We start from the raw sequence: 57,671 nt of genomic DNA, 5'->3' as shown, positions 1-57,671 counted from the left end.
TTACTCCAACCGTTGATGTTATGTATCCCAATGGCCTAGCAGCACAAAGTTATGTAGACGTACCTGATATTTCTATGGGTTATTGCGGTGGTACGCGCCCTGGTCATTTCAAAGGCGTAGCAACCGTCGTCACCAAACTGTTCAACATGGTACAGCCAGACTTTGCTTGCTTTGGCGAGAAAGACTTTCAACAGTTACAAGTCATTCGCGCTATGGTTCGAGACCTGTCTATGCCAATTGAAATCATTGGTGTACCAACACAGCGAGAAGTATCTGGACTGGCGATGAGCTCTCGTAATGGTTACTTATCTGAGCAAGAGAAAAACACGGCCAAAGTGTTGTATCAAACGCTATTAAATGCAGGTCAATCACTTGAGCAAGGTAACAAAGCGTTCGATGCGATTGAACTAGAAGCAAAACAAGCACTTGAACAGGCCGGTTTGAAACCTGATTACTTTGCCATTGCTGAAAAAGACAATTTAAAACCTGCTACACTTGAAACTAAAGAGTTTGTTATTCTTGCGGCCGCTTTCTTAGGTAAAGTGAGACTGATCGATAACTTACAAGTTTCTGCGTAGAAGGATAATTAAAAATGAAAGCTTTGCTTATTGCCGTCTCTGTTTTGTTAGTGGGCTGTGGGGCAACCAGCAGTGAACTCAATCAATGTGCACAACAAAACTATCAATGTGAAAGTAACTGTGCACAGCGTCATACAGAAAATACCTTAGGGCATCAGATCTGTAGCAATGAGTGTATTGACGATTACAACAGCTGTAAGGCCGAAACCGAAGCTTTACTAAATAAAACTTTAAATTAATTGTTCAAACACAAAAAAACCGCTGAACGTCAGCGGTTTTTTATTTTTACTCTATTTGCCTAAATTAAAGAAGACCTAACTTCTTCATTTCAGCAGCAGCAACCTTGCTAGGAAGTGGTACATAACCATCTTTCTCTACGATTTGCTGACCTTCTTGAGAAAGTACCATCTTTAAGAATTCAGCTTCGATTGGTGAAAGCGGCTTGTTAGGGTGCTTATTCACGTAAACGTATAGGAAACGTGATAGTGGGTATTTGCCCTTAGAAACATTATCTAAAGTTGCATCTACGAATTTATCACCTTTTTTCGCTAGTGGTACAGTACGAACACCTGAAGTCTTATAACCAATGCCTGAATAACCAATTGCATTGATTGAAGAAGAGATAGACTGTACTACTGATGCAGAACCTGGTTGCTCGTTTACGTTGTTACGGAAGTCACCTTTACATAGTGCTTTCTTCTTGAAGTAACCGTAAGTACCCGATACTGAGTTACGACCATAAAGCTGTACGTCTTTACCAGACCAGTCACCGTTAAGACCTACATCACCCCAACGGTTGATTTCACCGTCAGCACCACACTTACGTGTTGAAGAGAAGATTGCATCAACTTGGTCAATACGTAGACCTTTGATTGGGTTATCTTTGTGTACGAATACTGCTAGTGCATCGATTGCTACACGTACTTCAGTTGGCTTGTAACCGTAGCGCTTTTCGAACGCTTCGATTTCTTTAGATTTCATCTTACGGCTCATAGGACCGAAGTTTGCAGTCGCTTCAGTTAATGCCGGTGGCGCAGTTGAAGAACCCGCTGCTTGAATTTGGATATTTACGTTAGGGTAAATACGCTTATATTCTTCAGCCCAAAAAGTCATCATGTTTGCAAGCGTATCAGAACCTACAGATGAGAAGTTACCTGAGATGCCACTTGTTTTATTGTACATAGGTAGCTTTTCATCTAAAGCTGATGCTGGTGTTGATAAAAGAGTTGTTACCGCTACACCCATTGCAGCTACTAAACTTTTAAATTTCATTTGGGTTTCTCCAGTTGTTCGTCCCAATTAGTTAACGAGGTTCATTTTGCAGCGATTAAATGACAGTTAAATTACTTAAAAATGACACTTTTATGACCACTGTTTTATTTATTGTCATAATCAGCAATACGTGTTTTTGGAAAAGCAAAAGAAAAACAAGAACCTTTACCTACTTCACTGCTGATATCTAGATGTGAATCATGGCGCGTTAATACATGCTTAGTGATGGCTAAACCTAAGCCTGAGCCGCCGGTTTTACGACTCCTTGCCTTATCAACTCGATAAAAGCGCTCAGTCAGTCGATTAATATGCTCAGGGGCTATGCCATCACCATTATCAGTTACAGAAAAGAGCGCTTGATCACCTTTCATTTGCCATTGCACATGAATATTGCCGTTTGGCTTAGTGTAGTGAACCGCATTAAACACCAAATTAGAAAACGCGCTGCGTAATTCATCCGGCGCACCGACAATATCAAGATCTGGATCAACATCAAAACTGATCTCGTGCCCTTTCTCTTTATTGAGTGAATTCGCTTCGGTCGCAATCAGTGCCAACATATCAGGCACTCTAACCGGTTTGTCATTATCGTATTTACGCGCCCCCTCTATTCGAGAAAGTGACAGTAACTGATTAACTAAGCTATCCATACGATGACATTGCTCAATCATGGTTTGATGTGCTTTTGACCACATTGACGGTGGTGGTAAATTCTCTTCGTCCATCATTTCTAGGTAGCCAGTCACCACCGTTAGCGGCGTACGAAGTTCATGGGATACATTAGCGACAAAATCTTTGCGCATCTGCTCTAACTGTTTCAGCCGAGAGATATCACGCACCACCATCATAAGCTGGCCAGCATAAGGCATTACTCTAAATTCAAGAGTTTGCTCTTGATTATGCGATACCTCTAGTTCTAATGGCTCATCGAACTTTTGCTTGTTCATATATTTTGCAAATTTTGGATCCCGCACTAGATTATCTAAGCGCTGACCATGATCGGTTGGCCATTGCAGTCCCAACACTTTCAGCGCAAGCTGATTACACCAAATAATGCTTAAATCAGTTTGCAATACGACGACTGCGTCAGGTACCGCTTCAGCACCTTCACGAAAACGACGGATCAGCTCAGCCAATTCATTACGTTTTTTACGGTTACGATGCTGAAGATGATAGATCCCTTCAAAGATCTGCTCCCATGCGCCCTCTCCTTCCGGCGGGTTAAAGCTACGCTGATTGAGCAACCAATCACTGAGTCGGTAGAGTTGATGATAATGCCAAAGTAACAGCGCGAGCGCGCCTAAAAACAGCAAGATGAAAGGTGCGCCAATTAAAACGCCCACTAAAGCCAGTGGTATAAAATACAAAAACAGGCGTTTAACTAACGCCTGTTTATTTATTACTCGATACATAAATACAGTGTATCCAAAGCTGTGAGCTTACATTTTACTAGAAAAGCGGTAACCAGCACCGCGAACTGTTTGCACTAGTCTATCATGACCTAACGGTGCAATAGCCTTACGCAGGCGTCGAATATGTACATCAACGGTGCGATCTTCAACATACACATTAGTGCCCCAAACATGATCTAATAATTGCTCACGACTGTAAACACGCTCAGGGTGCGTCATAAAGAAGTGTAATAAACGGAATTCTGTTGGACCCATGTCTAATTCATTACCCGCCGATGTGACTCGGTGAGAAATAGGATCTAAGCGTAAACCGTGCACTTCAATGGCTTCTTCAAGTGAGGTTGGAGACACACGACGAATAACCGCCTTAATACGTGCCATTAATTCTTTAGGAGAGAAAGGTTTAGTCACATAATCGTCTGCACCTACCTCAAGTCCTTTTACTTTGTCTTCTTCTTCACCGCGTGCAGTTAACATGATGATAGGGATCTGACGTGTAAATTCGCTTTGCTTAAACTTTTTCGCAATTTGAATACCACTGCCGCCCGGAAGCATCCAGTCTAATAAAACCATATCAGGGTATGGCTCTACCATTGCAGCCATAGCCGAATCATAATCTTCAGCTTCTATTGCCTGAAATCCATTTTGCTCCAATACGAAAACCAACATTTCTCTGATTGGTGCTTCATCATCAACTACAAGTACTTTACGTGACATTCCCACAGTTCTCTTCGATTTACCCAAGTTGGTTTCATTATTATGACTTAGTATGACAGTTTTATGAAAAAATAATCCGATCTTAAAAAGAAATATTTATCAGGTCATATAAATGACAAAATACATTATTCCATAAAGAACAATAATTTATAGAAATTGAACTAATAAGTCCCCGCTATTTTAGAAATATTTAAATCACGGCTATTTTTACATCTATTTACTTAACACCAAGCTGAGTTGATCGGATCACGCAAATACGCACTGATTAAATAGAGATCAACTTTTGACTAAGTAGCGCACTGAGAGATCAGTTTTATACCAAGAGCAGCCATATTAAGGATCTAAATTTGGATCTTGATACGCAAGTTTGGGGCTGTTTTGAGTGCAAATCACTCGGTAAGTTAGTAAGAAATCGATCCCTGATCGCATAAGTTGGTAAGATCTTGATCCTAAATATCGGGAATTCAGATCTGAATTAGTAAAATACTGATCCAAAAAAGCCCCAATACTGGGGCTTAATATAAAATCAGCTAGACTTGGTTATTACTTGATCTGTGGATCAAGCTCACCTGATAAATATTTCAGGTGCATGTCGTCTAGTGAAATTGGTTTGATCTTCGCTGCATTACCCGCAGTGCCAAACGCTTCATAACGCGCAACACAGATCTCAGTCATTGCTTTTGTCGCTTCAGCTAAGAATTTACGTGGGTCAAAGTTAGACGGGTTATGTGCTAAGTGACGACGGATAGCACCTGTTGATGCTAAACGTAAGTCTGTATCGATGTTTACTTTACGTACACCATACTTGATGCCTTCAACGATTTGATCAACTGGCACACCGTAAGTTTCAGGGATCTCACCACCAAACTCATTGATAACCGCTAACCACTCTTGCGGTACAGAAGAAGAACCGTGCATAACTAAGTGTGTATCTGGGATACGTGCGTGGATTTCTTTGATGCGGTTGATTGCTAAGATGTCTCCTGTTGGTGGACGTGTGAACTTGTAAGCACCGTGTGATGTACCACACGCGATTGCTAGTGCATCTACGCCTGTTTTCTTAACGAAGTCAGCCGCTTCTTCAGGATCAGTTAATAGTTGATCTTCAGTTAGCTTACCTTCAGCACCAATACCGTCTTCTTCGCCAGCTTCACCAGTTTCTAGTGAACCAAGTACACCTAGCTCACCCTCAACAGACACACCACATGCATGCGCCATTTCAACTGTACGACGTGTTACGTCTACGTTGTACTCATATGAAGAAGGTGTTTTACCATCTTCCATTAATGAACCATCCATCATCACTGATGAGAAACCTAATTGGATAGAACGCTGACATACACCTGGAGATGTACCATGGTCTTGGTGCATAACAACTGGGATATGTGGCCATTCTTCAACAGCCGCTAAAATCATATGACGAATGAAAGGTGCGCCTGCATAAGCACGTGCGCCTGCAGAGCCTTGAACGATCACTGGGCTGTTTGTTTTATCAGCCGCTTCCATGATGGCACGCATCTGCTCTTGGTTGTTAACGTTGAACGCTGGAACGCCGTAACCATGCTCTGCTGCATGATCAAGAAGTTGACGCATACTGATTAAAGCCATTTTGCTTTCTCCAATAGTCGATAGCCTTTGCTATCTAGTTTGAACGGATATATCGAAAGTAGCCTTTCGCTTGTTGCTACTAATTTTTTATTTACCTTAATCTGAGTGAGAGTGATTAAGATAAAAAGGCCAGCAAAAGCTGGCCTGAGAAACTGTTACGCGTTTGCTCTTTTCTCAAGCATAGCAACAGCTGGTAGTTTTTTCCCTTCTAAGAACTCTAAGAAAGCACCACCGCCCGTTGAAATGTAAGAAATTTCATCTGCAACGCCATATTTGTCGATTGCTGCTAGCGTGTCGCCACCACCTGCAATTGAGAAGGCATTAGACTTTGCAATTGCATTAGCAATCGCTTCTGTGCCATTACCAAACTGGTCAAATTCAAAAACACCTACAGGGCCATTCCACACAACCGTGCCTGCATTTTCAATGATTTTAGCTAGCGTTTGTGCTGTATCTGGACCGATATCGAAGATCATGTCTTCATCAGATACTTCAGTCACATCTTTGATAGTCGCTACTGCTGATTCAGAGAACTCAGTCCCCACAACAACATCTGTTGGTACAGGAATGTCACCATCGTTTGCACGCGCTGCTGCGGTTAATTTGTTTGCTTCGTCTATTAAGTCAGCCTCAAAAAGCGACTTACCAACTGGGTGACCGGCTGCCGCTACAAAAGTATTCGCGATGCCGCCACCAGCAACTAATTGATCAACCACAGTTGATAGTGAATCAAGTACAGTCAGTTTAGTTGATACTTTAGAGCCACCTACAATCGCCACAAGTGGACGTGCTGGGTTATCAAGTGCTTTACCTAGTGCATCTAATTCAGCCGCTAAAAGTGGGCCCGCACAAGCAACTTCAGCGAATAGGCCAACACCATGCGTAGACGCTTGAGCACGGTGAGCCGTACCGAATGCATCCATCACGTATACGTCACATAATGCAGCAAGCTGTTTAGCTAGTGCCTCGTCGTCTTTCTTTTCACCGACATTGAAGCGTACGTTTTCAAATACAACCACTTCATTGTCGGCAACTTCAACACCATTAAGGTAATCTTTTTCTAAACGCACGTTTTGCTCTAACGCTTCGTTTAGGTAGTCAACCACTGGCTGAAGTGAGAATTCTTCATTGTATTCGCCCTCAGTTGGACGACCAAGGTGAGACATCACCATCACTTTTGCACCTTTTTCAAGTGCAAGTTTAATAGTCGGAAGTGAAGCGCGAATACGCGCATCAGACGTTACTTTGCCGTCTTTTACTGGCACGTTTAAATCTTCACGAATTAAAACACGCTTGCCTGATAAATCTAGATCCGCCATTTTGATGACTGACATTGATGTCTCCTTTAAGAACGATACTGGGTAATAGCTTTGTTGTTATTTAGCGGCCATCATGGCCTCAGCGGTGTCGAGCATACGGTTCGCAAACCCCCACTCGTTATCACACCATACTAAAAGTTTTACTAACCTTTTATGACTTACACGTGTTTGCGTGCCGTCAATGATACAAGAATGTGCATCATGGTTAAAATCTACCGACACCAAAGGCTCTTCGGTGTAACTTAAAATATTTTCTAATCGGCCTTGTGTATTAGCCTGAATTGCCTGATTTATTTTATCTAAATCAACATCTTGATTTAGCGTAACACTTAAATCCATGGCCGTCACATTTATCGTCGGAACACGTACAGCGATGGCTTCAAAGCGACCTTCAAATTTAGGCAAGATACGCTCAATGCCACGGGCTAATTTAGTGTCGACTGGAATAATTGACTGACTCGCTGCACGAGTACGACGTAAATCACTGTGATATGCATCGATCACTTGCTGGTCGTGCATTGACGCATGGATCGTAGTAATAGCACCCGATTCAATTCCAAAAGCATCATCAAGGACCTTGATCACAGGTACAATACAGTTGGTTGTACAAGAACCATTAGAAACAATTGTGTGCTCAGCTTTAAGCTCTTCTTCGTTAATGCCATACACTATGGTTGCATCAACATCTGCATCGGCAGGTTGTGAGAATAAAACTTTTTTAGCGCCTGCATTTAGGTGTTTTTGAGCGTCTAAGCGACTGTGGAACACACCAGTACACTCAAGTACCACATCAACTTGCAAAGCCTGCCAAGGTAAATGAGCCGGATCTGACTCACTAAACAATTGGATCTTATCGCCATTTACTTCTAAGAAAGGTGCATCATGCGAAACCGAGTAAGCAAAACGACCGTGAGAGGTATCATATTTAAGTAAATGCGCAACGGCTTTGGGATCGGCTAATTCGTTAATAGCCACGATTTCAATATCTTGATGGCGGCCTGATTCATATAATGCACGCACAACATTGCGTCCAATACGACCAAACCCATTTATTGCCAGTTTTATTGCCATTAAGTTGTGGACCTAGCTAAATGCAGAGACAGGAAAGTAACTTCCTAAAAGATGGCGCTATTGTAATCGACATAGGCAAATTATGTATACACTTGCGCGAAAAAAAATCCTACATCAAGGCTGAAAGTTTAAGTGGCTTACCCGCCCCAATTTTATTTATTAAAACTAACAACAACTCAGCAGTTGCTAAGGCATCGGTGAGTGCATTGTGCACCTCATAGTCCGGCAGTTGATAACGAGTGCGACAATTCGCCAAAGTCAGGCTGTCTTGATGTAATTCAGTGTTTTGCTTTAACTGACGTCTTTTCTCAATTTGCATGGTGTCGACTATGGCCAAAGGGAGTGCCTCTAAACCTAACGCTTTGCAATTTAATCGGATAAATCCCCAATCTAAATAAGCGTTGTGACACACTAATACCTTACCGTGCAAAACATCACATAGCTCAGTCATTAACGCCTTAAGAGATACCCCTTCATTAAGCGTTTGCTCATCGATACCATGAAAAACCGGACTCTGATCTAACTGCTTCACATCACTATTAATGATGTGCCTCGCGCTTTTTAATTGAATTCTGTCACTTCGCATTGTTACCCAAGCTGCAGATACAATTTCATGTGCTTTAGGATCGAGCCCTGTGAGTTCAAGATCTAAAACCACAAACTCCACTTCATCAAGTGACTTGCCTTTGGCTTTTAAATAGCGAAGCGCTTTTTGAACTAACTTCTGCATTTACAAACTGCCTCTGGCGAACTTAAACGCACAGGCTTGCTGTGCTTGCTTAATCAGATAAAACGCTTCTTTTAATTGATGTTTTTCTAAAGAGGTAAGCATTTCTGGATCAATACAATTGCCCGGTAAACCCTCTTTATTCAATTGGGTTTTGAGTCGCAATTGCGTCAGGTAGCGCCAACAATCTTTGAGGTTATAAATATCTTTAGCGCTTATGAGATTAAATTTGGTCAGCGCATCCAGACGCTCAAGGGTATTGGCCCGCCTTACTCCAGCTTTTAGCGCATAGAGCCTTGCAATATCATTGATGATCACAACCCCACGCTTTTTCAGATCTAAATACTTATGCTTAGACTCACTCTTCTCAAGTTTAAATTGCTGAAACAAACCAATCGGTACTGAGTTCGCGTTAATATCTGTGGCCATGGCCGCAAAGAAAAGCTCATTTTTACTTATTCGTTCCAACGACATACATAAATCGCTATATAGTTCATTCGAACCATCAATAAAGCGCAGATCAAAAAAGATCTTACAATTCAACATGGCCTGTGGCGTAGGGGATTTGATCCACTTAAAAAATCGCTCTGACCACTCATTTAAAGTGCCGCAACACTCTGGGTTGCTTGCCATAATATTACCCGGGCAACGTTTGATACCGCATTCCACCAGCTGCTCACAGACAAATTCGCCCATCCCTTTGAAATAAGATCTTTGCTCCTCGGTTAAATTGTTCGGTAGTAATAAGCCATTGTCTTGATCTGAATGCAGAGTTTGCTCTTCACGGGCTTGTGAACCAAAGCAAATAAAACTAAACGCACATGGCGCTGTACCATGCTCTTGCTGATAAATACGAATTAATCGACTAGTCAATGCATCGGTCAGGCCACTTAATAGTTTGCCCATAACCGAGATATCATCAATGTTATGAGAGAAACTCTTTAATAATGCAGGGATCTCTTGCGCATAAAGACGTAACTGCTGAACCGATGTTGCTTTGTAGATGCGGCCAATAAGTTGTACCGGATCGCTTTTTTGCTGGCGTAACAAGTCTGTACTGGTCAACATGCCAAGTGGCGTGTAATTTTCATCGAGCACAGGCAAATGATGTATGTTGTGTTTAAGCATTAAATGCAAAGCAGAAAACACCCGATTATTTTCGAAGATAAATTTTGGCTTGCCCGTCATGACCTGGTTTATTGCCATATTAGGGTCTACATCTTTGGCCAGAACCCGATTACGCAAGTCTCTATCTGTGAGTACACCGATAAGACTCTCTTGCTCGGTAACCATAATTGAAGAGACCCCATGATCACTCATTTTAACCGCGGCATCACGGATTGATGCATCTGGCCCGAGTGTTATTGCCTTTCTGGTCAATAGCTCACTGATTTTTTTCTCAGACCAGTTATCACTTTTTTGCTGATAATGAGATGACAGTAAGCGATTAGCATGGGCGCGCACAAAGTGTTGTTCGAATGCCTTATATTCACGACGTAAATAGTCAAAGCTGCTTTGATTTAAGATATAAATTAAGCCGGGGGTCGACACTTCGATGCGATTTTGTATGGCATCGCCGGTGAGTAAAGACGGAAAGCCAAAATAATCACCTTCCGCGATTTGCGTGATCACTTCTTCTTTAGCATTGACCAAATCATATTGGCCTGAGCGGACTAAGTATAAATTTGGCTCAGTAGATTTTAGCCACTGTGACTGATTGTCCTTGTTTAAGTAAACAATTTCTAAATGGGACACAAAATAGTGGGTCGCCGCTTCTGGTAATTGGCTAAATGGTGCCTGTAAGGCAACAAATTTTGCGACTTCAGCAACTTCTGGGGTCATGCTCTACTCCTAAGTCACCCGCCTATAAACAACTACAATAAAAGAGAGGAATGTTAGTGTTTACGCTTAGGTATGAATCGTTTTAGCAAAATACAGCTATAAAACCGAATTTATAGAAATACAAAAACAGCACTTTGCTAAAACGAATAAAAGCCCAGCCTTATCGGCTGAGCTTTGTGCTTATTCGCTCAAATATTAGTGGGCGTGTGCCTCACCTGAGCCTTTAGGGTTACGAATACTGTCAACCATGTCTTGAACTTCTTTTGGTGTTTCAGCAGTTAGTTTAAGAACAACCGCAGCAACGATGAAGTTCACTAGCATACCGATGATACCAATACCTTCTGGAGAGATACCAAATAACCAGTTTGCTGGTGCATTAAGCTCAGGGCTGATGAACTTGAAGTAAATGATATAAGCCGCAGTGAAGCCAATACCTGTTACCATACCTGCAATCGCACCTTCTTTATTCATCTTCTTAGAGAAGATACCCATGATGATTGCTGGGAAGAAGCTCGCTGCTGCTAGGCCGAATGCAAATGCCACAACTGAAGCCACAAATCCTGGCGGGTTAATACCGAAGTAAGCTGAAATTGCAATCGCTATCATCGCCGCTAAACGCGCAGCTAGTAGCTCTTGTTTATCACTGATATCTGGTTTCAGCGTACGCTTAAGTAAATCGTGCGATACCGAAGTTGAAATTACCAGCAGTAGACCCGCTGTGGTTGATAGTGCTGCTGCAATACCACCCGCTGCGACTAATGCGATAACCCAAGCTGGCAGATTCGCAATCTCAGGGTTCGCCAGTACCATGATGTCACGGTCAATGTTTACTTCGTTAGCACTGTTTGGATCTGAGATCTTACCTGCAGAGTACTGCATCTTGCCATCGCCATTCTTATCTTCGAATGTGATAAGGCCTGTTCTTTCCCAGTTTTTAACCCAAGCTGGTGCTTCTTCATACAACGTACCGCTACCGTCTTTACCATTGATTGTGTCAATCATGTTTACACGCGCAAATGATGCAACCGCAGGTGCTGTGGTATAAACAATCGCGATGAATACAAGCGTCCATGCTGCTGAGATGCGCGTATCTTTTACTTTTGGTACTGTGAAGAAACGAACGATTACGTGAGGCAGACCCGCTGTACCAACCATAAGAGCGGCAGTGATAGCGAATACATCGATCATGCTCTTAGAGCCTTCGGTATATTGCGAGAAACCCAATTCGGTACTCAGTCCATCGAGTTTATCGAGCATATACACACCCGAGCCATCGGCTAAAGTTGCACCAAAACCAGTTTGCGGTAATAAATGGCCTGTCATCATCAGTGAGATGAAGATAGCAGGTACTAGATAAGCAAATACTAATACACAATACTGAGCAACCTGTGTATACGTGATACCTTTCATACCACCTAATACAGCATAGAAGAATACGATAACCATACCGATGTAAACACCAGTCTCAATATCTACTTCTAAGAAGCGAGAGAATACAACACCTACACCACGCATCTGACCGGCAATGTAAGTGAAACAGATAAAGATTGCACACAAGATAGCTACTACACGGGCAACTTGAGAGTAATAACGATCTCCTATGAAATCTGGTACCGTAAATTTACCAAACTTACGAAGATAAGGTGCTAAACAAAGCGCCAGTAGTACATAACCACCAGTCCAACCCATTAGGTAAACACCACCGTCGTAACCGGCGAAAGAAATAATACCCGCCATTGAAATGAATGATGCTGCACTCATCCAGTCTGCGGCTGTTGCCATGCCGTTTGCTACAGGTGGTACGCCACCGCCAGCAACATAGAATTCTTTTGTTGAACCCGCACGAGCCCAAATTGCGATGCCGACATAGAGCGCAAAGCTCAAGCCAACAATAATAAAGGTAAGAATCTTAACATCCATCTTCGTGCTCCTTATTCATCTACGCCGTATTTTTTATCAAGCGTATCCATTTTGAACACGTAGACAAAAATCAAAGCCACAAAGGTGTAAATTGCGCCTTGCTGTGAAAACCAAAACCCTAATTTGAACCCAAAGAAGCGGATCTCATTAAGTACATCTACCAGTAAAATGCCAAAACCAAATGACACTACAAACCATATTGTTAATAGCTTAAACATGAGGCTCAGATTTTCTGACCAATATGCTTTTGCTTGTTCTTCGTCTTTAAAAGCCATTTTTGTTGTCCCCTATCACTTGCCAATGAATTGGCTGTGTTGGTGTTAATCGTCACTATCTACATTAGCAACGCCCTTACAAGTTGGAATTGCTACCTTAGTCGTAACACAAAGTTAACGTTTACGTAAACCGCAGATTGACACACTAAAAACATCAGGTTTAATTATATTTAACAAACACTTAGCAAATTAAACGTTCGCATTTTGAGCAAAAAGGGCATTTTTGGGGTGGTATAAGACATTAGTCTAATTTGGTCAGAGCAATAAAGACAAAATCTATAATAAACAGTTAGTTAAACATTGAATTACAATACAAAAAGGATTACAAAAAGAGCAAATGTGGTAAGGTTATTTGGTCGACAATAAAAAAGATAAGACTATGAGCGCTGCACTGATATTTGTTTCTCTTTGTTATATAGGGGTTTTATTTTGGCTGGCAAACTGGGGAGATAAAACCACCCCCCGTGCGCTAAAGTTTAGCCATCACCCTTTTGTGTACGCATTAGCACTCGGCATTTACTGTACCTCATGGACTTACTATGGTGCCGTGGGCACTGCTGCAGCGAGTAGTTGGCATTATTTGCCTATCTTATTAGGCCCCGCTTTATTATTTTTATTCGGACAAGGTTTTTTAAGAAAACTGGTATTGGTCAGTAAAAAACAAAATATCACCACCATTGCCGACTTTATTTCTGCCCGCTACGGCAAACGACAAACTACAGCCGTTATGGTCACTATGATCGCTTTATTAGCGACCATTCCTTATATTGCGCTACAGCTTAAAGCGCTGAGTTCTAGTTTTTTATTATTGCAACAAGATGAGCAACTCTCAGGTACTGTCTTAGCGCTTACGGGTACCTTGATCATCGCCCTGTTTGCTATCTTTTTTGGTACTCGTAAAGTCGACGTCACCGAATACCGTTCAGGCTTAATGTTAGCCATTGCGTTTGAGTCTATTATTAAGTTGTTAGCACTGGTTGCTGTGGCGGCTTTAGCATTAATCGCACTCTATAATCAGCCAAAACATAGCTTAAATTTACTCACCCACTGGCAAGACTTTAACTTTAGTAGCTTCAATTTTATTGGTCAGAGCCTGATCGCGGCTGCGGCTATTATCTGCCTGCCCAGACAGTTTCATGTGACTGTTGTAGACAACCAAGATAGAAAGCACTTACTTACAGCAAGATGGGCTTTTCCTCTATACCTTATGTTAACTGCAGCGATGATCATCCCGATTGCGACTGCTGCTATTCATCCTAATATTGGCTCTCATTTGGCGGCAGACAGCTTTGTACTGGCATTGCCGATTTCAACCGGACACCCCATTCTCACGACCTTTGTTTTTATCGGTGGGCTATCTTCGGCAACCGCTATGATTGTTGTAGCAACACTCACACTCAGTACGATGTTGTCGAATGATGTAGTATTGCCGCTGGTATTAAAACGCCGTTTTCACCGCGCCCCTGCTCTGGGTAACTATAAGTCTTCTATTCTCTTGATCCGCCGCTTTATCATCGCCGCCATTTTATTATTGGCTTATTTATACCAACAACATTTTGGCCATGGTGAGTCGTTGGCAAGTATGGGTCTTGTGGCATTTTCATTAGTAACCCAATTATTACCTGCCATTGTTGGCGGCTTGTACTGGCGTAAAGGTCATGCCTATGGTGTCTATGCGGGTTTATTAGCTGGGTTTATTTGTTGGACGCTGTTTTTAATGATGCCCATGGTCGATATGGGATTCTCTCTCAACTTCGAAGCAAGACAGCAGCTTATCACTCAGGGCACCTTAATCGCCCTATTTGCGAATATTAGTTGTTACATCAGTTTTTCATTAGGTGCCCATGAGCGCTTAATCGATAAAATCCAAGCCGCAGCTTTTGTCAATCCGCGTGAAGAAGCGGCTTTGATTAAACGCATGAACAAAAACGTCAAAGCAACCGTGTATGATTTTAAAGTGCTATTACAGACTTTCTTAGGTGTTCAACGCTCACAACAACTGCTGGGCCATTATACGTTATTGCATGATATTGATGACAATAACGCCTATCCAGACCCTGAGTTTATCGCCTATTGTGAACGCGCTCTCACCGGGGTTTTGGGTGCCTCGTCTGCTCAAGCGCTTATTCATACCGTTGCCTCGGGCAAACAAATGGCATTTGAAGAAGTCGTTAATTTCTTTGATGAAACTACACAAGCGCTTCAGTTTAACCAAAACTTACTCTATACCTCGCTCGAGAACCTCTCTCATGGTATTTCTGTTGTAGATAAAGACCTTAACCTCGTTGCTTGGAACAAACGCTATGCCGAGATGTTTAACTACCCAGAGGGCTTTTTAGAAGTCGGCCAGCCGATTGAAGAAGTCATTCGTTTTAACGCTCAGCGTGGCGAATGTGGCCCGGGTGAAATTGACCGCCTTGTGGAAAAACGTGTTCAACACTTGAGAAATGGTACACCGCATCACTTTATTCGCCACCGTCGTGATGGCCAGGTGTTTGAAATGACAGGTAACCCATTACCTGAAGGCGGATTCGTGACCAGTTTTAGCGACGTCACCATGCACATCGCCACACAGAATGCCCTTGAAGAAATTAACATGGATCTTGAAAACCGCATCGAAGCGCGTACACAAGAGATCCGAAATATTAATAAAGATTTAGAGGCACAAATAGACTCGCGAATTGAAACCGAGCACGCCTTAATCGCAGCAAAAAAAGAAGCAGAAAAAGCCAATGACAGTAAAACCCGCTTCTTAGCACTCGCCAGCCATGATATTTTGCAGCCACTCAATGCCGCCAGACTATACTCAGCAGCGATTGACCCTAATCACTTATCCTCTCAAGACAGAGGCAGCTTCGATAAGCTCAACGACTCGCTTGACTCTACCGTTCACCTGATGTCATCTTTACTTGATATTGCCAAACTAGAACAAGGGGCAATGCAGCCAACTCCAAGACATTTTAGTATCGATGATATCCTCTGCCCACTTGCCAATGAGTACGCGATTTTATCGAGTGAAAAAGGTCTTAAATTAAAAGTCAGAAGCAATCAAAATATTGTACATAGCGATACCACTTACCTACGCCGAGTGATCCAAAATTTAGTGTCGAATGCCGTAAAATACACAGACTCAGGCAAAGTATTGATTGCAACCCGAAAGCGAAAGCATGGTTTATTGGTCGAAGTGTACGATACCGGCCCTGGGATCAGCGAATACGAACAAGCAAAAATATTTAACGACTTCTACCGCATACACTCAAATGACAACAAAGGCGTAGGTTTAGGCTTAGGGGTGGTGAAACGTCTATGTGACCTGCTTTCAATTGTCTTAGATGTGAAATCTATCCCCGGCAAAGGGAGCCGTTTTAGCGTGTTAATCCCTTATGGTGATGCTAATTTGGTGGCAAAGAAAACCCCCACAACCTCCAGCATGCCACTTGGAGATAATAACGCTAAGCTCAATATTATCGCCGTTGACGACGACCCTAAAAACCTAGAGGCCATGTCGAGTTTATTGGCCAAATGGCAAACTAACTACGACCTATTTAATGATGTTGATTCGGTACTGGCGCATGCTAAATCAAATAAGGCCCCTGATTTAATCCTCATGGATTATCAATTAGGCACTGAATGTGATGGCATCACCTTAATCAAAACTTTGAGAGAGATATGGCAATCACAAGTGCCTGCAGTGCTCATTACTGCTGTACGCGACCAAGAAGTGAAAGCAGAAGTGAAAGCTTTGGACATTCATTATCTATCAAAACCGGTAAAACCGGCAAAATTGAAAGCATTAATGAATTTTGGCCGTTAATAAGCATGAGTTAGCTATTTTCATTCCTCTGTAATAAAGCTAGAGTGACTATTCGACTTTGCAGAGGAATGAGGAAATGCAAACAATACTAACCACGCAATGTGATGACGATGTAGGTCTGATCGCAAAAATTACTGGGCTCTGTTATGAGCACAATCTTAATATCACCCGCAACAACGAATTTGTTGATAAAGAAGCAAAACGCTTTTTTATGCGCACCGAATTAACCGGTGAACCCAGTAAGGCTTTTCTTGAGCAATTAAAAAGTCAGTTGCCATCAGGCGCCAAAGTTGAGCTTTTTGACGAGTCAAAAAGAAAGGTGGTATTACTGGCAACAAAAGAGGCTCATTGCCTAGGTGGTGTGCTACTTAAACAATACGAGCAAGCGCTAAACATCGAAGTACTGGCTGTCATTGCCAATTATCCAGATTTAGAAAAGCTGGTGTCTGGTTTTGATATTCCTTTTCATTGTATTTCAAATGAAGGGTTAAGCCGTGCTGAGCACGATAAACTCGTTGGGGATGCTATTGCACAGTATCAACCTGATATTATTGGTCTTGCAAAATATATGCGTATTTTGTCACCTGAGTTTGTTGCACGCTTTGAGAACAAAGTGATTAATATCCACCACTCTTTCTTGCCTGCGTTTATTGGCGCCAAGCCGTATCATCAAGCATTTGAGCGCGGCGTAAAGATTGTCGGTGCGACCGCACACTTTGTGAATAATGAACTCGATGAAGGGCCTATCATTGCACAGAATGTGACGCCAGTGACCCACATACACAATGCTGAAGCCATGGCAAAGATTGGTCGAGATATCGAGAAGACTGTGTTCTGTAATGCCTTACAGCTCGCTTCTGAGCACAAGTTGTTTATCAACGGCAATCGGACTGTGGTATTTAGCTAACCAAAACTCAGATTAGCTAGAATATTGAAGAGCTTGTTACGGCTGAGTATTGTCCACTGTGACAAGCTTTTTTGGGGACGCAGCACCAAGACATTCCTTGCCTGGTGCACTAAAAATATTCTATCGCATAACCGCTATATTTAACTCACTGCTTCTACGGGTTCTAGTTGTAGTTTTGAAGCAATCAGTACAGCTTGAGTACGGTTATAAACGCCTAACTTTCTAAAGATAGCAGTAATGTGTGCCTTTACTGTCGCTTCAGAAATATGTAATTCATAGGCAATTTGCTTATTCAGTAAACCTTCATGAAGGTACTGTAAAACTTTGTATTGTTGTGGCGTGAGTGAAGCAACTTGTTGCGCGAGCTCTCTGTCTTCATTTTCAACATTGGCTACTTTGTCTTTTATATTTTCTGGTAACCAAGTTTCTCCTTCGAGCACGGTTTCGATGCCTTGCGCGATATCTTGCGTTGAGGAAGCCTTCGGAATGAAGCCCATGGCACCGTAAGCCATTACCTTAGAAATGATACTCAGGTCTTCACTGCCTGACACAACCACAATAGGCAGGCTTGGGTAATCTTCACGAATACGGATAAGGCCGTATAAATCACCGCTGCCGGGCATATGTAGATCAAGTAAAAGTAAATCTAACTCGTCTTGCTCTGATAACACAGCAAGGGTACTGTCAAAACTTTCAGATTCGAAAACGGTTAAATCTTCAAACTGACTTTGCAATGCGCCTTTTAAAGCTTCCCTAAATAAAGGGTGATCATCCGCAATTAAAAACTGATTCATGCTTTTCTCCTAAAAATTCGGCTGTCATCTGAAAGAGGACAGCCGATATAGTACGATTAGAATTTAATGAAATTCAAGTTTTTAGCGTTCTATTAACGATTTAAACGATTTTCTATTAACTCATCTACTACAGTAGGATCGGCCAGTGTTGACGTATCACCCAGCTGTTGGTGCTCATTTGCGGCGATCTTACGTAAAATACGGCGCATAATCTTACCAGAGCGTGTCTTAGGTAGACCCGGAGACCATTGGATCATATCTGGAGAAGCAATTGGGCTTAGCTCTTTACGAACCCAGTTACGCACTTCTTTCGTTAGCTCATCACTTACCTGAACACCTTCATTCGGTGTCACATATACATAAATACCTTGGCCTTTGATGTCATGTGGGTAACCAACTACCGCAGCTTCTGCAACTGCTTCGTGCGCAACTAGGGCACTTTCAATTTCAGCAGTACCTAGGCGGTGGCCAGATACATTTAGTACGTCATCTACACGACCTGTGATCCAGTAATAACCATCTTCATCACGACGACAACCATCACCTGTGAAGTAAACGCCTGGGTAAGCAGAGAAGTAAGTTTGCTCAAAACGCTCATGGTCACCATACACTGTACGCGCTTGTGACGGCCAGCTATCAAGAATAACTAGGTTACCTTCTGTTGCGCCTTGTAATGTTTCACCTGCAGCATCAAATAGAGCTGGGGCAATACCAAAGAATGGACGTGTTGCCGAGCCTGGCTTCATATCTGTCGCACCAGGCAGTGGTGTGATCATGATGCCACCCGTTTCAGTTTGCCACCAAGTATCTACGATTGGGCATTTGCTGTTACCAATGCGCTCGTGGTACCAAGTCCACGCTTCAGGGTTGATTGGCTCACCGACTGAACCCATGATACGCAGTGAATCACGCTTTGAACTCGCTGTTGGCTCATCACCTTTCGCCATTAGTGCGCGAATAGCCGTTGGCGCAGTATAAAGAATGGTTACATTGTGCTTATCAACCACCTCACCAATACGACCTGCGCTTGGGTAAGTTGGTACACCTTCGAATACAACCTGCGTACAACCATTAGCTAGTGGGCCGTATGCCATATAGCTGTGACCTGTGATCCAACCTACATCGGCTGTACACCAGTAAACATCGTCTTCTTTAATATCGAACACATATTCATGGGTCATTGATGAATAAACAAGGTAACCTCCGGTTGTATGTACAACACCTTTTGGCGTGCCAGTCGAACCAGAAGTATAAAGAATGAATAATGGGTCTTCGGCATTCATTGGTGTTGGTTCACATTCAGCTGGTACATCAGCTGTTAACTCATGCCACCATACGTCATGACCTTGCCAATCAACTTCACCACCGGTTAGTTGATGCACAACAACATGCTCAACCGTAGTCACGCCATCTTGAGAAACCGCTTCGTCAACATTAGCTTTAAGCGGAACTGTGTTACCACCGCGGCGGCCTTCATCAGAAGTAATCACTACTTTTGCGCCAGAATCTTTAATACGGTCTGCAATAGCTGATGGTGAGAAACCACCGAATACCACTGAATGAATAGCACCAATACGCGCACAAGCTTGCATTGCATAAATTGCAAATGGCGTCATCGGCATATAAATCGCAACGCGATCGCCCTTTTCAACACCTAGCTTTTTAAGGCCGTTGGCAAGTTTAGCCACTTCGTCATGAAGCTGTTGGAACGTAATATTTTCGCTATGCTCTGGGCTGTCGCCTTCCCAAATTAGCGCAACTTTATCGGCTTTGTCTTTAAGGTGGCGGTCGATACAGTTATAAGAAGCGTTTAGCTCACCATCTTCATACCAATTGATGCTGATGTGACCTTTATCGAAAGAAGTGTTTTTAACTTTAGTATAAGGGGTTGACCAATCAAGGCGTTTACCGTGTTCAGCCCAAAATGCTTCAGGGTTATCGATAGACTGTTGATATAAAGTTTCATACTGGTCGTTATTAACTAATGCATTGTTCTTGATAGCTTCAGGAACCGGATAAATGCTTTGTGACATAGTCATCTCCATATTAATTTACTTGCCCTTGGGCTTTCATCAAGGATCACTCAGGCGTTGCAGTTTAAGAATTAGACCTTAGTTGTATAAAGGTTAAAAAACAAACACAGATCAATTTTTGCAATAAAGTGCCCAAAATAGAACCAAACAGTACAACCCTATATTAAATAAATGAAAAATACAGCGTAAAATACGATTAACCACTATTTTTATAGACGAAATACTGCCACGAATTATTAATGGTCTGTGAACTGTTTGTTTATTATTCCACCTTAGTCGTATAGACCAAAGGCTAATTGAGCAAAAAGCGACCATCAACAACAGTGGGTATGAACTCTTATTCATGACAGCGTCGTTGCAATGAACAACGTAGCTTTAAGGAACATCAACTATGACAACTAAAAGTGTAGCAATTAAAACCCTTACAGCACTAGCAGTATCAAGCGCTCTAAGCCTACCCGCTCTAGCAGGTACCATCGAAGACACCAAAGTGAGCTATGGCGGTTACGTTAAGCTCGACGCTATCTGGAGTGACTTTTCTGACGGCACCTTAGGCGCACAACACATTGGCCGTGACTTCTATGTACCGGGTACAACACCTGTATCTGCTTCTAGCAGTGAAGATGCGGTATTCGACATGCACGCTCGCCAATCACGTTTTAACTTTGGCACCGCCACTAAACTTGAAGATGGTAGCACCATTAAAACGAAAATCGAGCTAGACTTTATTGCCTCAACGGGTGGTAATGAGCGAGTGAGTAACTCTTACTCTCCGCGTATTCGTCAAGCATTTGTTACCTACAAAGGCTGGTTATTTGGTCAAGCTTGGTCAAACTTCCAAAACGTCGGTGCACTACCTGAAACACTTGACTTCGTAGGCCCTGCGGAAGGTACAGTGTTCGTTCGTCAAGCTATGGCGAAATATACGAGCGGTAACTTCTCATTCTCAGTAGAAAATCCAGAAAGCACAGTAACCACAGCTGACAAAAACCGTGAGGTAACAGATGATGCATCTATGCCTGATTTCACAGCGCGTTATACGCACAAAGCGGATTGGGGTAACTTTGTACTTACAGCGCTTGCACGTCAAATCACATACAAAATTGGCGCGGCTGATGAGAGTGAAACATCATTCGGTGTAAGTGCATCTGGTCGTGTAAACTTTGGTAAAAATAACCTGAAGTTTATGCTAACTCAAGGTGCTGGCCTTGGCCGTTATGTTGGTTTGAACGTTGCAAATGGCGCGGTATATGACGGCTCTAACCTACATACCATCGACTCTACATCAGGTTTTGTTGCTTATCAGCATCACTGGAATGACAAATTCCGCTCAACTTTCTTATATTCATTCTTCGAAGCGGATAATGTAACTGATGTACTTGGTGCGGGCTATAACCCAACTAAATCAAGCATGAGCTACAGCGCTAACTTACTTTACTCTCCAGTGAAAAAGCTGACTTTTGGTGCTGAATATAAAGTAGGTACTCGTGAAACTGAAAGTGGTGTAGATGGTGATTTAAACCGTATTCAAATGTCTGTGAAATACGTGTTCTAAACTCCCGACTTGTCCATAGCTAGCTTTCTAAATAGGAAAGCTAGCAAACTATGGGCTAAGTTTTTTAGCGGCATTATGCCGCTTTATTTTTTCTTTTTACTTTGTCTTTTTACATCGAAGACACAAATTATTCTTCGACTAGCTGCTCACTTCTGAAAAAGCCATCTTCATCAGACAATAAATCAACCAGTTCCGGCAACACTTCATCCATGGTCTTTTTTAATGTCCAAGGCGGGTTGATAACCATCATACCTGAAGCCGTCATTCCATGAACATCAGTATCGGCGCTGGTTGCCAGCTCAAATAATTGAATGTTTCTAACGCCTGATTCTTTTAAAGTTTGCTCCATTAAATCAATACGCTCTCTATCTACAACCGGATACCAAATCATATAGGTGCCAGAGCTAAACTTTTTATGCGCTTTAATTATCATCTTAACGGCATGCTGATAATCAGTTTTAATTTCATAAGGCGGATCCATTAACACACAAGCTCTTCTTGAAGCTGGCGGCACTAAACCTTGTAAACCTTTAAAACCATCTTCGCCTTTTACACGCAAAGATTTTTTATGCTGAGTATTTTTCTCAAGTAAAGCTAGATCTTGTGGGTGCAATTCAAAGAACCAGCCCTTGTCTTGGCGACGTAAAAATTGCTCTGCCACTTTTGGAGAACCAGGATAAAACGCCAATGACGCTTCGTTCATACCCTTAACCAGTTCGACAAAATCTAGAATTGCTTGATTTTGGCCTTGGTAGTGCCAAAGCTTACCGATGCCATCTTGATACTCTTGTGTCTTTTGCGAATCAGCGCCTGCTAATTCAAAAAAACCAGCACCAGAATGCGTATCAATGTAATCAAACGGTTTGTCTTTTTTAGTCATGTATTCCAGCACTTGTGCCAGAACAAGATGTTTGATGATGTCAGCAGGATTACCCGCATGAAATGAATGTCGATAACTCAGCATAATTGCGCCCAAAAGTGTTTGCCTGAGCACTTACTCAGGTTTTAAGATAACAGTTTGCATTATCGCCTAATTACCCTCAGATATAAACGACACAGCTTAGAGAAATATAAAATTAAGAAGGGCCCAACTTTTTAAAATAGTATTTATTACATGTATTCGAGCTGAATTTTCCTAAATATGACTAAATAATGACAAAATGCACAGCAAAGCTAGGTATTTGCTAGCATCCTTAGTCAGTTTGTTTTACATTTGTACCATAAATAACAGTCAATAGAGCGCCTTTATGAACAACGAAACTCTCCCAAAACTCGAACAATTGATTGATGAACTGATCAACCAAAATAATCGTTTAAATAACGAACTTTCAGAGCTTAAAGCTCAAAATGAAAAACTAGTTGATGAAAACGAAACTCTACAGCTAGAAGTACTTGAAAGCGAAGAAAAGCAAAAAGAGACAAGCCAAACTTTATCAGGCCTGTTGAGCAAGCTACAGAGTGCAACTCAGGCTAGCTAATGTCGCAAAAAACCAATCAAGTTGAAGTGAGCCTGCTTGGCAAAACACATCAATTTGCCTGCACTGAGGGGCAAGAAGCCGCGCTCCTCGATGCTGCAGCCTTGCTTAATAGCACGGTAGAAGAAATGAAGCAGCGCAGTTCTATACGCACTGAGCACAACGCATTACTTATGGCCGCGCTGCATCTGTGTCATGACTTACAAGCACAGAAAACTGCGCAAGAAAGCTTAATCACAAAACTTTCTTCTCATCTAACTAGCAGCGAAGAGTAATTCTCTTTCATCAACTCGCATAATCGGTTAAATTACGAGCAACCTTAAATTGCACAGTAATGTTCTATTTGATTATGCGATTTTTCTTCGCCCTGTTTTTTATTTTTATCTCAAGTTCAACTTCTGCAACACAATGGCTAAAGTTCGATGACAAGACTTTTTTGATAGCCCCTCCGTCTGACGCCCGATACCTCACAAGTAATCAGGCTGTTTTAGTCGGTCAAAAATGTGCAGCCATAATTGATGCCCATGGAGACTTTAGCGCACTAGAAAATTTTGCAAGAGAAGTAAAAAAACGCATTCCCCAACCTATTTGCCATTTGTTCAGCACCAGCAGTGATGAAGAACAAATCTTAGGGATGATGCTACTCGCGAATGAATTCCCTGATGCGACATGGCATGCACCGCGTCATGTTTCACAGTATTTCAATGAATACCAAAGCGCCTTAAAAGATAAACTCTCTCGATTCGAAAAAAGCCTACAGCTCAGTCAATCTCGATTAGAAACACACTCTAACGCTCAGATACAACAACGGCTAAGTAAAGCTAAGTCGCGTATTGAGAAGTGGCAAAGTACAGCATTTTCTTCCCCTACTTTATTAAAGGCTGCTCAAGTGATTCTAGATTTAGGTGAGCATTCTCTTGTCGTAGAAGAAATCGAAGGGGCGACACAAGGCGACCTAAGTATATTAAGCCGTCATAATCTCGGATTGTTTGCAGGCTTAACCACGAACCCTATCCCCTATGTGCAGGAGAGTGATGTAGTGGCTTGGTTAACAACAGTTAAAAAACTATATCATGCTGAAAAAGTGACTTGGTTACTACCTGCACAAGGGAAGCCATATAAGCTCAAAGCATTAGAAAAGCCAATTTCCTTTTTAGAGGCCGCAATCAACAGCGACTCGATGGCGATGCCAGAAGCATTGCAGACAATGTACAAAATGGATGAGCTCACACAAACTCGGCTGAGGTTGATGTATGAGCTGGCTAAAACCAAACAAGCGCAAAAAATGCAAAAGCAAGGGACAGTGCTATAATTTGTCAGGGAGTATGGGTATGAATATACATTTTAGAAGCATTTTATTGTGTATCGGGTTGCTAGTATTAACAGCATGCCAAATTACCTCTTCACCTGATCAAAACGGCCCAGCTGAACCTCATGAAATTTCGGCGCTATTAAATCAGTCCACACCTGAATATAAGCCATATAAAGCAGATAATAAAATACAAGAAGACATACACTCCAGCATTACACCCGAAGTTAGTCCTGTCGTTTACGACGATCTTTGGCAAGAAATAATTGCCAGCTTAGCCTTTGACATAGTGCCGACACCTCACTTACAAAAACGCATTGATTGGTATTTGAAACAACCCGATTACTTGTTGAAAGTAAATAAACGTGCAAAGCCTTACCTGTTTCATATTGCTGAAAAAATAAAGCAAAAAGGCTTACCCATGGATATGGTGTTACTGCCTTTTGTTGAGAGTGACTTTCGTCCTAAGGTGCATTCTAGTCAAAGTGCTGTGGGTATTTGGCAGCTAATGGATAGCACCGCCTATCACTTTGGTGTAACAACCGATGAATGGTACGACGGAAGACAAGACGTGTTAGCCTCAACCGATGCCGCCCTTGATTATTTAGTTTATCTTTACCAACGCTTTAACGGTGATTGGTTACATGCGCTCGCAGCCTATAACACCGGAGAAGGTCGAGTAAAAAAAGCGATTCGAAAAAGTAAAAAACAAGGCAAACAAGGCTACTTTTGGCAACTCAAACTCCCTTCTGAGACCGCCGATTACGTACCTAAACTACTCGCTTTAAGCTATTTGCTTCAGGCCAAGCACCCTAAGTTTAAGGTGCCAAAGCTGCCCAATTATGCCTTAACCAGTGAAGTTGACTTTGCTCAGCGTTTTGATTTTTCGGTTCTGGCCTCACTCACAGGGGTTAGTAAAAAACAACTCCACCAGCTAAACCCAGGCTACCTACAACACCAAAGTGCCCCTGAAGGTCCTCATAAAGTATTGTTACCCCTGACCGAAAAACAACTGTGGCAAAGTGACTTTTTTCAAAACTACTTTAGCCAAACTTATACCGTGGTTAAAAATGACACCTTTTATGGTTTAGCACGCCGCTTCAATACCTCGGTCAATACACTAATGGCGCTCAACAATAAGCAAACGAGTCTTTTAAAAGTGGGTGAAGTACTAAAAATAAAAAAAGCACAGCCACTCGACAACTTAATGCTTGAATATCAAGTAAGCCCTTATCTGGCCCAAGAAGAAAAACAGCCAGTGTTAACCATGGAGCATGAATACATCATTCAAAATGGCGATTCTCTTTGGGAGATCAGCAAAAAATTCAATGTACCCGTCAAAGATTTACTGACATGGAATAACCTAAAAAGCACTAGCTTGCTAAAACCTGGTAAAAAGCTATTACTGCATTTACCCAGACCTGCACAAACACCTAAAAAGCCTGAACCGAAAAAGTTTCTTTCTGAGCTAGAGCAACTCGTAAAGCCGAATACTTCTCCTTAACACTCGCACTTCATGGTTCGCTCACGTAAAATGACCACCAAACTGAGATAAGAGAGAAAAACATGCAAATTACTAAAGATACGGCTGTTGAGTTTCACTACACGTTAAGTGAAGCAGGTGAGCAAATTGAAACAAGCACAAATGCTGAGCCATTAACTTACCTTCACGGTACTGAAGGCATGCTACCAGGTCTAGAAGCAGCGCTTGAAGGCAAAGCCGCAGGCGACAAATTCAGTGTGACACTTGAGCCAAAAGACAGCTACGGTGAATATCAAGAAGGGTTAATTCAGCGCATTCCAATTAAACACTTACAGGGCCTAGGTAACAACAAAGTATGGAAGCCAGGCATGAGTGCCATTGTTGAGTCAAACCAAGGTCGCCACCAGGTAAGTATTGTAAAAGTTGGCCGTTTTAACGCTGACTGCGATTTAAACCACCCTTTTGCAGGTAAAACACTGACATTTGATGTTGAAGTGGTGTCTGTACGTGAAGCGACGGCTGAAGAGTTATCTCACGGCCACGTTCACGGTGCAGGCGGCTGCGGTCACTAATTTTAGATTGAATAACTTATTATGAATAAAGTTGCCATCGTAACAGGTGGCAGCTTTGGCATCGGCCTCGCCGTTGTTGAAAAGCTGCTATCAGAAAACTACCAAGTCTATAATCTCGATATTGCCCCTTCTGAGGTTGGCGTTTTCGTAGAGTGTGATGTCAGTTGTGTCGCTACAGTAAAACAGTGCATTGCTGAAATTATTTCACAAACAGGTCGTGTTGACGCCCTAGTTTCTAATGCAGGCAAGCATTTAAGTGCCACCATTGAAGATACCGATGAAGCCACGTTAGACGCATTATTTAACTTGAATGTAAAAGGCGCTTACGCAGCCATTCAAGCTGTTTTACCCAGCATGAAAGCACAAAATAATGGCGCGATTGTGTTAATGGCATCAGACCAAGCCATCATAGGTAAACCGAGCTCGTTTGCGTATAACCTGACTAAGTCGTCATTGGCTTCAATGGCAAAAACCACGGCGCTTGATTACGCTAAGTTTAACATTCGCGCTAATGCCGTGTGCCCAGGCACCATAGAAACGCCGCTATTCCATCATGCCATTGATAAGTACTGCGCCAAAAGTGGTGCCAATAAAGCAGAAATCGTGGCTGAAGAAGCGCAACTACAGCCATTAGGCCGCTTAGGCCAAGCTCATGAAGTTGCTGCACTCACCGCATTTTTACTGTCTGATGATGCAAGCTTTATCACAGGCAGCCTACAAAGCATCGATGGGGGCTATACGGCACAATGATGCAGATAATTGATCCACACTTACACTTTTTTGACTTAAGTTTGGGTCAATATCATTGGCTCACTCAAGGCTCTGGTCCAAACTGGCCGAATCTAGATAAAATTAAGCAAAACCACCATTATGCCGATTTAGCCAATACTGAATTTGCAGTACATAGCTTTGTGCATATAGAGGCGGGGTTTAATAATGCAAAGCCTGACGCTGAACTTGAGTGGCTTGCAAGTAGTACGCCTGAACACATCCCTTTTAAAGCCATCAGCTACATTCAAATAGACAGTGAATCTGACATCTTTCAACAACAGTTAACTGAGTTACTATCAGCACCTAACTTTATTGGTATTCGTGATATTACCGAAGGCCAAGATTATCTTAGGTTATTGTCTGATAACACCAAAACAAACTTGAACACGCTCGCTGAACACGGCTTAGTTTTTGAAGCGCAATTTGAGCTTTGCCATCTTGATGCAGTAAAAGCATTGCTCAAAAGTGCCACACTGCATCCTAATTTTAAGATTGTTATTAATCACGCTGGCTTTATTGATAACCTGTGTGATTACACAAACGCGCTCTCATTATTAAGAGATACAAATAACATCTTTATTAAGTTTTCTGGTCAGGAACACTGCGCAGATGCTTTAGACTCAAAGGCTAAATTAACGCTCTTATTAGAATACTTTGGCGAAGATAGAGTGATGTTTGCTTCTAATTATCCAGTTTGTTTAATGCGAGAGTGTTATTTAAAAGTGTGGCAAGGTTATAAACTGTTAGTGAACGACTCAACGCTTTGGCGCAAACTCAGCTTTGCGAATGCCGAGCGCTTTTATTTCGGCTAATCAAAATCAAGCTACCCTATGTTGGCAATTTATTTAGACGCTCTGATCCTAACTAAGTCATAGGCCTTTAAACTAGGCACAATGGCCTGTAAGCGTGCTTCCGTTTCATCTAATGAGTTTAAGCACTCACAGTACTCTTCGGCTTTATCTTCAAGCTGTTTCGCTTTCTTTTTTAAAGATTTATCGATTTCTTTGGAGATGATCTCCATACGCTGACCCATGTCTGTAATGCGATCTTCAATATTACCTTCGCGAGATTTAAAAGCATCACCGAGTGACACTAGAATTGAGCCTAGTGAGCCATGAATTGCAGAATGGATCTTTTGACTGATCTCTTGAGTAAAGAAGTCGTCAATTTTAGACAGTGACTGAGGCGCAATAAAAAAGAAGTCATCTCCGCGTTTGAACTTGTCCATTAGCGCACGTTCGACATATTGCAGCTGAGTCTTTAATACTTCCGGCTCTTTTTCTGACATGCCTTCGACAATTTGTTCAATGGCACTTAACCCCAGGTTTACACCATCTGTAGCAAGACTCACAAGCTCTGGCACGGTATCGCGTATACCCAGTGCGTATTCTTTCAAGACCTTGGTTTCTTCATCACTGAGTTGAATATAGTAGCCTTTAATGAGCAACTGTTCGTCGTTATTGATTTGCACACGAGTTTGGCCTTTATCGACGATGCGGATCACTGAGTCAGTGATGATCAAGCCATGATCAAGCTCAACATCACATTTATCACTGGCCCAAACTGAGCCAGTAAACAGCGTTGTTAATAAAAGTGATTTAAACAAGTGTCGCAAAATAAAGCCCCATCAAATTAAGGCGCACAGATTAGCAAATTCTCTTATGAAGCTAAATCTATTTTGCGTAACGCACCAGCCTTAATCGACCAGTCTGCGTTTTTTTGAGATACCTGTTCTTACCGTCAGAAACTTGGAACGTCCAGGCATATTGAGGCTCCAGTGTCACCGTCGTGCTAGACCAGTAATCGCCCTCTTCACCACTGATTAATTCGTTGCTAAAAAGAAATACGCCTAGCTCAAGTTGAGGCAACGCAGGCGATACACAACTGTGATCAATAATACTTGCTAACTCTTTAATGTTAGGCACATGCCAGTCTGTAAAGCCAGCATGGCTATTATCGTTAGCCTCTAGTAGTGCTTGTTGCCAAGTGAGTTTCTGTGTACTGCCAATACAGGTTTTATTATCAGCATTATAATTAAGCCCAACTTCACATTGTTGCCACATGAGGCCTGTGCTTCTGTCTAGTACAATGCCATCCGTTTCATTAATTTCAAAACGTTCACTCGGGTCAACAAAACCAACTGGATTGGCTGCATCACTGAAGCATACTTGGGCCGATACACCTACACTTAAAAGTAAGAACGGCAGAAATAGTGTGTGTTTAGTTACCATTGCTCGACACCTCTCTCACTAATCGAATATAAGCTTTCGTTGTGTGTTCTAACTCTACTGTTTCACCTGTTTGCATATCGAAAGCATACGCTTCGATTAAATTTGAATTGTCAGTCGCCCCTTCAATACTTAATTGTGAAGTCCAGTAAAAGCTGTTGTTATTCCACTGTGGGCTAGCAATGGCAGGGAAATAATTAGGATCTAGTACATAAGAGCTACTAGACACTTCTCCATAATTAAAAATTCCCATAAATTCAGTGAAAGTAGGCAAACGCCAGTTTCGACCACCACAATAGTTGGTCTCATTAACATCATCAATATACTGCTGTGCATCACAATAGCGGTTATTAAGGCAAGTTGATGCATCAGTCCCTCGGAAACCATTCGGGTAATTCGTTAGGAACCAAGTATAAGTATTTCTTGTATCTCGCAGTGGTGCATTTGGTGGTGTAGCAATATTAGGTTGCTTTACTTCCCAAATCAGCCCTGTGTTGTTGTCTTTGACACAGCTAAAATCACTACTTGAACTATCGATAATCGGTCGAGCATTGTCATCTAGCTTAGTAAAATCAAAAGAAGCAAGGCCTGCCCCCGTTTTTCCCTCATTCTGTATAAAACTATCTCGGCCTAGCTCAGCATCTTGCTTAGGAAAAGCATCACTTTCGCAATCTATAACCGTTTCGCTATCAAAACAGCGTTGTTGACCCGTGTCATTTAAATTCTCTCCAACAGCACGTCTTTGTACGCTAACTTCCATAACGTCTTTATCTGTAAAACCACCAGGTTCTGAAACAGTAACTTGAAACTTCAATAATGATGCAGTATCGACATCTGGCGCTGTGAATGTTGTTTTACATAGAGTGGGGTCAGCAATTAAATCTTCTAGCTGAGTTTTTGGTCTTTCAAGCTGCTCCCATAAACAAGAATACTCTCCTGATGACGATAAACTCGCCGTCGCATCTAACTCACCTTTATTAAACTCGATGACTTTTAAATCTTGGCCTGCATCAGCAAATACAACTTGAGCATTTTTATAAAGTGTCAAAGAGAACTCAGTGCTACTTTGCCCGTCTTCATCATCTACTAGAGTTAACTTAAAACGTGCAGTTTCATTACTTGATAACAATGGGTGAATGAATTTTAATGTGACTTGATCATTTCGCTCGAAAGTCAATTGTGGGCCACTGACTTGATCCCATAGATATTCGATGATCTTACCATTCTCATCGGGATCTACTGAGCCTTCAGCACTCAGAATCACTTCGTCTTTGTACTGTAATACATCATTTTCAGGTGCAATTTGCTCGATGAGGGGGACAGGCAACTGGTTTCTAGAACCGATTGCTATTTTAATGCTGTCACTAACCAGAGCACCACTTGGCGCAAGATACTCAACTTTTAAGGTCGCCGAGGTGTCTGTTTTTACATCTGGCGCAGCAAGTTTTAGCTCTTTGCCTTCTTGCGGAAACCCCTCCATAGAAGGGCCTTCGATCACTTGCCAAGTATATGTACCTCCAGCAGGTGATCCTATGGCTGAAAGCGTAAACTCAGCTTTTTCTTCAACACTAAAATCATTGCCAGCGTTAACACTGGCATTTTCAACGGTATCATTGGAGTCGGAGCCTCCACCGCCACATCCTAAAAGTAAAAAACTTGCTACAACACTTAGAGATGCTCGACGCAACATAGACGCTCCTAATAAAATTAGAGATAGCTATCTTGATGTATACGCACAAATAACTTTGTTCCGACCTTACTATAATCGATTTTGTATTCGCGGCCATCAAGCGCTTGGATAAACAACAAACGTTTTACTTCCCCAAAAACATCCGCACTTGCGACTTGAACAACCTCCAAATAACGCTCTTTACCTTCGCGTCGATTTCTTGGCAGTTCTTCTTTAAATGGCACCAGTCCATTCGCTGTTACTTTAATTTTTGGGTGTGCCTCACCATTTACAATTACTAGGTCGAGCTTCTTTTCTTTATGAATAATGGTGTTACGACCACTTTTAATAAAGGCTCTTTCTGTACTCATGAATCGTTCCTGTTACTTCTTGCAACGGTGGCCTGTTTATCAAGCAATTCTTGGACCACCATTTCTGGATTTAATTTCCAGTGGTTCAATAGGTTTGAAAAATCCCATATATCCCTGTCTAACACATTTGCGGGCAACAATAAGTGGTAGCCTGTTAGCGTGTGTAAATGTTGCATCCGATTTGCGAACATGGCGATTAAACCAGTATAAATTTGACCCGAGCCCGCTTGGAACTCACTGGGTTCAACAAGCCATTTTGATGGGCAGGAGCCGGATTTGCAATGCATTTTAACAGCTTGTAAAAAAATATGCCGCTGTTCAATTAATAATTTGCACGCTAAACGTGGGTGTAAGTCGTTTAAGAAACTTGATTCATCTTTAAGCTTTATACCCACAGCATTTAATTCAGCTTGTTCAAAGCCATCAGTTGCTACAGGAACTCCAATGGATGATAGGTTAGATGTATCGACACTCCACTCACCAACTTTATGATAGTAGGTAATTTTTCTATGATCCAACTGAAAGCTATAGAAAGGCTCCCGGCTTTTTAAAAAGCCTAAGATCACCGCCATAATCGCAGTAGCCACAAATACGATCTCGATAATACTAATGGGCGTTGCTCTGAGCGTCACAAACAGCATAACGATGGCGATGGCAACACCACCTACGAGCATAAACTCGATACTAAATCGGTTGGCAGAAGCCCTTAAAAAAACATGTTTCGTTGATTCAGCCATTGTAGAAACCAAAATAAAAGATGAACATCAAAACTGTCCAAACAACAAGTTTTCTAATTTTCTCACATCGTGGACACTTTTTATCTGGTTTCATCTTTACATCCATAAAACATAATCGGTACAAGCACATAACTAAGATTTAATTTTCGTTCAACACACAAATTAATACGACCATAATCATTTTTCGATCGTATAAAGCTTGTAAACTGAGCTCATCATTAGCAGTGGTCGAACAACATGTATAACAAGCAATCAGGTAAAGTTCTTTTTCCCGTTTTAATTTTAATTCTAATCGCAATTAGTGGTTATTTTTATTTACCAGTAAGCCATAGTAAAACTGGACCTTCGTCTCGTCCTGCAACCCAAGTTGCTGCGCATACTGTCAGTACTGACATCAAAAGTATCAATATTGATGCTGTAGGTACAGCACGAGCAAACCAAGCCATCAACATCATCAGTGCGCAAAGTGATTATATAGAGTCTCTTACTTTCAAAGATGGTGAGTTTGTAAAAGCGGGACAAGTGCTTGCCACCCTTCGCGACAAACAAGAACGCTTAACCGTCAAAGAGCTGAAAATTAATTTAAAAGAGCAACAGCGTCAGTTAAAACGCTTGCAGGAACTTGCTCGCTCTCAGTCAGCAGCGCAGTCTCAGTTAGAAGAGCAAGCCTCTGAGGTAGATGCACTGCAAGCTAAACTCGCTAATGCAGAGTCAAAACTGCAGGAGATGATTATTAAAGCCCCCTTTTCTGGCGTGCTAGGCAAGCGTTTAGTCGATATAGGAAGCTTCGTAAATAGTAACACCCCTTTCACAACATTAGATGACATCAGCGTTATCAAAGTAGACTTTCAGATACCTGAAAAATATCTGGCTCAATTGACTCAAGGTATGCTGGTCTCTGCAATTTCTGATGCTTACCCTAACACTCCGTTTACCGGTGAAGTGACGCATATCGAACCGCGTATCAACCAAGCAACTCGCAGCGTATCTGTCACTGCGAGTTTTGAGAATGAAGCCAATTTATTGCGCCCAGGTATGCTGATGCAAGTAGCGCTCGAGTTAGGCCGTATCGAAGCGCTCATGGTGCCAGAAAAAAGCATTATTCCACGCCAAGATAACCACTTTGTATATATCATCGATGCTGAAAATAAAGCACAGCAAGTCAAAGTTGAGCTACTTGAACGTTTTCATGGTTGGGTCGCCATTAAAAGTGGTTTAGAAGCGGGCCAGCAAGTGATCACCGAAGGCACCATTAAAATTCGTCCTGGCTCTTCAGTAACAACACAGGGGTGATCGAGTGAGAATTACAGATACTGCGGTAAAACGCCCCGTTTTTGCAATTGTAATCAACCTACTATTACTCACGTTTGGCATTGTGGCATTTACCATGTTACCACTACGTGAATATCCGGACATTGAAACGCCAATCGTCAGCGTCTCTACAAGCTATACTGGCGCTTCAAGTGAAGTGGTAGAAACGAAAATCACGCAAGTGCTCGAAAATCGTATTTCAGGTATTGAAGGCATAAAAAGCATTACCTCATCCTCTCGCAATGGTCGCTCAAACATCACCATTGAATTTAATATTGACCGGGATATTGATGCGGCTGCCAATGATGTTCGCGAACGTGTATCGCGCGCACTAGATAGGCTTCCAGAACAAGTGCGCCCACCTGAGGTATCTAAATCAAATTCAGATGAGAGCCCAATTGCTTGGTTTGTCCTCAACAGTACCTCCATGAACACACTAGAATTGTCTGACTACGCTCAGCGCTATATTGTCGACCGTCTAGCGGTGGTTGATGGTGTTTCTAACGTGCGCATTGGCGGTGAACGCCAATATGCCATGAAGATTTGGCTAGACAGAAAAGCCATGGCGGCACGCGGCATTACGTCAAGCGATATAGAACAGGTTTTACGCCGTGAAAATGTGGAACTCCCTGCTGGGGAAATAGAGTCTCTTGACAGAGATTTTTCTGTTCGTATTACCCGTAGCTATAAAACCCAAGAAGACTTCAATAACCTTGTCATTAAACGAGGCGAACAAGGCTACTTAATTCGCCTTGGGGAAGTGGCTAATGTGTTACTCGAAGCCGCTGACAACGAAAGTACCTTCCGCGGTAATGGTAAAAATATGGTCGGTATGGGCATTGTGAAGCAAGCAAAAGCCAATACCCTAGAAGTGGTCGATAATGCTCGTAAAGAATTAGAGAAAATCAAACGTAACCTACCTGAAGGCACGACGATTCAGGATAGCTACGACTCTTCCATCTTTATTCGCGAATCAATTACTGAAGTTTACCGTACACTTGCGATTGCTATGGGCTTAGTTGTGGTGGTGATCTTTATCTTCTTAGGTAATATTCGAGCGACTTTAATTCCAGCGGTTACAGTACCTGTCGCGCTTATCGCTACCTTTATGTTCTTGCTCTCAATGGGTTATTCAATCAACTTACTCACTCTATTGGCACTGGTATTGGCCATCGGTTTAGTCGTGGACGATGCCATTGTTATGCTCGAGAACATCTACCGCCGCATTGAGCTTGGTGAGCCGCCACTTTTAGCGGCATTTAGAGGCGCACGTGAAGTTGGTTTTGCCATCATAGCAACAACACTTGTACTCGTTTCCGTGTTTGTGCCCTTAGTGTTTATGGATGGGCGAATTGGCGCGCTCTTTACTGAGTTTGCCATGGCAACCAGTGCCGCAGTGGTCTTCTCTAGTGTTACTGCATTAACTCTTTCTCCGGCTTTATGCTCTAAAGTACTTAAGCCTAGTAGCAGTGAAAGTCGCTTTACTCAGTGGATGGATAAGCAATTCACTAAACTTGAAAATGGTTATCGTAAAGTACTACAAGATAACTTAAACAGACGCTTCAGCTTATTGGCGGTACTGGTATTAGCAGGTTTTGCGACATATACCCTCATGAAACAAATTCCATCTGAACTTACACCTAGAGAAGACCGTGGTACCTTCTTTGTGATGATGAATGGCCCTGAAGGCGCGAGTTACGAAAACAACGCTGAAAATATGGCAAAGATTGAAGAGCGACTACTGCCATATGTTGAAGCGGGTGAACTCAGCCGAGTGCTAGTGCGTGTTCCTGGTTGGGGTGGTCGTGGTGGTGTTGCCATCGTAGGTATGCCAGATTGGGACGAGCGCAAGCGTTCAACTTGGCAAGTTATGGGAGAGATCAGTGGCAAGATGCGTGAAGTCACCGATGTGCGTGCTTTTGCTATCATGCGCCGAGGCATTGGCGGCGGCGGTCAGTCACGTCCTATCGAGTTTGTACTGCAAGGTAACGATTACGAAGAGCTAGTCGAATGGCGAGATAAAATCTTAGCCAAAGCTCGCCAGAATAAAGGACTAGTGCGTTTAGATCATGATTACAAAGAAACATTCCCACAGTTTTTGGTCAGCATTGATAAATTGAAAGCGGCAGACTTAGGAGTGTCTGTAAGTGATATTGGTCGCACCCTTGAAACCATGTTGGGCCAACGCCGCGTTACCACCTTTATTGACCGCGGTGAAGAATACGATGTTATTTTGAAAGGGACTAAAGCAGATTTCGCTGCGCCTAATGACATTGCTGATATTTTTGTTAAGTCTCGTACAGGTGAATTGATCCCACTAGATAGCTTGATCACAGTGACTGAAGAAGCCACAGCTTCACGTTTAAATCGCTATAACCGTATGCGTGCAATCACCATCACTGCAAACCTTGCTGATGGCTACACGCTAGCCGAAGCTTTAGATTTCTTAAACACGGTTGCTGCTGAAGAAAACCACATAGATGGTGCTGTTGATTATAAAGGTGAATCTAAGCTGTTTTATGAAGGTGAGTCAGCCATGACTTACGTATTCATACTCGCTTTAACCGTCACTTTCTTAGTGCTTGCTGCTCAGTTTGAAAGTTTTGTACACCCATTGGTGATCATGTTAACCGTACCGCTTGGACTGGTTGGCGCTATGTACGGTTTATTCATCACCGACAGTAGTCTTAATATCTACAGCCAAATAGGTATTGTAATGCTGATTGGTTTGAGTGCTAAAAATGGTATTTTGATTGTTGAGTTTGCCAACCAGTTACGCGACAAAGGCATCGAATTTGAGCAAGCTTTAGTTGATGCAGCCGTTCAACGCCTGCGCCCTATTATCATGACTTCACTGACGACGGTAATGAGTGCGATCCCGCTCGTATTTGCGACAGGCCCAGGCTCAGAAAGTCGCATGGTTATTGGTGTGGTTATTTTTGCAGGTGTAAGCGTGGCAACTATACTGACGCTATTTATTATTCCTTGCGCTTACTCATTACTGGCGCGTAAGACTCAATCACCTGAGTTCTTAAGCCAAAAAATTGCTGAACAAGCACGTGCTTTAGAGGAGAAAAATCATGGCTAACATTGCAACGGCAACCTTTGCCGGTGGCTGTTTCTGGTGCATTGATGCAGCGTTTCGCCGCGTCAAAGGTGTGCAAAAAGTTGAATCTGGCTACATGGGAGGACAAACCGATGCTCCTACCTACAAAGATATCTGTACAGGCATGACCGGCCATGCTGAAGTCGTTCAGCTTAGCTTCGACGCTGATGTCATCAGCTACAGCCAGCTATTAGATATGTTTTTTACTTTGCACGACCCGACTCAATTAAACCGTCAAGGTAATGACGTGGGCACGCAGTATCGAAGTGCGGTTTTCTATCACGATGACGCACAAGCTGAACTCACAGAACAAGCCATCAAACAGTTACAGCCTCATTTAGCCGAGAAAATTGTCACTGAAGTAACACCTGCAGTCGCTTTCTACTCTGCTGAGCAGTATCACCAAGACTACTTTAATGAAAACCCAAATCAGGGCTATTGTAGTGTGGTTGTAGCCCCTAAAGTGGCAAAGTTTAGTCAAAAATACGCACACCTACTCAATGAGTAGATTTGTTGCAGGCAAATAACAAAAAAGGAGCATAAAGCTCCTTTTTTAATATCTACAATCCAGATAGGTATTAACTATCTTTATTACGACTCTCTTTAGAGAAAGCACGTAACTTACGCTTTTGCGATAAGGTCATCTTGTTGCTACGACCTGCATACGGGTTATCACCTTCTTTAAATTCAATCTTAATCGGTGTCCCCATGACGCCAAGCGCTTTACGGTAGTAATTCATTAAGTAACGCTTGTAGCTGTCAGGTAAGTCATGTACCTGGTTACCGTGAATAACAATACGTGGCGGGTTGTAACCACCGGCGTGCGCATACTTTAACTTCACACGACGACCACGTACTAGCGGCGGCTGGTGATCTGCTTGTGCCATATCCATGATACGACGCAGCATTGCTGTACTGATACGCTTAGTCGCCGACTCATAGGCTTCGTCAACAGACTCAAATAAGTGACCTACACCCGTACCGTGTAGTGCTGAGATAAAGTGTAAACGAGCAAAATCGATGAAACCTAAACGACGGTCTAGCTCAGTTTTGATGCGCTCTTTCACATACTCGTCTAAGCCATCCCACTTATTGATGGCAATGACCAGTGAACGACCCGCGTTTAACGTGAAGCCTAATAAGCTTAAGTCTTGATCAGAAATGCCTTCGCGCGCATCAACCACCAATAATACTACATTGGCATCTTCAATGGCTTTAAGCGTTTTGATCACTGAGAATTTTTCGACGACATCGCTGACTTTTTTACGCTTACGTACACCCGCGGTGTCGATCAGTACGTATTCTTTGTCATTGCGCGTCATCGGGATATAAACAGAGTCACGTGTCGTGCCCGGCATATCGTAAACAATCACACGCTCTTCACCTAAAATACGGTTTGTAAGCGTTGATTTACCTACGTTAGGGCGACCAATAATGGCTAGCTTAACCGGCTTATCTTCAAAACCTGTTTTACCGTCTTCCAGCTTCTCGCCATCTTCACCTTCAAGATAAAGTTCAGCTAAGCTTTCGTCATCTTGCTCAAGCTCTTCAGCTTCGGCCGCAAGTTCTGCGATAACAGGCTGTAAGGTGTGATCTAATAACTGAGTGACACCACGACCATGCGCTGCCGCGATTTGATGAACATCACCCAATGATAATTGATAAAATTCAGCACAATGAGAGTCTGCATCAATACCATCGGTTTTATTCGCTACGATAAAGCACTTTTTCTCTTGCTTACGTAAATGCTGCGCAATCGCTTGGTCTGCAGCATTCATACCCGCACGGGCATCTACTAAGAATAAAACAATATCCGCTTCTTCAATGGCTAGCAGTGACTGCTCTGCCATTTCGGTTTCAATCCCTTCTTCGCTACCATCGATACCACCCGTATCAACAACGATAAACTCATAGCCATCATAGTTCGCTTGACCATATTTACGGTCCCGCGTTAGGCCAGGAAAGTCCGCTACTAACGCATCGCGAGTGCGTGTTAAACGGTTAAAAAGTGTGGATTTACCCACATTAGGTCGCCCAACAAGAGCGATCACCGGAAGCATAGACTACCTCATCAATAAACAACAAAAGGCTTCGCAATGCGAAGCCTTGAAAAAATGCATGAATAAATTAACTGTTACGGGATCTTAACCGCGCTAACTTCACCGTCTCGGGTTACCACAATTAATTTATCTTCTGCTACAACAGGCTCTACATAAAAGCCTGAGCTATCAAAACTTTCTCGAGAAACTAACTCACCAGTCTGCTTATCTAACCAGTGCAAGTTGCCTTCTTGATCACCTACAGCCAAGTAATTACCAGCAACAGCCGGTGCTGTTAGGTACCATCCACGAAGACCTGACTGACTCCAGCGTTCAATACCTGAGTCTTTGTCTAACGCGTAAATAATGCCGTCACTGTCGACAACATAAATCACATTGGCTTCAATGCTTAAATCGCGGTAACTACTGTACTCACGTTTCCAAACTACATTACCACTGCGAACATCAACCGCTGCTAAGTTACCATTATAGGCGATAGCGTACGCAAATGCGCCAACAACGATAGGTTTAGTATCAACATCCACTAAGCGCTCAAATTCAGACGCACCTTTTGCAGTTGCAACTTCTGCGCTCCATGCAGTGTAACCATTTTCTGCAATTAGAACCGTTAGCTTACCGCTTTCTTCACCGAATAACACACCGCCATTGGCAGATGTTGGTGAACTCAAACCACGAAGTGTTAATGCTGGTACTTCTTGCTCATGACGCCAGCGCTCTTCACCTGTATCAGGGTGAAGTGCCAACAGTTTACCGGAACCCAGATTTACATAAACAAGACCATCACCCGCTGCTGGAGATGATAATGCTTCACCCGGTACGGCCTTACGCCAAACAATCTCACCGCTTTCACGGTCAAGTGCAATTACTTCACCATGCTCAGAGCCGATGTATAGTTTGCCATAAGCCTGTAAAATACCGCCGGATAATTTAGCACTGTCATTATCTGCCCAAGGCCAGAAATTGACGTTTTTACGAATATCAGTTTCCCACAGGGTCTTGCCCGATTCGGTTGAAATTGCTTCGACTTCACCATTTCTAGCTGCCACAAATACAATGTCTTTATGGACAACAGGCGTTAAACGAGAAAAGTAATGCTCTACGCCATCACCCACACCGTTCGTCCAGTCAACTTGCGTTTCGAATTGGTTTACGATTTCAGGTAAAACAATTTCTTCTTCATCATCGCTCGATGAACAACCTAGCAAAGACGCCATACACAACGCCAATGTGGCCATACTTAGCTTTCTCATCGGAACTACTCCTAAGCTGCTGGCTGGGCTGTGGCTAAATTGTCCAACTTAATCTGTAGTAGGCTGTTATTGCCTTCTGTTGACTCAGCAAGCGCAGCTTCATATTCAGAGCGAGCGCTGTCTTTGTCACCTTTTGCAAGGTATACATCACCTTTTACTTCAGCAACTTGTGCTTTAAAAGCATCAGGTGTTGTTTGTGATAATGTTTTTAGCGCTGCATCATATTGTGTAAGCTGTGCTTGTACACGCGCTAAACGTAATATGGCTGTGGCTTTTAGTTCTGGGTTTTGAACATTGTCTTGTAACCAAGTAAGTTTAGTTACCGCTGTTTCAAACTCCCCTTTCTCAACTGCTTCTTTAGCCGCAACAAATGCCGCTAGCGCCGCATAATTTGAGTCGCCATTTTCAGCAATGAATGAGTCAGACTTAGTCAGAACTTCGCCACTTTCAACTAACTCGTTGTAAGCGTTTGAAGCAGTTTCAGCAGATGTGATTTTGCTTTGGTTATAGTATTTCCAACCGTATAAGCCACCAAGACCAATAACGATACCTAACGCAAGTGAAACGCCGTTTTCACGGAAAAATCGTTTTATTGCTTCTGCTTGTTGTTCTTCTGTTGAGTAAATTTCCATACAGTCCTCTTATACTGCTAAGTCTGCTAACAGTGTTTTTACCTCTTCCAGGCTCACTGTGACTTGTTCTTTTTCTTCTCGCAGATATTTCACGGTTACCTTGCCTTCAGCAAGTTCGCTTTCACCTAAAATTAGCGCAACTAGCGCGTCGCTCTTATCTGCACGTTTTAATTGTTTCTTAAAGTTACCGCCACCACAGTGCACTTGCACACGAAGGCCGGCTACTTCTGTTCTTAATTGCTCTGCAATCACTGGCGCTTGAATACTTGCGGCATCACCCATAGCTGCAACATACACGTCAGCATTGCGGCGAATTTCACCTACACTTTCTAGCGCTTGAAGTAATAGAACTAAACGTTCCATACCCATTGCAAAACCAACCGCTGGGGTTGCTTTACCACCCAGCTGCTCAACTAGACCGTCGTAACGACCACCAGCACATACTGTGCCTTGCGCACCTAGACTTTCCGTTACCCACTCAAATACAGTGCGGTTGTAGTAGTCTAAGCCACGTACTAGCTTTTCATTAACTTGGTATTCGACGCCAGCTGCGTCTAAACGTTCACATAAATTTGCAAAATGTGCTTTTGATTCTTCATCTAAGTGTTCAGATAACTTAGGCGCATCAACTAAGATAGCCTGTACATCAGGGTTTTTGCTGTCTAGAACACGCAGTGGGTTTGAGTACATACGACGTTTAGAGTCTTCGTCTAACTTATCAATATGCTGCTCTAAAAACGCCACAAGTGCATCGCGGTACTCTGCTCGTGCTTCATTTGAGCCTAAAGAGTTCAGCTCTAGACGAACATGATCTGAAATGCCAAATGCTTTCCACAAGCGCGCAGTAAGTAAAATCACTTCAGCATCGATATCAGCAGTCGCAATACCAAACGCTTCAAGGCCAAATTGGTGGAATTGACGGTAACGACCTTTTTGTGGACGCTCGTGACGGAACATAGGGCCCATGTACCAAAGACGCTGCTCTTGGTTATACAATAAGCCGCCTTGGTTACCCGCACGTACACACACTGCTGTACCTTCAGGGCGCAGTGTTAAGCTATCGCCGTTACGATCTTCAAAGGTGTACATTTCTTTTTCAACGATATCGGTTACTTCACCAATAGAGCGCTTAAATAAGTCGGTAGATTCAACAATTGGGAAACGGATCTCTTGATAACCATAAGACGCCACCGTATCACGTAATACTGCTTCTACTTTCTGCCAAACTTGCGTATCACCTGGCAGACAATCGTTCATACCACGAACTGCCTGAATTTGTTTTGCCACTGAAAATCCTAAATCAATCTATTTGCTAAATGCGAGTGCCACACACAGTGCGCATTGTGGGTAAAGGAGTCAAGTATTATACCCAGCTCGCGTAAAACGTAAACGACAGAGCAAAAGATCTGCAGGATATTCTTTGCTCTGTCGGTATTTTTTAAAAATTATTCGACGATTTTAATGTCGATCGCCGGCTGCGCTTGCTTCTTAGCAACAAAATCACGCACCTGCTCTTCAAGTTGCTCGACAATATTGTCGTTATCAATACGCATCTTTTGACGCTCACCATTGATATACAAACCAGAACGGCGGTTCGCACCAGCAAGACCGATGTCACTGACCAGTGCTTCACCTGGGCCATTCACAACACAGCCAATCACTGACACTGAAATTGGCTCAATGATGTCTTCAAGGCGCTCTTCAAGTTGGTTCATGGTGTTGACCACATCGAACTCTTGACGAGAGCAACTCGGGCAAGCAATGAAGTTGATACCACGAGAACGAATACGCAGTGATTTTAAGATATCAAAGCCTACTTTGATCTCTTGTACAGGATCGGCAGCTAACGAGACACGTAAGGTATCACCAATGCCTTCGGCTAATAACATCCCTAAGCCAACCGCTGATTTAACTGAGCCAGAGCGGAAGCCGCCCGCCTCTGTAATGCCAAGGTGAAGGGGTTGATCAATTTCTTTTGCCAGTAAACGATACGCACCAACCGCTAAGAATACATCTGACGCTTTTACAGAGACTTTGAACTGGTCAAAGTTCAAACGCTGTAAGATTTCAACATGGCGCATCGCTGATTCAAGTAAGGCTTCTGGTGTTGGTTCACCGTACTTTTCCTGTAAATCACGCTCTAACGAACCGCCATTCACACCGATACGAATTGGAATATTACGTTCACCCGCCGCATCTACCACGGCACGAATACGATCTTCACTACCAATGTTACCCGGGTTGATACGTAAACAATCTGCGCCGTACTGTGCCACTTTTAGTGCGATACGGTAGTCAAAGTGAATATCGGTAACAAGTGGAATATCAACTTGCTCTTTAATGCTCTTGAAAGCTTCGGCTGCATCCATAGTTGGCACTGATACACGAACGATATCTGCTCCAGCATCTTGAATGGCGCGGATCTGCGCAACGGTCGCATCGATGTCCATGGTATTGGTGTTCGTCATTGACTGTACGGCAATTGGTGCGCCATCACCAATAGGCACGTCACCTACATAAATACGGGTCGACTTTCTACGTTTAATTGGAGATTCTGAAAACATGACGGTTACTCTGTTAAGGGTAATTTAAATTTAGCTGAACGATTGCGTGGCAATGATGATAAATCAACTGATTGACCATCTAGCTCTACATCAACCTGCTGATGACGGCCTAACACCACAGAAAACGGTGCAACGCCCTGCACTGTCATGGTGTATCCGGCTTTTTTAACGCCAAAAGCAATACGCTCTGATGAAGCATCAAAGATCTCTACCCAAGAATCGTCTTTGAAATGCATCACAATCGTATTTAAATCAGGTGTACTGCTTGTCTCTTCGACTGGTGCTTGTTCGGCTTCTACTACATCTAAAACTGGTTTGTCAGATTCGGCTTTTTCCACGGCCGGTTCAACCGCATCCTCAGCGGTTGATACAAGATCAGAAGGCGTGTCATTTTCTTTACTATTTTCTACAACCGTGGCTTCGCTTTCAGGTACAGCACTCTGCACTTCAGGCACGATAACATCATTTTCATTTGATGTGGTTTGCCAATACATAAAACCTGACGATCCCAACACTATGGCCAAAATCACATAACTAACTAGCATTAAACGGCTATCGTTGGCTTCTTTTTCTGTGCGACGTGAAAAGCTTTGCATACTCTTATTTTCAGCCACGCTTTCAGGAGCCTGAAACAGTGCCAAGGTTTGCCCTTGATCTAATTGCAATAGCGTACAGTAAGCCTTGATGTAGCCTTTAACGAAGGTGATTGGACCAAGTGACGTATAATCATCTTGCTCAAGTTTGGTGATATGCTTAGGGCTTAGCTTTAACCTATCCGCCACGGCTTCAATGGTTAAATTCGCATCTTTTCTTGCGCTTGCTAGTACTTGCCCCAAAGACGCTTGTTGCTCAGTTGATTCTGGGCTCATTTCATTCATAAAGTATAACTACTCGGATCTACAATCAGTAAACTATGTCCAGCCGCAAGTTCAACGTCTGGTGTTAATTTGTTCCATCGCATCAAATCACCAATCTGTAATTGGTAATCGGTGGCGATATTATACAAGCTATCCCCATCTCGAATAACGTGGGTAGTAAGCGGATTATTTAAATACACCTGCTGGCCAATCTGTAAACGGTCTGATTCTTTCAGCTTGTTCCATTTTAACAGACTCGCCATTTTGACATCATATTTAACCGATAAACTAAATAAGTTTTCACCCAACCCAACTGTATGCACAGGCACATTTGGTAGATTCACTTCTGGATTTAGCAAAGGCGCACTCGTTGATGAAGGTTTAGCAGTACGAACTGGGGCATTATTCTCTGCTATTTCTCTGAACCTAACCTGACTTGGATCTGGCTGATAGAATTGCACTTGACCTTGAGCTGGTTGCACTGACGTTTTTTCACCAAACGACACCACTCTCACCTGATTATTTGGCGTTTCAGTAAGCGGAGTCGTCGCTTGGGTTTTCTCTTCAGCTACAGGTGCGCTTAACGTGCTGGTAGGCTGATTTGACTGAGGTTGAGTTTCAACCACAGAAGAGGTTTGTAAACCGCCACGCAGTGACACTACCTCACTTGTACTTGCACTATGTGTGCTTATTACAGAAGTTGGCTGAACTATTTCACTATTGTGATTACTTTCTCGTTTAGGGGCTTTCTTACGGGTAATTTTTATCTTAGGCTGAGCGTTATAAACCGTCGGTGACTGCTCAGTGATTTCTGCCACCTTGGCTTTTCTATATTGCTCACGCAATACATCAAATTCGCTATTATTGTATTCTTCTTTAATAATCGCTTGTGCTTGGTAAGATTGCGGATAAGTCTGCACTAACGTCGTGGCGATTTTCTGAGACTGCTCTAAATGCCCCATCTCTTGGTGTAACAAGTACTCTAAAAACAAACTACGCGATGAAATGAAGCCATTGTCAGTGTAACGTTCTAACACCCGCAATGCCTGATGCAAGTCACTCTTGGCATAATATAAACCAGCTAGAGATATTAAAGCACTTTTACTTTGGCCATCGTGTTGCACTGCACTATTTAAATAATCGAGGGCTAACTCAAACTTATCTTGCTTCACCGCACATAAAGCCAGATTTTCATAACTTTGCGAAACACGTAGATAACCGCGAGTATCTATCGCTTTTAATAATTGCGCCCTCGCTTCATCATACTCGCCGATACGGCATAAAAACGTGCCATAGTTGTTCAGGGTATTTGGATCGTTTGGTACTAGCTTGAGTGCGGTTTGATAAGACGCTTTAGCCTGTTGGAACTCTTTCACTTGCTCGAAGTAATAAGCCAGCGTGTAGTGTACTTCAGGTAATTTAGGAGCAAATTTAGCTGCTCGTTCAAGATTAAACTTAGCTTGCGTATTGTTACCCGCTTTTAGATATTCTAATGCCAAGCTGATACGCGTTCTTGCAGCTTCTTGGTTATTCATTTCTGAATTCACCACAGGGCTATTTTTAGTAACGCTGTGTGTTTCTGTTACACAGCCACTTAAGCCTAATAACGCAAATGGAATTACCCAATAAGAACGCATGTACCACCTTGATAGTATGAAATAATAGGGACCTATATTACCTAAAAGCCCCTATCTTTCATCTATTTTATGTAAATAACTTCAGCAATAAATAATTGCCTAAACTTAGTTACTAAAAGTTAGTTACTCACATTCACAGCAATGGCGTTATCTTCGCGCTGCTGTTTTTTCATAATACGTTTAGTACGGTCAACTACATCGCCAACTAGCTGGCCACAAGCCGCATCAATATCATCACCACGGGTACGACGAACAATGCAAGTTAAACCCGCTGCCTGGAGTACTTTTGAGAAGCGATCGATACGACTATTGCTTGAACGACCATATTCATTACCAGGGAATGGGTTAAATGGGATCAAGTTGATCTTAGACGGTGTACCTTTTAATACTTTAACCAGCTCATGCGCTTGATCTGTACTGTCGTTTACGCCTTGAAGCATAACGTATTCAATGGTGATGTCTTTATTGGCTTTTGAACCATCAATATAACGACGACATGCCGCTAAGAACTCTTCAATTGGGTACTTTTTATTAATTGGTACTAACACATCACGTAACTCATTGGTTGGCGCGTGAAGAGAAATCGCCAGTGCCACATCAATTTTCTCTTTAAGAATATCTAGCGCAGGTACAACGCCTGAAGTACTGAGTGTTACACGACGCTTAGATAAACCAAACGCCCAGTCATCCATCATCAGTTCCATCGCAGGAACGACATTGTTGATGTTAAGTAATGGCTCACCCATCCCCATCATAACCACGTTAGTGATTGGCCGCTTAGTGCTGTCACCATTGTGTAAGCCAATATCTGTCGCCACTCGCCACACCTGACCGATGATCTCTGAGACTTTTAAATTACGGTTGAAGCCCTGCTGCGCCGTTGAGCAGAATGTACATTCAAGGGCACAGCCTACTTGAGAAGATACACATAGAGTTGCGCGGTCTTTTTCTGGGATCCAAACAGTTTCAACTTCTTGGCCGCCTTCTAAGATCATTGCGTATTTGATGGTGCCATCACTGGCTACTTGCTTTACTGAAATCTCAGGCGCTTTAATTTCACATTGCGCTTGTAACTTAGCACGTAGCTTTTTATTGATGTTGCTCATATCGTCGAAGTTATCGATGCCGAAGTGATAAATCCACTTCATTACCTGATCCGCGCGGAACGGTTTTTCGCCAAATGTAGCGAACAACTCACGCATCCCCTCGCGATTCAAATCAAGTAAATTAATTTTTTTCTCTGTAGTGGCCATGAAGCAACCTCGATAAAGTGACGGTACGAAATTAAAAAGACGACGTATTGTATAAAAACCAATCAATACACTCAAACATTGTTGATGATTTTGCAAAAATAGCTATAAAAACTGACTTTGCAAAAGCAGCAAGGACTAAAAAAGGGCCCGAGAGCCCTTCTTTACTCTGTTCGATTCGCGATTAGCGAGTACGAGGACAGATTTCTTCTTCAGCGAAGAAGTAAGCGATTTCGCGAGCAGCTGACTCAGGTGCGTCAGAACCGTGTACCGCGTTCTCGTCGATGCTGTCAGCGTAGTCAGCACGTAAAGTACCAGCTAGTGCTTCTGCAGGGTTAGTAGCACCCATGATTTCACGGTTCTTAAGAACTGCGTTTTCACCTTCAAGAACCTGAACCATTACTGGGCCAGAAGTCATGAAAGAAACTAGTGCACCAAAGAAAGGACGCTCTTTGTGCTCTGCGTAGAAACCTTCAGCTTTCTCTTGAGAAAGGTGAACCATTTTAGAAGCAACGATCTTAAGACCAGCAGATTCGAAACGGTTGTAGATTGCACCGATGTGGTTTTTAGCTACCGCATCAGGCTTGATGATTGAAAAAGTACGCTCTAAAGCCATCTTTTTAGCTCCAAAATAATTGTTGAATATTTACGGGCGCGAATTATACGCGTTTTAGCGCTAAAAACCTACTAGATCTTGATCCTTTAAAAATTTCGAATAGATCAGATTTCAGCGAAAAACCATGATCTGCGTCAAACATGACAATTTCATTAACCTTTATACTGCGCCGCTTTTTAATTTCACCTGAAATTTTACCGTCACTTTTGACCGAAACAGCTGACCAGCACTCAGTTCAATGTAAGAGGTTTTTACTATGTTTGTTCCAGAGCTTTTATCCCCTGCAGGTAGTTTAAAAAATATGCGTTATGCATTCGCATATGGTGCCGATGCCGTGTATGCAGGCCAACCACGTTACAGCTTGCGCGTGCGTAACAATGAATTTGATTTAGCCAATTTAGAATTGGGGATTAACGAAGCCCATGCACTCAATAAAAAGCTCTATGTAGTTTCAAACATCGCGCCACACAATAAAAAAGTGCAAACCTACTTAAAAGACATTGAACCTGTAATTGCCATGAAGCCCGATGCACTCATCATGTCTGATCCGGGTTTAATCATGTTAGTCCGTGATAAATGGCCAGATATGCCTATTCACCTTTCTGTACAAGCTAACGCAGTTAACTATGCATCAGTTCAGTTTTGGGCGAAACAAGGGATTGAGCGGGTGATCTTATCTCGCGAATTATCCCTTGAAGAGATCGCTGAAATTCGTGAGCTGTGCCCACAAACCGAGTTAGAAGTGTTTGTTCACGGTGCATTATGCATGGCCTACTCTGGTCGCTGCTTATTATCTGGTTACATCAATAAGCGCGATCCGAATCAAGGTACGTGTACCAATGCATGCCGTTGGGAATATGACGTTAAGCCAGGTAAAGAAACTGAAACCGGCGATGTAGTGCATAAAATCGACCCACAATCTGTGATCCCTACACTGGGCGAGGGCGCACCGACCAACGAAGTTTTCATGTTAGAAGAGCAAGGTCGTCCGGGCGAATACATGCCAGCATTTGAAGACGAGCATGGTACATACATCATGAACTCAAAAGACTTGCGTGCGGTGCAGTATGTGGATCAACTGACAAAAATGGGCGTGCACAGCTTGAAGATCGAAGGTCGTACTAAATCTTTCTACTATGTAGCACGTACAGCGCAAGTTTACCGCAAGGCAATTGATGACGCGGTAGCAGGTAAACCGTTTGATCCAAACCTGATGCGCACTCTTGAGAACCTAGCACACCGTGGTTATACCGAAGGTTTCTTAAAGCGCCACGCTCACCAAGATTACCAAAACTATGAATACGGCCACTCAGTTTCTGACAAACAGCAATTTGTGGGTGAAGTATTAGGTCGCTTGGACAATGGCTTGGTTGAGATTGATGTTAAGAATAAATTCTGTACGGGTCACAGTCTTGAGCTGATGACACCGCAAGGCAACATCAGCTTCAACCTTGAGCACATGGAAAACAAAAAGGGCGAGAAAATTGACGATGCGAAAGGCTCTGGTCACATTGTAAAAATTCCATTGCCTGAAAATATCGATTTAGATCACGCTATTTTGATGCGTAATCTGAACGATCAAGAAGATACGCGTAACCCATTTAAAAAGGCCTAAATCATGGCGCTGTTGATCAATTCAAAGTGCATCAACTGTGATATGTGCGATCCTGAATGTCCGAATGAGGCCATTTATATGGGTGAGAAAATTTATGAGATTGATCCAAATAAATGCACTGAGTGTGTCGGCCATTACGACACGCCCACGTGTGTAAGTGTTTGCCCGATCGATTGCATAAAGCCCGACCCCAATCACAAAGAAGATTTAGATGCCTTAGCTGAGAAGTTTTTGCGACTCACAGGCCAAGATAAGTAAATTCAGGCTAATGTAAGATCAATAATGGCGCCCAATGGGCGCCATTATTGATCTTACATTAACTTATAACGAAGCAAGAAATTAGCGAAGTGCTTTTTCAACTTGGTCAAAATGCGCAATCACTTCGACAATTTCAAGTTCAGCATCTTCATAGGCCGATTCAAACTGCATACCTTGTGAAGCCATTGCTTGCACAGTTGCAGGGTGAACCAATAAATCTTTTGCGTGGTAGCACACTGGCGAGTCGTATTTAGGTAACTTACCGTCTTTATGGTAACCAGATTCAATTTCTTCTAGTGGCAACGTTGGAATAACATCAGCAGCTTTGTCTAATGCCGAAAGGTAGCTGTCACATGCTGGGTACTTAGCGGTGAATTCAGCTAATAATTGACGAGAGGTCGCAACAAGTTGCTGTGAGCTTTGCTCAAGTTTTTGAGATGCTTCGTTGGCTCTGATCTCACCAAGTAAGCTTTGTGCTTGTTGCTTGTAGGTGTCTAAGTTGGTTACTTTGGCTGGTGCAGCTTCAGTCGTTTGTGTTTGTTGCTCAACCTGCTCTGAACATGCTGTTAGTGCAAGGCTTGTAAGTAAAATTGCCAACCTAGATTTCATGAGAACCTCGTAATTATTATTGAAAACAATTCTCATTATACTCTTTAAAGAAAAGAATGAAATATCATTGTCATAAAATTATGAGGTTTTCTTTATTCTTCTAAATTCAGCGAATTTAGATAACTTTTAGATGCCTTACTTACCTTTACAGGTATTGGCCATAATGGCTTTTTGCGCTTGTGCTTCTTTCTCATTGTTATTTGATTTCGCCACCGCGTAACTGATCTTCGCATCGTTACACTTGTCTCTAAGCTCTTTATCCATCAAATACAGTTTATCTTTTTGTGCCTGTGCAAGCCCTTCTGTGCCTACATACTCAGCGCGTTCTTCAGGTGCTTTATCTTTCTCGTATGCTTCACCTTCGTTTACCTTGCAACCAGATAAGACAAAGGCCAAAGGTAATACTGCAATCAATAAGCTTTTCATAAATTTACCTATTTTAAATACTTTTCTTGATTATAACTGATTTGATGCAATTACAAAGGAAAGGTTCAAAAGTTGCTTTTCAGACAATAAAAAACCGCATATTTACATATGCGGTTTTTTCAAAGAAAACATAGGTTTTCTTAAGGCATGGCGTCTAAGTCCGCACCTTCTTTTTCAACTTCTACCGGTATCAAATCTTCTTTGCTTACACCCATAGCAACTGCAACTGAGCTTGCAACATAAACAGAAGAGTAAGTACCAATGAACACACCAAATAGTAGCGCAGTTGCGAAACCATGAATGGTCTGGCCGCCCCATACGAATAGCGCAATCAATACTAAAATAGTCGTGATTGATGTAACTAACGTACGATTTAGTGTTTGCGTGAGTGAGATATTGATAATTTCAATGGTGTCATCAATACGCACTTTACGGAAGTTCTCACGAATACGGTCAGATACAACAATGGTGTCATTCAGTGAGTAACCGATAACCGCTAAGATTGCTGCAAGGATCGTCAGATCAAATTCTAGGTCTAATAATGAGAAAAGACCCATAGTGATGATCACATCGTGGAAAAGTGCCGCTACCGCACCGATGGCAAAACGATATTCAAATCGAAATGCCACATACATCAAGATACAGATAAGCGCGGTGAGCATGGCTAAGCCACCCTGCTCTTTTAAGTCTTCACCCACACTTGGGCCTACAAACTCAATACGACGCATTTCTACACTGCTGTCCGCTTGTTTAAGCGCAGCGATTAGTTGGTTACCAATCGTCTCTGCTTTAACATCGCTGCCGCGTGGTGCTAAACGGACCAGTACATCTTGGCTCGAACCAAATAACTGAACTGACGCATCAGCAAAACCATTTTCAGCTAAGACAGAGCGGATTTTTGCCAGATCAGCTGGCTGTGAAAAGCCCACCTCAACCGCAGTACCACCAGTAAAGTCTAAGCCAAAATTCAATCCACGAATTGCCATAGAGGCAATTGATGCCAAGATCAATAACGCAGAAATCGCCATGGTAAGCTTGCGCGCTGACATAAAGCGGATGGTGTCATTTAATTTTAATAACTGCATATCCGTCTCCTAGATTGAAAGCTTATTAATGCGCTTGCCACCGATCACTAAATTGATCACAGCACGCGTACCGACAATGGCCGTAAACATCGACGTGATGATACCGATTGCAAGTGTTACAGCGAAGCCCGCAATTGGACCTGTACCAACCGCAAATAAGATAACGGCTGCAATCAGTGTAGTGATGTTGGCATCGAAAATGGTGCTAAACGCACTGTCATAACCTTGGTGAACCGCTTGCTGAGGGCTACGTCCATCGGCTAATTCTTCACGAATACGCTCAAAGATAAGTACGTTCGCATCCACCGCCATACCTACCGTTAGTACGATACCGGCAATACCTGGTAATGTCAGTGTCGCACCTGGGATCATCGACATAACGCCAACAATAAGTACTAGGTTAGAAGCAAGTGCAATGTTAGATACCAGACCAAAGCCTTTGTAGTACAACAACATAAATGCCAGTACAAATGCAAAGCCAAGTACCACAGCTGTCATACCCGCTTCGATGTTTTCCTGACCTAGGCTTGGACCTACTGTACGCTCTTCAACGATTTGAATTGGCGCAACTAAGGCACCAGCACGAAGTAATAAGCTCAGGTTATGGGCTTCAGCTGGGTTATCAATACCTGTAATACGGAATGAGTTGTTCAGACGAGCTTGAATGGTTGCAACGTTAATCACTTCTTCAACCTTAATTGGCGGAAGCGCTTTACCGTTTTCGTCTTTCTTACCTGATGGCTTATATTCAATGAATACGGTCGCCATACGCTTACCAACAGCACGTTTAGTGAAGGCACTCATTTTAGCGCCACCTTTACTATCAAGGTTGATGCTCACCTGAGGGCGTGAGTATTCATCCATACCCGATTGTGCGCCAGTAATGTGAGAGCCGCCTAAAATAACGCGTTTCTTCAGTACTACTGGGTAGCCATCTTTGTGCATGATCACTTCAGTGCCCGGTGGCACACGGCCTTGGGCAGCAGAGCGTACATCCGCGTTTTCATCTACTTCACGGAACTCAAGCGTAGCCGTTGCACCTAAAATTTCTTTAGCACGAGCAGTGTCTTGAACACCTGGTAGTTGCACAATAATACGTTCAGCACCTTGCTGTTGTACATTTGGTTCAGCAACACCTAACTGGTTAATACGGTTACGAATGATGGTTTCGTTCTGTTTGATTGCGTAAGCGCGGATCTCTTTGAACTTCTGATCGCTCAAGCTCGCGAAGAATGCCAAGCTGTTGCTGCTATCATCAACAAAGTTATACAGTGGGTAACGCTGCTTTAAGAAGCGCTCTGCCGCATCTTTGTCATCATCATTACGCATGATCACTTGTACGCGTTCAGCACCCGAGACACGGCGAATAGAACGATAACGAAGTTTTTCACCACGTAAGTCACTCTTGAAATCTTGCTCCATGGTTTCTAACGCATTGTCTAACGCTGTGACCATGTCGACTTCCATTGTGAAGTGAACACCACCACTTAAATCTAGGCCAAGCTTCATTGGATTACCGCCAATGTCTTTCAACCAATCAGGTTGTGCTGGGCTCATATTAATTGCTGAAATGTAGTCGTCAGATAGGCTGTCACGCAAAATATCTTGCGCTTTTAACTGCTCTTCAACATTCGTAAAACGTACCAATACTTGATCGTTTTCTAATGCTGAAGATTTAACTGTGATGTTGTTCTCTTTTAGAGTCTCATTTACTTTGTCTAGCACGCTTAGATCAGCGCTGGCACCTTTAGTACCAGAAACCTGTATGGCCGGATCTCGGCCATACAGGTTTGGTGTGGCATATAAAATACCAATCGCTAATACAGCCAGAACAAGTAAATACTTCCACATTGGATACTTGTTTAACACAGGCTTTACCTTTTTATTTTTGTTTTTAGATTACAGCGATTTCATTGTGCCTTTAGGCAACACAGCTGATACTGCTGATTTTTGTACTGTAACTTCAGTTTGATCATTTAAAGCAATAACGACAAAGTCTTTGTCATCAGCAACTTTAGTGATTTTACCTACTAAGCCACCTTGTGTAAGTACTTCGTCACCTTTACCTAATGCACCCATTAGGTCTTTATGCTCTTTTACACGCTTAGCTTGTGGACGGTAGATTAAGAAATAAAATACCAAACCAAATACACCTAACATGATAAGCATTTCCATGCCACCGCCAGCAGGTGCAGGCGCTGCAGCACTTGCATGCGCAGTCGAGATAAATAAACTCATAACACTTCCTCTTATATTTTAAATTTATATTATTCTGTTTCAGCTAATGGCGGCACTGGTAGGCCACGTTTAGCGTAAAAATCTTCTACGAATTCGTCTAGCTTGCCCTCGGCAATCGCATTTCTTAGACCTTCCATTACACGTTGATAGAAACGTAAGTTATGGATAGTATTTAAACGTGCACCTAAGATTTCATTACACTTATCTAAGTGGTGTAAATAAGCACGCGAGTAGTTTTTACATGTATGACAATCGCACTCAGGATCTAATGGACCTGTATCTGTTTTGTGAACTGCGTTACGGATTTTAATAACACCCGTACTGATAAACAAGTGACCGTTACGCGCATTACGCGTTGGCATTACACAGTCAAACATATCGATACCACGACGCACCGCTTCAACTAAGTCTTCTGGTTTACCAACGCCCATTAAATAGCGCGGCTTATCTTCTGGCATTTTGTAAGCACAGTGATCAAGGATGTTGATCATGTCTTCTTTTGGCTCGCCCACTGATAAACCACCGAGTGCATAACCATCAAAGCCAATTTCTTCTAGGCCTTTTTGTGATTCTGCACGAAGCTCAGGGTACATACCACCTTGAATAATACCGAATAACGCTGAAGGGTTATCACCATGACCTTCTTTCGAGCGTTTTGCCCAGCGTAGTGATAATTCCATTGAGTCACGGGCTTCTTTTTCAGTTGCAGGGTAAGGTGTACATTCGTCAAAGATCATGACGATGTCTGAACCTAAGTCACGCTGTACTTGCATCGCTTTCTCTGGCGATAACATGATTTTTTCACCATTCACTGGTGACTTAAACATTACGCCTTCTTCAGAAATTTTGCGCATTGCGCCTAAGCTGAATACTTGGAAACCGCCTGAATCAGTCAGGATTGGCTTATCCCAGTTCATGAAGTCATGCAAATCGCCATGTTGCTTGATGATTTCAGTACCAGGACGAAGCATTAAGTGAAAGGTATTACCCAAGCAGATATGTGCACCTGTGTCTTTTAATTCATCAGGCGTCATGCCTTTAACAGTACCGTACGTACCTACAGGCATAAATGCAGGCGTTTCGACCACACCACGGTCAAAAATCAAACGGCCGCGACGGGCTTTACCATCTGTGCGATCTAATTCAAATTTCATAGCTACCTCAAAAGTCGGAAAAACAGTCCAACACTCGTTCTATAAACGCCATCGCGTTTATTTTTAGAGCTGATTTTAACCGTCCGATTCTACCTTGTTTACACAGTGAATTCTAATTATTGGGGCGAAAACTAAGAAATTAAAGATGGATAAAGACAGGAGTTAATAAGAAAAGCTTAAAACAACAAGGCCCTGAGTTTCAGGGCCTTAATAGAATATCATTCGCTATTGAATTTTAGTCGTTATTTATCTTGTTTGGTGATAAACATGGCATCGCCATAGCTGAAGAAGCGATATTGCTCATTCACTGCCGTTTTATAGGCATTGATAATATGATCTTGGCCTGCAAACGCACTCACTAACATGATCAAAGTAGATTCTGGTAAGTGGAAGTTAGTGATCATGGCATCGACTACCTGAAATTCATAACCAGGGTAGATGAAAATGTCTGTATCGCCATAAAGTGGCTGTAATTCACCTTCGCTCGCTTTCGCCGCAGACTCCAGTGAACGAACAGATGTCGTACCTACCGCAATCACTCGACCGCCATTGGCTTTGGTTTTCTTGATAGCATCAACCACTTCTTGAGACACTTCAATGTACTCAGAATGCATCACGTGCTCATCTACTGAATCAACACGCACAGGTTGGAAAGTGCCCGCACCTACATGCAAAGTAATGAACTGTGTTTCTATGCCTTTTTCTTTGATCTTTTCAAGCAATGCTTCATCAAAGTGTAAACCCGCTGTCGGCGCCGCCACTGCACCTGGCTTTTCGTTGTATACGGTTTGATAACGCGCTTTATCTTCTTCCGTATCTGGGCGGTCAATATAAGGCGGTAAAGGCATATGGCCAATGTCATCTAAGATGTTTAACACCGTTTTCTCACCTTTGAACTCAAGCTCAAACAACTCACCATGACGTGCGATCATAGTCGCTTCTGCTTTACCTTCTAAAATCAGTGTTGCACCTTCTTTTGGTGACTTGCTTGAACGGACATGGGCAAGCACTCGATGCTCGTCTACAACACGTTCAACCAACACTTCAACTTTACCACCTGTGCTTTTTTGGCCATACATACGGGCTGGGATCACTTTGGTATTGTTGAAGATCATTAAATCGTTCGGATTTAAGAAATCAATGAGATCTTTGAAGATCTTGTGACCTAACTCGCCTGTATTCCCATCGAGAGTCAGTAGTCGGCTCGCAGTACGATCTGCCATAGGATGACGAGCGATTAACTCATCAGGAAGTTCAAAACTAAAGTCAGCAACGCGCATGACAACACCTCAAGTTATAAAACAGCGGCCAAGTTTAGTGTTCCTATAACACTTAATCAAGTGCTTGTAAGTGCACAAAAATAGCATTAACCTAGGTCTTCGAAGCAATGTTTTTAGAAACAGCTAATTACCGACATTTTAGAAAAGAATAATTAAAATAAAACATACTCGGTAAAGCAAAGGTATCGTAGACGATGACAACAAATCGATTGAGGTTAATATAAGTATGGCAAGGCAACTTTCATTGCTCATAGTCAATGCCAGCGAGTCCGAACGCGCAACCATTACACTTACCCTCAATAAACTAGAAGTGTTTGAAATCGTCGAATGTGAAGATAGCCAAGCTGCTTTGCATCTATTAAAACAACGAGCCGTTGATCTCATTATCACAGGGCTCGATGTTGGAAAAATTGATGGCTGGCGCTTTGCACGTATGGTGCGCTCAGGATTATTAGAAACCCCCAAACACACGCCCATCGTGCTCACTCCGCCTATTTATTGCGAACGCATTGCTGAAACTACCGCCAGAAGTTATAGCATTGATGCCGTTTTACCTTTTGAGAAACATGAGCAACTTCCTGAGTTATTAGCCAATGTGTTATCTACACAATTGGAAAAGAGCAGCCGCCTTGATTTGTTATTATTCGAGCCTGATCATACTCAAGCAGAAGAAATCTGCGAGCAACTCGAGTTCAGTTTTGCATGTACCGTTGTTAACTCGCTACAAGATGCACAAGCGCTATTCTTACAAAACCAATACGCAATTGTGTTGATTAACACCTCTGGTACAACCTACTCTGAAAGTAAGCAATTAATCGCGGCAATTTTAGAGCATAAGCCAAATCAATCCGTTGTGACTATCATCGACAGTAAAGACGTCAATGATGCAGAGCAACTACTCCTTATGGGTGTGACTGACTTTGTCAGAGCGCCTTACAACTTGCCAATTTTAAACAAAGTCTGTGATCATGCTGCGCGCCGTGAAGATTTTATGGTGAGTTATGCAGAGTTTGCAGACAAAGTATCACAACTCAGTCAAAGCGAACGTCGCTACAAAGACTTATTCTCTGCACACCAACGTATTCTATTGCATTTAAATACCGTGGTCATGGAGTTAGACACCGAAGCTAAAATTCGCTTTATTAACCCAGCTTGGGAAGCACTCTCAGGATTCGGCATTAAAGCCAGTTTAGGTGTCTCGTTAAAAACGTTCATCCATAAAGATGATCAGCACACCTTGAATAAGCAGCTCGCCAAAGTCAAA

Annotated in this window: 52 protein-coding genes (2 of these 52 running past the window's edge); 18 read left to right on the top strand and 34 right to left on the bottom strand. The window is 42.6% G+C overall.

The features are described from left to right. Both panC and AAEU28_RS07775 read left to right on the top strand, forming a co-directional pair. A protein-coding gene (gene panC, locus AAEU28_RS07780) for a pantoate--beta-alanine ligase (protein ID WP_421963607.1) crosses the window boundary here: on the top strand, positions 1 to 578 show its 3' portion. It extends 271 nt beyond the left edge of the window; 578 of the gene's 849 nt are visible here — the last part of the coding sequence; its start codon lies off the left edge, out of view; the stop codon is at positions 576 to 578. 14 nt (positions 579 to 592) lie between these two features. Beyond that, on the top strand, positions 593 to 817 hold the full coding sequence (locus tag AAEU28_RS07775) for a hypothetical protein (RefSeq protein WP_421963606.1): 225 nt from the start codon (positions 593 to 595) through the stop codon (positions 815 to 817). A 64-nt stretch (positions 818 to 881) separates the two neighbouring features. On the opposite strand, the gene AAEU28_RS07770 is transcribed toward AAEU28_RS07775, so the two are convergent. The 10 genes from AAEU28_RS07770 to AAEU28_RS07725 form a co-directional block, all read right to left on the bottom strand. Next, positions 882 to 1,850, bottom strand: coding sequence for a PstS family phosphate ABC transporter substrate-binding protein (locus tag AAEU28_RS07770; protein ID WP_058028829.1), 969 nt, complete (start codon positions 1,848 to 1,850; stop codon positions 882 to 884). A 104-nt stretch (positions 1,851 to 1,954) separates the two neighbouring features. After that, positions 1,955 to 3,262 (bottom strand): phosphate regulon sensor histidine kinase PhoR, encoded by a 1,308-nt coding sequence (gene phoR, locus AAEU28_RS07765; protein WP_421963605.1) that lies wholly within the window; start codon positions 3,260 to 3,262, stop codon positions 1,955 to 1,957. Between the two features lie 27 nt (positions 3,263 to 3,289). Continuing rightward, positions 3,290 to 3,979, bottom strand: a complete 690-nt coding sequence (gene phoB, locus AAEU28_RS07760) for a phosphate regulon transcriptional regulator PhoB (RefSeq protein WP_058028827.1) — start codon at positions 3,977 to 3,979, stop codon at positions 3,290 to 3,292. Positions 3,980 to 4,522: 543 nt separating this feature from the next. Beyond that, entirely contained in the window at positions 4,523 to 5,587 is a 1,065-nt protein-coding gene (fba, locus tag AAEU28_RS07755; protein WP_058028826.1) for a class II fructose-bisphosphate aldolase, read from the bottom strand. Positions 5,588 to 5,742: 155 nt separating this feature from the next. Continuing rightward, positions 5,743 to 6,921, bottom strand: a complete 1,179-nt coding sequence (locus tag AAEU28_RS07750) for a phosphoglycerate kinase (RefSeq protein WP_421963604.1) — start codon at positions 6,919 to 6,921, stop codon at positions 5,743 to 5,745. 42 nt (positions 6,922 to 6,963) lie between these two features. Continuing rightward, positions 6,964 to 7,977, bottom strand: a complete 1,014-nt coding sequence (gene epd, locus AAEU28_RS07745; RefSeq protein ID WP_130254623.1) for an erythrose-4-phosphate dehydrogenase — start codon at positions 7,975 to 7,977, stop codon at positions 6,964 to 6,966. Between the two features lie 109 nt (positions 7,978 to 8,086). Beyond that, on the bottom strand, positions 8,087 to 8,707 hold the full coding sequence (locus AAEU28_RS07740) for an exonuclease domain-containing protein (RefSeq protein WP_421963603.1): 621 nt from the start codon (positions 8,705 to 8,707) through the stop codon (positions 8,087 to 8,089). Then, entirely contained in the window at positions 8,708 to 10,546 is a 1,839-nt protein-coding gene (locus AAEU28_RS07735) for a DUF294 nucleotidyltransferase-like domain-containing protein (RefSeq protein ID WP_421963602.1), read from the bottom strand. 195 nt (positions 10,547 to 10,741) lie between these two features. Then, a complete protein-coding gene (locus AAEU28_RS07730; RefSeq protein ID WP_421963601.1) occupies positions 10,742 to 12,466 on the bottom strand; it encodes a sodium:solute symporter family protein in 1,725 nt (574 codons plus the stop codon). Positions 12,467 to 12,477: 11 nt separating this feature from the next. Continuing rightward, on the bottom strand, positions 12,478 to 12,741 hold the full coding sequence (locus AAEU28_RS07725; protein ID WP_138479797.1) for a DUF4212 domain-containing protein: 264 nt from the start codon (positions 12,739 to 12,741) through the stop codon (positions 12,478 to 12,480). Between the two features lie 379 nt (positions 12,742 to 13,120). Between AAEU28_RS07725 and AAEU28_RS07720 the strand changes: the two genes are divergently transcribed. Further along, positions 13,121 to 16,555: a PAS domain-containing hybrid sensor histidine kinase/response regulator gene (locus tag AAEU28_RS07720; protein ID WP_421963600.1), complete on the top strand. Its 3,435-nt coding sequence runs from the start codon at positions 13,121 to 13,123 to the stop codon at positions 16,553 to 16,555. A 76-nt stretch (positions 16,556 to 16,631) separates the two neighbouring features. Beyond that, positions 16,632 to 17,462 (top strand): formyltetrahydrofolate deformylase, encoded by an 831-nt coding sequence (gene purU, locus AAEU28_RS07715; protein ID WP_421963599.1) that lies wholly within the window; start codon positions 16,632 to 16,634, stop codon positions 17,460 to 17,462. Positions 17,463 to 17,602: 140 nt separating this feature from the next. On the opposite strand, the gene AAEU28_RS07710 is transcribed toward purU, so the two are convergent. Together AAEU28_RS07710 and acs are read right to left on the bottom strand one after the other, a co-directional pair. Further along, positions 17,603 to 18,256, bottom strand: a complete 654-nt coding sequence (locus AAEU28_RS07710; RefSeq protein ID WP_138479791.1) for a response regulator transcription factor — start codon at positions 18,254 to 18,256, stop codon at positions 17,603 to 17,605. Positions 18,257 to 18,348: 92 nt separating this feature from the next. Beyond that, positions 18,349 to 20,289 carry an acetate--CoA ligase gene (acs, locus tag AAEU28_RS07705; RefSeq protein ID WP_421963598.1) on the bottom strand — a complete coding sequence of 647 codons (1,941 nt, stop codon included), beginning with the start codon at positions 20,287 to 20,289 and terminating at the stop codon, positions 18,349 to 18,351. A 391-nt stretch (positions 20,290 to 20,680) separates the two neighbouring features. Here acs and AAEU28_RS07700 point away from each other — a divergent pair, with 391 nt between their 5' ends. After that, positions 20,681 to 21,844 (top strand): DcaP family trimeric outer membrane transporter, encoded by a 1,164-nt coding sequence (locus tag AAEU28_RS07700; RefSeq protein ID WP_421963597.1) that lies wholly within the window; start codon positions 20,681 to 20,683, stop codon positions 21,842 to 21,844. A gap of 127 nt (positions 21,845 to 21,971) precedes the next feature. Here the strand turns inward: AAEU28_RS07700 and AAEU28_RS07695 are convergent, their stop codons facing one another. After that, positions 21,972 to 22,808, bottom strand: coding sequence for a 23S rRNA (adenine(2030)-N(6))-methyltransferase RlmJ (locus AAEU28_RS07695; protein ID WP_421963596.1), 837 nt, complete (start codon positions 22,806 to 22,808; stop codon positions 21,972 to 21,974). A 283-nt stretch (positions 22,809 to 23,091) separates the two neighbouring features. Between AAEU28_RS07695 and zapB the strand changes: the two genes are divergently transcribed. From zapB to AAEU28_RS07660, 7 genes are all read left to right on the top strand, one after another. After that, positions 23,092 to 23,322, top strand: coding sequence for a cell division protein ZapB (gene zapB / locus AAEU28_RS07690; RefSeq protein WP_058028813.1), 231 nt, complete (start codon positions 23,092 to 23,094; stop codon positions 23,320 to 23,322). Next, positions 23,322 to 23,594 (top strand): cell division protein ZapA, encoded by a 273-nt coding sequence (locus AAEU28_RS07685; protein ID WP_421963595.1) that lies wholly within the window; start codon positions 23,322 to 23,324, stop codon positions 23,592 to 23,594. The genes zapB and AAEU28_RS07685 overlap by 1 nt, the downstream gene beginning before the upstream one ends. 74 nt (positions 23,595 to 23,668) lie before the next feature. Then, positions 23,669 to 24,631 (top strand): hypothetical protein, encoded by a 963-nt coding sequence (locus AAEU28_RS07680; RefSeq protein ID WP_421963594.1) that lies wholly within the window; start codon positions 23,669 to 23,671, stop codon positions 24,629 to 24,631. Between the two features lie 19 nt (positions 24,632 to 24,650). Then, a complete protein-coding gene (locus AAEU28_RS07675; RefSeq protein WP_421963593.1) occupies positions 24,651 to 26,132 on the top strand; it encodes a LysM peptidoglycan-binding domain-containing protein in 1,482 nt (493 codons plus the stop codon). A 62-nt stretch (positions 26,133 to 26,194) separates the two neighbouring features. Then, on the top strand, positions 26,195 to 26,683 hold the full coding sequence (locus tag AAEU28_RS07670; protein ID WP_421963592.1) for an FKBP-type peptidyl-prolyl cis-trans isomerase: 489 nt from the start codon (positions 26,195 to 26,197) through the stop codon (positions 26,681 to 26,683). Between the two features lie 21 nt (positions 26,684 to 26,704). Then, entirely contained in the window at positions 26,705 to 27,433 is a 729-nt protein-coding gene (locus tag AAEU28_RS07665; RefSeq protein ID WP_421963591.1) for an SDR family NAD(P)-dependent oxidoreductase, read from the top strand. Next, positions 27,430 to 28,266, top strand: coding sequence for an amidohydrolase family protein (locus AAEU28_RS07660; protein WP_421963590.1), 837 nt, complete (start codon positions 27,430 to 27,432; stop codon positions 28,264 to 28,266). Before AAEU28_RS07665 ends, AAEU28_RS07660 begins: the two co-directional genes overlap by 4 nt. A 29-nt stretch (positions 28,267 to 28,295) precedes the next feature. On the opposite strand, the gene AAEU28_RS07655 is transcribed toward AAEU28_RS07660, so the two are convergent. From AAEU28_RS07655 to AAEU28_RS07635, 5 genes are read right to left on the bottom strand one after another with little or no spacing between them, the layout of a single operon-like run. Continuing rightward, a complete protein-coding gene (locus AAEU28_RS07655; protein WP_421963861.1) occupies positions 28,296 to 29,072 on the bottom strand; it encodes a YggN family protein in 777 nt (258 codons plus the stop codon). Positions 29,073 to 29,127: 55 nt separating this feature from the next. Next, entirely contained in the window at positions 29,128 to 29,685 is a 558-nt protein-coding gene (locus tag AAEU28_RS07650; protein ID WP_421963589.1) for a DUF1566 domain-containing protein, read from the bottom strand. After that, positions 29,675 to 31,372: a PKD domain-containing protein gene (locus AAEU28_RS07645; protein ID WP_421963588.1), complete on the bottom strand. Its 1,698-nt coding sequence runs from the start codon at positions 31,370 to 31,372 to the stop codon at positions 29,675 to 29,677. The genes AAEU28_RS07650 and AAEU28_RS07645 overlap by 11 nt, the downstream gene beginning before the upstream one ends. Before the next feature lie 17 nt (positions 31,373 to 31,389). Beyond that, positions 31,390 to 31,722 carry a hypothetical protein gene (locus AAEU28_RS07640; RefSeq protein ID WP_421963587.1) on the bottom strand — a complete coding sequence of 111 codons (333 nt, stop codon included), beginning with the start codon at positions 31,720 to 31,722 and terminating at the stop codon, positions 31,390 to 31,392. Then, on the bottom strand, positions 31,719 to 32,459 hold the full coding sequence (locus AAEU28_RS07635; protein ID WP_421963586.1) for a DUF2982 domain-containing protein: 741 nt from the start codon (positions 32,457 to 32,459) through the stop codon (positions 31,719 to 31,721). Before AAEU28_RS07635 ends, AAEU28_RS07640 begins: the two co-directional genes overlap by 4 nt. A gap of 237 nt (positions 32,460 to 32,696) precedes the next feature. Here AAEU28_RS07635 and AAEU28_RS07630 point away from each other — a divergent pair, with 237 nt between their 5' ends. From AAEU28_RS07630 to msrA, 3 genes are read left to right on the top strand one after another with little or no spacing between them, the layout of a single operon-like run. Beyond that, positions 32,697 to 33,752: an efflux RND transporter periplasmic adaptor subunit gene (locus AAEU28_RS07630; RefSeq protein ID WP_421963585.1), complete on the top strand. Its 1,056-nt coding sequence runs from the start codon at positions 32,697 to 32,699 to the stop codon at positions 33,750 to 33,752. A 4-nt stretch (positions 33,753 to 33,756) separates the two neighbouring features. Continuing rightward, complete coding sequence (locus tag AAEU28_RS07625; protein ID WP_421963584.1) at positions 33,757 to 36,858, top strand: efflux RND transporter permease subunit; 3,102 nt, start codon at positions 33,757 to 33,759, stop codon at positions 36,856 to 36,858. Further along, positions 36,851 to 37,384 carry a peptide-methionine (S)-S-oxide reductase MsrA gene (gene msrA, locus AAEU28_RS07620; RefSeq protein WP_421963583.1) on the top strand — a complete coding sequence of 178 codons (534 nt, stop codon included), beginning with the start codon at positions 36,851 to 36,853 and terminating at the stop codon, positions 37,382 to 37,384. Before AAEU28_RS07625 ends, msrA begins: the two co-directional genes overlap by 8 nt. Before the next feature lie 70 nt (positions 37,385 to 37,454). On the opposite strand, the gene der is transcribed toward msrA, so the two are convergent. The 9 genes from der to ndk all read right to left on the bottom strand — a co-directional run bounded on the left by der (position 37,455) and on the right by ndk (position 47,742). Then, a complete protein-coding gene (gene der, locus AAEU28_RS07615) occupies positions 37,455 to 38,936 on the bottom strand; it encodes a ribosome biogenesis GTPase Der (protein WP_138479755.1) in 1,482 nt (493 codons plus the stop codon). A 74-nt stretch (positions 38,937 to 39,010) separates the two neighbouring features. Continuing rightward, a complete protein-coding gene (bamB, locus tag AAEU28_RS07610; RefSeq protein WP_421963582.1) occupies positions 39,011 to 40,186 on the bottom strand; it encodes an outer membrane protein assembly factor BamB in 1,176 nt (391 codons plus the stop codon). A gap of 11 nt (positions 40,187 to 40,197) precedes the next feature. After that, positions 40,198 to 40,818 carry a YfgM family protein gene (locus tag AAEU28_RS07605; RefSeq protein WP_421963581.1) on the bottom strand — a complete coding sequence of 207 codons (621 nt, stop codon included), beginning with the start codon at positions 40,816 to 40,818 and terminating at the stop codon, positions 40,198 to 40,200. 9 nt (positions 40,819 to 40,827) lie between these two features. Beyond that, entirely contained in the window at positions 40,828 to 42,105 is a 1,278-nt protein-coding gene (gene hisS / locus AAEU28_RS07600) for a histidine--tRNA ligase (protein WP_058028795.1), read from the bottom strand. Positions 42,106 to 42,263: 158 nt separating this feature from the next. Next, on the bottom strand, positions 42,264 to 43,382 hold the full coding sequence (ispG, locus tag AAEU28_RS07595; RefSeq protein WP_138566842.1) for a flavodoxin-dependent (E)-4-hydroxy-3-methylbut-2-enyl-diphosphate synthase: 1,119 nt from the start codon (positions 43,380 to 43,382) through the stop codon (positions 42,264 to 42,266). A gap of 5 nt (positions 43,383 to 43,387) precedes the next feature. Beyond that, positions 43,388 to 44,251 carry a RodZ domain-containing protein gene (locus AAEU28_RS07590; protein ID WP_421963580.1) on the bottom strand — a complete coding sequence of 288 codons (864 nt, stop codon included), beginning with the start codon at positions 44,249 to 44,251 and terminating at the stop codon, positions 43,388 to 43,390. A 5-nt stretch (positions 44,252 to 44,256) separates the two neighbouring features. Continuing rightward, a complete protein-coding gene (gene pilW / locus AAEU28_RS07585) occupies positions 44,257 to 45,876 on the bottom strand; it encodes a type IV pilus biogenesis/stability protein PilW (protein WP_421963579.1) in 1,620 nt (539 codons plus the stop codon). A gap of 119 nt (positions 45,877 to 45,995) precedes the next feature. Further along, positions 45,996 to 47,129, bottom strand: coding sequence for a bifunctional tRNA (adenosine(37)-C2)-methyltransferase TrmG/ribosomal RNA large subunit methyltransferase RlmN (locus AAEU28_RS07580; RefSeq protein WP_421963578.1), 1,134 nt, complete (start codon positions 47,127 to 47,129; stop codon positions 45,996 to 45,998). A gap of 181 nt (positions 47,130 to 47,310) precedes the next feature. Next, positions 47,311 to 47,742, bottom strand: a complete 432-nt coding sequence (gene ndk / locus AAEU28_RS07575) for a nucleoside-diphosphate kinase (RefSeq protein WP_058028790.1) — start codon at positions 47,740 to 47,742, stop codon at positions 47,311 to 47,313. Positions 47,743 to 47,998: 256 nt separating this feature from the next. Between ndk and yegQ the strand changes: the two genes are divergently transcribed. Together yegQ and AAEU28_RS07565 are read left to right on the top strand one after the other, a co-directional pair. Beyond that, positions 47,999 to 49,357 carry a tRNA 5-hydroxyuridine modification protein YegQ gene (yegQ, locus tag AAEU28_RS07570; protein WP_058028789.1) on the top strand — a complete coding sequence of 453 codons (1,359 nt, stop codon included), beginning with the start codon at positions 47,999 to 48,001 and terminating at the stop codon, positions 49,355 to 49,357. 3 nt (positions 49,358 to 49,360) lie between these two features. Continuing rightward, on the top strand, positions 49,361 to 49,615 hold the full coding sequence (locus AAEU28_RS07565; protein ID WP_058028788.1) for a YfhL family 4Fe-4S dicluster ferredoxin: 255 nt from the start codon (positions 49,361 to 49,363) through the stop codon (positions 49,613 to 49,615). Between the two features lie 81 nt (positions 49,616 to 49,696). Here AAEU28_RS07565 and AAEU28_RS07560 read toward each other — a convergent pair whose 3' ends face one another. From AAEU28_RS07560 to queA, 7 genes are all read right to left on the bottom strand, one after another. After that, positions 49,697 to 50,224: a hypothetical protein gene (locus AAEU28_RS07560; protein WP_171037282.1), complete on the bottom strand. Its 528-nt coding sequence runs from the start codon at positions 50,222 to 50,224 to the stop codon at positions 49,697 to 49,699. Between the two features lie 135 nt (positions 50,225 to 50,359). Continuing rightward, entirely contained in the window at positions 50,360 to 50,650 is a 291-nt protein-coding gene (locus AAEU28_RS07555; protein ID WP_138631490.1) for a hypothetical protein, read from the bottom strand. A 140-nt stretch (positions 50,651 to 50,790) separates the two neighbouring features. Further along, positions 50,791 to 51,735 carry a protein translocase subunit SecF gene (gene secF, locus AAEU28_RS07550; protein ID WP_349284574.1) on the bottom strand — a complete coding sequence of 315 codons (945 nt, stop codon included), beginning with the start codon at positions 51,733 to 51,735 and terminating at the stop codon, positions 50,791 to 50,793. A 9-nt stretch (positions 51,736 to 51,744) separates the two neighbouring features. After that, positions 51,745 to 53,604, bottom strand: a complete 1,860-nt coding sequence (gene secD, locus AAEU28_RS07545; protein WP_421963577.1) for a protein translocase subunit SecD — start codon at positions 53,602 to 53,604, stop codon at positions 51,745 to 51,747. Positions 53,605 to 53,634: 30 nt separating this feature from the next. After that, positions 53,635 to 53,973 carry a preprotein translocase subunit YajC gene (gene yajC / locus AAEU28_RS07540; RefSeq protein WP_058028783.1) on the bottom strand — a complete coding sequence of 113 codons (339 nt, stop codon included), beginning with the start codon at positions 53,971 to 53,973 and terminating at the stop codon, positions 53,635 to 53,637. Between the two features lie 29 nt (positions 53,974 to 54,002). After that, positions 54,003 to 55,127, bottom strand: coding sequence for a tRNA guanosine(34) transglycosylase Tgt (tgt, locus tag AAEU28_RS07535; RefSeq protein WP_058028782.1), 1,125 nt, complete (start codon positions 55,125 to 55,127; stop codon positions 54,003 to 54,005). Between the two features lie 242 nt (positions 55,128 to 55,369). Beyond that, a complete protein-coding gene (queA, locus tag AAEU28_RS07530) occupies positions 55,370 to 56,407 on the bottom strand; it encodes a tRNA preQ1(34) S-adenosylmethionine ribosyltransferase-isomerase QueA (RefSeq protein WP_421963576.1) in 1,038 nt (345 codons plus the stop codon). Positions 56,408 to 56,633: 226 nt separating this feature from the next. Here queA and AAEU28_RS07525 point away from each other — a divergent pair, with 226 nt between their 5' ends. Continuing rightward, a protein-coding gene (locus tag AAEU28_RS07525) for an EAL domain-containing protein (RefSeq protein WP_421963575.1) crosses the window boundary here: on the top strand, positions 56,634 to 57,671 show its start. 1,473 nt of this gene lie beyond the right edge of the window; the window shows 1,038 of its 2,511 coding nt (coding positions 1–1,038); its start codon is at positions 56,634 to 56,636; its stop codon lies beyond the right edge, outside the window.

This window comes from Pseudoalteromonas sp. SS15, from assembly GCF_049257195.1.
GTDB lineage: Bacteria > Pseudomonadota > Gammaproteobacteria > Enterobacterales > Alteromonadaceae > Pseudoalteromonas.
Note: the sequence above shows the minus strand (reverse complement) of the source record. Positions and strands in the feature narration are given on the sequence as shown.

What these genes read in the sequence shown, in the direction of transcription:
- AAEU28_RS07775 (WP_421963606.1), top strand. Translation starts at nt 593, where the DNA reads ATGAAAGCTTTGCTTATTGCCGTCTCTGTTTTGTTAGTGGGCTGTGGG.
- AAEU28_RS07770 (WP_058028829.1), bottom strand. Translation starts at nt 1,850, where the DNA reads ATGAAATTTAAAAGTTTAGTAGCTGCAATGGGTGTAGCGGTAACAACT.
- phoR (WP_421963605.1), bottom strand. Translation starts at nt 3,262, where the DNA reads ATGTATCGAGTAATAAATAAACAGGCGTTAGTTAAACGCCTGTTTTTG.
- phoB (WP_058028827.1), bottom strand. Translation starts at nt 3,979, where the DNA reads ATGTCACGTAAAGTACTTGTAGTTGATGATGAAGCACCAATCAGAGAA.
- fba (WP_058028826.1), bottom strand. Translation starts at nt 5,587, where the DNA reads ATGGCTTTAATCAGTATGCGTCAACTTCTTGATCATGCAGCAGAGCAT.
- AAEU28_RS07750 (WP_421963604.1), bottom strand. Translation starts at nt 6,921, where the DNA reads ATGTCAGTCATCAAAATGGCGGATCTAGATTTATCAGGCAAGCGTGTT.
- epd (WP_130254623.1), bottom strand. Translation starts at nt 7,977, where the DNA reads ATGGCAATAAAACTGGCAATAAATGGGTTTGGTCGTATTGGACGCAAT.
- AAEU28_RS07740 (WP_421963603.1), bottom strand. Translation starts at nt 8,707, where the DNA reads ATGCAGAAGTTAGTTCAAAAAGCGCTTCGCTATTTAAAAGCCAAAGGC.
- AAEU28_RS07735 (WP_421963602.1), bottom strand. Translation starts at nt 10,546, where the DNA reads ATGACCCCAGAAGTTGCTGAAGTCGCAAAATTTGTTGCCTTACAGGCA.
- AAEU28_RS07730 (WP_421963601.1), bottom strand. Translation starts at nt 12,466, where the DNA reads ATGGATGTTAAGATTCTTACCTTTATTATTGTTGGCTTGAGCTTTGCG.
- AAEU28_RS07725 (WP_138479797.1), bottom strand. Translation starts at nt 12,741, where the DNA reads ATGGCTTTTAAAGACGAAGAACAAGCAAAAGCATATTGGTCAGAAAAT.
- AAEU28_RS07720 (WP_421963600.1), top strand. Translation starts at nt 13,121, where the DNA reads ATGAGCGCTGCACTGATATTTGTTTCTCTTTGTTATATAGGGGTTTTA.
- purU (WP_421963599.1), top strand. Translation starts at nt 16,632, where the DNA reads ATGCAAACAATACTAACCACGCAATGTGATGACGATGTAGGTCTGATC.
- AAEU28_RS07710 (WP_138479791.1), bottom strand. Translation starts at nt 18,256, where the DNA reads ATGAATCAGTTTTTAATTGCGGATGATCACCCTTTATTTAGGGAAGCT.
- acs (WP_421963598.1), bottom strand. Translation starts at nt 20,289, where the DNA reads ATGTCACAAAGCATTTATCCGGTTCCTGAAGCTATCAAGAACAATGCA.
- AAEU28_RS07700 (WP_421963597.1), top strand. Translation starts at nt 20,681, where the DNA reads ATGACAACTAAAAGTGTAGCAATTAAAACCCTTACAGCACTAGCAGTA.
- AAEU28_RS07695 (WP_421963596.1), bottom strand. Translation starts at nt 22,808, where the DNA reads ATGCTGAGTTATCGACATTCATTTCATGCGGGTAATCCTGCTGACATC.
- zapB (WP_058028813.1), top strand. Translation starts at nt 23,092, where the DNA reads ATGAACAACGAAACTCTCCCAAAACTCGAACAATTGATTGATGAACTG.
- AAEU28_RS07685 (WP_421963595.1), top strand. Translation starts at nt 23,322, where the DNA reads ATGTCGCAAAAAACCAATCAAGTTGAAGTGAGCCTGCTTGGCAAAACA.
- AAEU28_RS07680 (WP_421963594.1), top strand. Translation starts at nt 23,669, where the DNA reads ATGCGATTTTTCTTCGCCCTGTTTTTTATTTTTATCTCAAGTTCAACT.
- AAEU28_RS07675 (WP_421963593.1), top strand. Translation starts at nt 24,651, where the DNA reads ATGAATATACATTTTAGAAGCATTTTATTGTGTATCGGGTTGCTAGTA.
- AAEU28_RS07670 (WP_421963592.1), top strand. Translation starts at nt 26,195, where the DNA reads ATGCAAATTACTAAAGATACGGCTGTTGAGTTTCACTACACGTTAAGT.
- AAEU28_RS07665 (WP_421963591.1), top strand. Translation starts at nt 26,705, where the DNA reads ATGAATAAAGTTGCCATCGTAACAGGTGGCAGCTTTGGCATCGGCCTC.
- AAEU28_RS07660 (WP_421963590.1), top strand. Translation starts at nt 27,430, where the DNA reads ATGATGCAGATAATTGATCCACACTTACACTTTTTTGACTTAAGTTTG.
- AAEU28_RS07650 (WP_421963589.1), bottom strand. Translation starts at nt 29,685, where the DNA reads ATGGTAACTAAACACACACTATTTCTGCCGTTCTTACTTTTAAGTGTA.
- AAEU28_RS07645 (WP_421963588.1), bottom strand. Translation starts at nt 31,372, where the DNA reads ATGTTGCGTCGAGCATCTCTAAGTGTTGTAGCAAGTTTTTTACTTTTA.
- AAEU28_RS07640 (WP_421963587.1), bottom strand. Translation starts at nt 31,722, where the DNA reads ATGAGTACAGAAAGAGCCTTTATTAAAAGTGGTCGTAACACCATTATT.
- AAEU28_RS07635 (WP_421963586.1), bottom strand. Translation starts at nt 32,459, where the DNA reads ATGGCTGAATCAACGAAACATGTTTTTTTAAGGGCTTCTGCCAACCGA.
- AAEU28_RS07630 (WP_421963585.1), top strand. Translation starts at nt 32,697, where the DNA reads ATGTATAACAAGCAATCAGGTAAAGTTCTTTTTCCCGTTTTAATTTTA.
- msrA (WP_421963583.1), top strand. Translation starts at nt 36,851, where the DNA reads ATGGCTAACATTGCAACGGCAACCTTTGCCGGTGGCTGTTTCTGGTGC.
- der (WP_138479755.1), bottom strand. Translation starts at nt 38,936, where the DNA reads ATGCTTCCGGTGATCGCTCTTGTTGGGCGACCTAATGTGGGTAAATCC.
- bamB (WP_421963582.1), bottom strand. Translation starts at nt 40,186, where the DNA reads ATGAGAAAGCTAAGTATGGCCACATTGGCGTTGTGTATGGCGTCTTTG.
- AAEU28_RS07605 (WP_421963581.1), bottom strand. Translation starts at nt 40,818, where the DNA reads ATGGAAATTTACTCAACAGAAGAACAACAAGCAGAAGCAATAAAACGA.
- ispG (WP_138566842.1), bottom strand. Translation starts at nt 43,382, where the DNA reads ATGTTTTCAGAATCTCCAATTAAACGTAGAAAGTCGACCCGTATTTAT.
- AAEU28_RS07590 (WP_421963580.1), bottom strand. Translation starts at nt 44,251, where the DNA reads ATGAGCCCAGAATCAACTGAGCAACAAGCGTCTTTGGGGCAAGTACTA.
- pilW (WP_421963579.1), bottom strand. Translation starts at nt 45,876, where the DNA reads ATGCGTTCTTATTGGGTAATTCCATTTGCGTTATTAGGCTTAAGTGGC.
- AAEU28_RS07580 (WP_421963578.1), bottom strand. Translation starts at nt 47,129, where the DNA reads ATGGCCACTACAGAGAAAAAAATTAATTTACTTGATTTGAATCGCGAG.
- ndk (WP_058028790.1), bottom strand. Translation starts at nt 47,742, where the DNA reads ATGGCTTTAGAGCGTACTTTTTCAATCATCAAGCCTGATGCGGTAGCT.
- yegQ (WP_058028789.1), top strand. Translation starts at nt 47,999, where the DNA reads ATGTTTGTTCCAGAGCTTTTATCCCCTGCAGGTAGTTTAAAAAATATG.
- AAEU28_RS07565 (WP_058028788.1), top strand. Translation starts at nt 49,361, where the DNA reads ATGGCGCTGTTGATCAATTCAAAGTGCATCAACTGTGATATGTGCGAT.
- AAEU28_RS07560 (WP_171037282.1), bottom strand. Translation starts at nt 50,224, where the DNA reads ATGAAATCTAGGTTGGCAATTTTACTTACAAGCCTTGCACTAACAGCA.
- AAEU28_RS07555 (WP_138631490.1), bottom strand. Translation starts at nt 50,650, where the DNA reads ATGAAAAGCTTATTGATTGCAGTATTACCTTTGGCCTTTGTCTTATCT.
- secF (WP_349284574.1), bottom strand. Translation starts at nt 51,735, where the DNA reads ATGCAGTTATTAAAATTAAATGACACCATCCGCTTTATGTCAGCGCGC.
- yajC (WP_058028783.1), bottom strand. Translation starts at nt 53,973, where the DNA reads ATGAGTTTATTTATCTCGACTGCGCATGCAAGTGCTGCAGCGCCTGCA.
- tgt (WP_058028782.1), bottom strand. Translation starts at nt 55,127, where the DNA reads ATGAAATTTGAATTAGATCGCACAGATGGTAAAGCCCGTCGCGGCCGT.
- queA (WP_421963576.1), bottom strand. Translation starts at nt 56,407, where the DNA reads ATGCGCGTTGCTGACTTTAGTTTTGAACTTCCTGATGAGTTAATCGCT.